Source organism: Streptomyces sp. NPDC001832, assembly GCF_040297265.1.
Lineage (GTDB): Bacteria > Actinomycetota > Actinomycetes > Streptomycetales > Streptomycetaceae > Streptomyces.
The window spans coordinates 1-57,164 of sequence record NZ_JBEOYU010000032.1 but is presented as its reverse complement, the minus strand read 5'-3'; the positions used below and the strand labels follow the sequence as shown (position 1 = coordinate 57,164).

Below are 57,164 nucleotides of genomic sequence, written 5' to 3'. Positions count from 1 at the left end.
GCTAAGCACGATCTCCCGGACGCGGCAAGGCGTCTGGACCGGTTGATGAAGGACCTCGATGAGGGCCGATTCCCCGAAGGTGACTGACTCTGCGGAACTGTGCAGCGGTCTACTTCGTTGCGGCACTAGGGTGATTAGCCCGTTTCGTGTTTGATTTGCGGTATATATCTGCCTAACGTGCGAAAACGCTTGAACACTTTCGTTCTGGCAATGTCTCCGAAGGGGAAGACGTGAACAAGGCGCAGCTCGTAGAAGCGATTGCCGACAAGCTTGGCGGCCGTCAGCAGGCCGCAGACGCCGTCGACGCGGTGCTCGACGCGATCGTCCGTGCGGTTGTCGCGGGGGACCGGGTCTCGGTCACCGGCTTCGGCTCGTTCGAGAAGGTCGACCGCCCCGCCCGTTACGCCCGCAACCCGCAGACAGGTGAGCGGGTGCGGGTCAAGAAGACCTCGGTGCCCCGCTTCCGTGCGGGACAGGGCTTCAAGGACCTGGTGAGCGGCTCGAAGAAGCTTCCCAAGCATGACGTGGCCGTGAAGAAGGCGCCCAAGGGCAGCCTCACGGGCGGTGTTGCCGCCCGTGCGGCGGCCAAGAAGGCCGCAGCGAAGAAGGCGGCGGCCAAGAAGGCCGCGGCGAAGAAGGTCACCGCCAAGAAGGCCGCACCCGCCAAGAAGGCTGCCGTGAAGAAGACCACCGCGGCGGCCAAGAAGACCACGGCGGCGGCGAAGAAGGCGGCTGCCAAGAAGGCCGTAACCGCCAAGACCGCGCCCGCCAAGAAGGCCGCGGCGAAGAAGGCGCCCGCGAAGAAGGCCACGGCGCGCAAGACCACGGCGAAGAAGGCCACTGCGCGGAAGAAGTGAGGCCGAGCAGCGCAGGGCTACTCACGCGCCGGGCCGGGCTCCCCTCGGGGAGCCCGGCCCGCGGGCTGTTGTGGACAGTGTGCGCGGAGCCGTTCAGAACGTCTGCAGCGTCACCAGTGTGATCCGTAGATCCGCGCCCTCGCCGGTGCCCTCGATCCGCACCCGCTGCCCCGGACGCAGCAGCCGCAGACCGCCGGCATCGAAGGCCCGGGCGTCGAATTCCACCGGGGTGCCGTCGTCGAGCAGCACACTGCCGGTGCGAGTCTCGGGGTCGTACGTGTACGAGGTCGCCTGCATGAACGGCAGCCTATCGGTCCGCCGCGGGGGCTCTCGCGGCCCAGCGGCCCGCTGTGTGCGGGCCGACGCCCAGGGCCAGCGCCGCCCGCAGATCGTCGCCGGTGTCCACGTCCTGGCGGACCGAGTCGATGCCGGTCAGGCTGATTTCCACCGCTCCGGATTTCAGATGCCGGGCCCGGGAAGGGCCACCGAAAGTCGGTCGCAATTCCACTCCCGGCGCGGCCGACAGAAATGTTGTACCAATTCCTGCCGCATCGGTGACAAATGCGCGGGGAAATGCGGCGGAATAATCGAGTACCCGGGCCAATTCGCCCGGGCGCAGCGCGGGAAGATCCGCGTTGAGAGCGGCGAGAGCCGCCCCGGGCCGCCGGGCCCGCACGGTCCGCTCACCGTGTGCCAGGGCGGCGTTGAGGCCGCGTTCCGGTTCATCGGGAACGATGCGCGCCCCGAGGGCCGCGAGAGCCGCCCCGGCCTCCGTGTCGTCCGTGACGACCACCACATCCCTTACCGCCCGGCAGGACAGGGCGGCGGCCACGGTGTCCCGGGCGAAGGCGAGGGCGAGCCGCGGGCGCAGCGCGGCGCCCGTTGCAGGCATGAGCCTGCTCTTGGCCCGAGCCAAGGGTTTCAACGGGACGACCAGGGTCCAAAGACCGGCCGGGTCGGTGTTCGTGGCGATCTCCCCTTCGATGCGCATCGCCGCATATTCTCGCCTGCCGGTGCGAGAACCCGGAGGGTCGGCCCCGAAAGCGGGGCGTACGGTGTTCTCGACAGAGCAGGGGCCTGGGGCGAGACTTGACCGTCGGTAGCCAGGCAGCAGTCAGGTCCTTAGAGGAAGGTGTACGAGTGTCCCGCCGCAGAATCGGCTTCTGGTACCGCCTGGCGGCGGTCATCGCAAAACCGCCTCTGGTGGTTCTGTTCAAGCGTGACTGGCGGGGAATGGAACACATTCCGGCCGACGGCGGATTCATCACTGCGATCAACCACAACTCGTACCTGGACCCGCTTTCCTACGGTCACTTCCAGTACAACACCGGACGGGTGCCGCGGCTTCTCGCGAAGGCGGGCCTCTTCAAGACCCCCTTTGTCGGAATGATGCTGCGCGGCACCGGGCAGATCCCCGTGTACCGCGAGACGGCCAATGCGCTGGATGCCTTCAGGGCAGCCGTCAACGCCATCGAGCGCGGTGAATGCGTCGCCTTCTACCCGGAGGGCACCCTCACCCGCGACCCCGACATGTGGCCGATGGCCGGCAAGACCGGTGCCGCCCGCGTCGCATTGATGACGAAGGCCCCGGTCATCCCGGTCGCCCAGTGGGGCGCCAACCTGGTCATGCCGCCGTACGCCAAGGAGAACAAGCTCCGGCTCTTCCCCCGTAAGACCCTCCAGGTGCAGGCCGGACCACCCGTCGACCTCTCCGGGTTCTACGACCAGGACCCGACGCCGGAAGTCCTGCGCGAGGCGACCGAGGTCATCATGGCCGCGGTGACCGCGCAGCTGGAGATCGTGCGGGGCGAGAAGGCGCCCGCGGAGCCGTACGACCACCGCAAGGCCCGTGAAGAACAGCGGAGCAAGGCCGAAGGAAAGGGACCCAAGTGACGCACCCCGTAAAGGCAGCCGTCTTCGGAACCGGCTCATGGGGTACTGCCTTCGGCATGGTTCTCGCCGACGCCGGCTGCGAGGTCACACTCTGGGGCCGCCGCGCCCAAGTCGCCGAGGCCGTCAACACGACCCGTACCAACCCGGACTATCTGCCGGGGATTGAACTCCCCGCGTCGGTCCGGGCCACCACGGACGCCGTCGAGGCGTTGGACGGCGCCGACTTCGCCGTGCTCGTGGTGCCCTCGCAGACGCTGCGCGCCAATCTCGCCGCCTGGGTCCCGCACCTGGGCTCCGACACCGTCCTCGTCTCGATGATGAAAGGTGTCGAACTCGGCACCGCGAAGCGGATGAGCGAGGTGATCGAGGATGTGACCAAGGTCTCCGCGGACCGGGTCGCCGTCATCACCGGCCCCAACCTGGCCAAGGAGATCGCCGAGCGCCGCCCCGCCGCGGCCGTTGTCGCCTGCCAGGACGAATCCGTGGCCCAGCGCCTCCAGACCGCCTGCCACACCTCGTACTTCCGCCCGTACACCAACACCGATGTGGTCGGCTGCGAACTCGGCGGCGCGGTCAAGAACGTCATCGGTCTCGCTGTGGGCATCGCCGACGGCATGGGGCTCGGCGACAACGCCAAGGGCTCGCTCATCACCCGCGGTCTCGCCGAGACGACCCGCCTCGGACTCGCCATGGGCGCCGACCCGCTCACCTTCTCCGGGCTCGCGGGCCTCGGCGATCTGGTCGCGACCTGCTCCTCGCCGCTCTCGCGCAATCACACCTTCGGCACCAACCTCGGCCGCGGGATGACGCTCCAGGAGACGATCGCGGTCACCAAACAGACCGCCGAGGGTGTCAAGTCCTGTGAATCGGTGCTCGATCTGGCGCGCAGGCACGGCGTCGACATGCCCATCACCGAGACGGTCGTCGGCATCGTCCACGAGGGCAAGCCGCCGATGGTCGCGCTGGGCGAGTTGATGTCGCGCAGCGCGAAGCCCGAGCGACGATGACGGGTGGTGGGTATTCGCCGTCACCGCTCCAGCGGCCCCGGCCACGCTGACGCGAGTGGTACCAGCAGGTACGCTCAACCCGATATGAGCAGCGAGAACCTCCCCCAGAGCCCGGAGCAGCGGCTCCGCAAGCCGCGCGTGGCCGTCGTGTTCGGCGGCCGCAGCTCCGAACACGGCATCTCGATCGTCACGGCCGGCGCCGTTCTGAACGCCATCGACCGGTCGAAGTACGACGTCCTGCCGATCGGCATCACGGCGGAGGGCCGCTGGGCGCTCACCGCCGACGAGCCCGAACGCATGGCCATCACGGACCGGAAGATGCCGGACGTGGCCCAGCTGGCCGAGTCCACCGAGGGCGGCGTGGTGCTCTCCGTCGACCCTGGCAGTCGTGAAGTGGTGTACAACGAGCCCGGCTCGGTCCCCAAGGCGCTGGGCGAGGTCGATGTCGTCTTTCCCGTGCTGCACGGCCCGTACGGCGAGGACGGCACCCTTCAGGGGCTCCTGGAGCTCTCCGGTGTGCCGTACGTCGGCGCCGGAGTGCTCGCATCGGCGGTCGGCCAGGACAAGGAGTACATGAAGCGGGTCTTCACCTCGTTCGGACTGCCGGTCGGCCCGTACGTCGTGGTACGCCCCCGGGAATGGGACACGGACCCCTCCGCTGCCCGCAAGCGCATCGTGGACTTCGCCGGCGACCATGGCTGGCCGCTCTTCGTCAAGCCCGCCCGGGCCGGCTCGTCGATCGGCATCACCAAGGTCGACGACATCTCCGGCCTCGACGAGGCAATCGAGGAAGCCCGCCGCCACGACCCCAAATTCTTGGTCGAGTCGCTGCTGCGCGGCCGGGAGATCGAGTGCGGGGTGCTGGAATTCGAGGACGGACCGCGCGCCAGCGTGCCCGCCGAGATTCCCCCTGTGACCTCGCACGACTTCTACGACTTCGAGGCCAAGTACATCGATTCGGCCTCCGGGATCGTGCCCGCGCCGCTCACCGAGGAGCAGACGGCCGAGGTCCAGCGCCTTGCGGTCGACGCCTTCGAGGCCGTGTCCTGCGAGGGCCTGGTGCGTGCCGACTTCTTCCTCACCGAGGACGGCAGCTTCGTGATCAACGAGATCAACACACTGCCGGGCTTCACCCCGATCTCCATGTACCCGCGGATGTGGCAGGAGAGCGGCGTGAGCTACCAGGAGTTGGTGGACCGGCTGATCCAGGCCGCGTTGAACCGGCCGACCGGCCTGCGCTGAGAAGACGAGACCGGCGTCGTAGGGCGTGCGCTCCGCAACACGGGAGTGCACGCCCTACAGGCTGCTGGGAACCGTCTTCTCAATGGCCGGGGCGAACGCGGCCAACGGGCTCGCGTCATGGGCGTAGGCCGTCGAAAGAGTCACTTCGACATACGCCTTGCGGTAGGTCGTCGTAAAACGCGGACCGGAGTCTTCCGGCTGCTCCAGCAGCCAGTTGACGCCGTTCGCCTCGGTCCCCATCGCCGAGGGGTCGTCCATCTTCGCGGGCCGGGGGACACCGCAGCGCAGTACGATCTCTCCGTCCCCCCACTGGGCGGTCAGTTCGGAATCGGTGTCACCGCGGTCGAGTCCGGCAACGGTCTTCGGCAGCTCCTTGTGCAGTGCACGGCAGTAGGCTGCGGCTTCCGGTGGCGGCGTCGGAATCGTGATCGACGCCGCGGCGTTCGTTGAGGAGCAGCCCGTCGCGGCCAGCAGCAGTGCGGCAACGGACGGACCGAGAAACACGGGGCGGCAAAACCGGCGCAATGATGTCACCGGCCCAGCGTAGACGGGGACTACAGATGAACGACCGGGCAGGTCAGGGTTCTGGTGATGCCTTCCACTTGCTGGACCTTGGCGACCACCATGCGGCCGAGTTCATCGACCGTGTCTGCCTGTGCGCGCACGATCACGTCATAGGGGCCGGTGACGTCCTCTGCCCGGATCACTCCCGGAATGTTGGCGATGGTCTCGGCGACGGTCGACGCCTTGCCCACCTCGGTCTGAATAAGGATGTACGCCTGTACCACGGAACCTCCAGGGCGGCCACGAGGATCATGTGGGGGGAAAGGGACGCCACGGTATCGCGTTGCCGCGGGCCAGGGGAGACCTATGGGGCGGTTGACGTCCAGAGCGTGGCGTACACAAGACACAAGTTGACGTATCTATTGACAGTACCGACAGCAGTGACGGCCCGCGACCGCAAGTGCAGCGGTGCGAAAGGGGGACAGACATGCCGATGAGAACCGGTGCAGACTGCTCCCTGCGGCGGCGGCCGGTCCACGATCCGGACCCCCGGTCGCTGAAGCAGCCCGGACGATCGTCCGGGGCGATAGATGAGAGGTGAGACTCGGTGAAGGGAACCGTGGGCGAGTTGGGGGAGTTCGGGCTCATCAGGGAGCTCACTTCCCGGCTCACCACCACTCCGGCGGTACGGCTCGGCCCCGGCGACGACGCCGCGGTCGTGTCCGCTCCCGACCGCAGGGTCGTGGCCAGTACGGACATCCTGTTGGAGGGACGGCACTTCCGCCGCGACTGGTCGACGGCGTACGACGTCGGCCGCAAGGCCGCCGCCCAGAACCTCGCCGACATCGCCGCCATGGGCGCCGTGCCCACCGCGCTGCTGCTCGGCCTGGTCGTCCCCGCCGAACTCCCGGTCACCTGGGCCGGCGAGCTGATGGACGGCATCCGTGACGAGTGCCAGGTCGCAGGCGCGGCCGTGGTCGGCGGCGATGTGGTGGGCGGCGAGACGATCACCGTGTCGATCACCGCACTCGGCGATCTGCGCAACCACGAGCCGGTCACCCGGTCCGGCGCCCAGCCCGGCGACGTCGTCGCTGTCACCGGCTGGCTCGGCTGGTCCGCTGCCGGATACGCCGTGCTCTCCCGCGGTTTCCGCTCGCCCCGAGCCTTCGTCGAGGCCCACCGGCGCCCCGAACCGCCGTACCACGCAGGCCCCGCGGCCGCCGGACTCGGTGCCACCGCGATGACGGACGTGAGTGACGGACTCGTCGCCGACCTCGGGCACATCGCCGAAGCCAGCAAGGTCCGGATCGATCTGCGCTCCGGACTCATCGACATCCCCTCGCAGATGTCCGACATCGGGCAGGCGGTCGGCGTGGACCCGCTGCAGTGGGTGCTGACCGGGGGAGAGGACCACGCGATCGTCGCCACCTTCCCGCCGGACGTGAAGCTGCCCGCCCGCTGGAAAGTGATCGGCGAAGTCCTCAACGCCTCGGCGCTGCCGCAGGTCACGGTCGATGGGGCGCCCTGGACCAGCAAAGGCGGCTGGGACCATTTCGGGGGCATCGAGGACGCTCAGTAGTTTTGGGCCCATGCCCCCGTCTGTCTGCTGCTGTACCCGCCCGTGTGCGCACCGCCGCCGGAACCGATTCCGGTGGCGGTGCGGGCATTCACCCCAGAAGCACAGCAAAAGGCCGGTCCACCACGGTGGACCGGCCTTTTGGGCAACCGGAAGGCTGCGCTACGACGGGAACGTCAGCGCGCGACCTTGCCGGCCTTGATGCACGAGGTGCAGACGTTGAGCCGCTTCGGCGTCCGACCGACCACGGCACGCACGCGCTGGATGTTGGGATTCCAGCGACGGGACGTACGGCGGTGCGAGTGCGAAATGTTGTTGCCGAAGCCCGGCCCCTTGCCGCAGACGTCGCAGTTGGCAGCCACGGGTCACTCCAAAGACTTCAGGTGCTTTTACAGTGAATTCCGGCGCGCCGGAATCATGTGAATGAAGTGGCGGCACCGGAGAAATGGCCCGACTCTCATCGGGCAACCGAAGCAGCATACAACGGCTGCGTCGGTAGAACGAAACTACCACGGGTCCCGCCACCCCCAGTTCCGCCCCTGTCCCCGCCGGACCCGGCGCACGGGGCTACTCTGCGGTGCAGCCGGCCACCCACGGCCGAATTCGAGGAGGACCGACAGGTGCCGCAGACCGCCGACGACATGGACGCCGTCGCGGTGCGCACCTGGTGCTCGCTGGCCCTGGAGGCGCTGGGCCGGGAGCGCGAGGCGATCGACGCGATCAATGTGTACCCCGTCGCCGACGGAGACACCGGCACGAACCTCTATCTCACCATGGAGTCCGCGACCCAGGCAGTCGAAGCGGTCTTCGCCGCCCACGAGACCGGTACGACCGTGCCCGGCGCCGCCGACGCGGTACGGGCCATGGCACACGGAGCACTGATCGGTGCCCGCGGAAACTCCGGCACGATCCTGGCCCAGCTGCTGCGCGGAATGGCGGGGGTGCTGGCCGACGGGCACGATGCGGACCGTCTGCGCCGGGCGCTCGCCGAGGCGGCCACAGCAGCCCGGCAGGCGGTCGCCCACCCCGTCGAGGGCACCGTGCTGACCGTGGCCACCGCAGCCGCCGAGGCCGCCGTGCGCTCGGCGGCCGACGACGGAACCGCGGCAGTCGCGCGGGCGGCGTACGACGGAGCGCGGACGGCCCTGGAGGCGACCCCCGGACAGCTCGCCGTCCTCGGACGGGCGGGCGTCGTGGACGCTGGTGGACGGGGCCTGGTGACGGTGCTCGGGGCGCTCGTCGAAGCCGTCTCCGGGCGGGCTCCCGAGCGCACATACGCGGCCGTGCCCGCGACCGTGGTCCCTGTGCCCGAGGACTGCGCGGAGGGCGGACCGGCCTTCGAAGTCATCTACCTGCTGGAGGCCACGGACGACGCCGTGGACCGGCTACGGACCCGGCTCGACGGGCTCGGCGACTCGCTCGTGGTGGTGGGCGGCGACGGGCTGTGGAACGTCCATGTGCATGTCGACGACGCGGGTGCGGCGGTGGAGGCCGGTGTCGAGGCGGGGCGGCCGTATCGCATCCGGATCACCCACTTCGGCGTGGACCGCGTGCACCCCCACACCGAACCCGTGCAGCGTGCGGTCGTCGTGGTGGTCCCCGGCGAAGGGCTCCGCGGCCTGTGCAAGGAGGCCGGGGCGACGACGGTTCTGGCGCGCCCCGGGGAGCCGCCCGCCAGCGGCGAACTGGTCGACGCGATCCGCCGGGCGCACGCCCGCGAGGTGGTGGTGCTGCCCAACGACGCGGAGCTGCGCCACACCGCCGCTGCCGCCGCCGAACAGGCCCGCGCGGAGGGCGTCCGGGTCGCCCTGATCCCGACCCGGGCCGCCGTCCAGGGCATCGCGGCCCTCGCCGTCCACGAACCCGACCGCAGCTTCGACGAGGACGTGGTGGCGATGACCGCCGCGGCCGGCGCCACCCGCTACGCCGAACTGGCCGTCGCCGAGCGGCAGTCCTGGACCATGGCGGGCATCTGCCAGGCCGGCGACATCCTGGGCCTGATCGACGGCGACGTTGCGGTCATCGGCGAGGACGTACCGGAAACGGCCCGGAACGTGCTGGACCGCATGCTGGCGGCGGGCGGCGAACTGGTGACCCTGGTCCTCGGCGAGGACGTCCCCGTCAGCCTGGCCGACGCACTGGAGGAGCACGTACGCGAGGGCTATCTGGCGGTCGACACGGTGGTGTACCGGGGCGGCCACCAGTGCGCTCCGCTGCTGATCGGGGTGGAGTAGCGCGGGAGCCGGTCCTCGGGGCGTGGCGACAATTCTGACCAGGGGATTCCGGCGTTCCGCGTGGTGCCCGCCGGACATCTGTCAGTGGTGTGGTGTGCAATGGATCGCGTGTCTGCGTTCGATGAACCCCTCAAGAAGCTGCTCGGCGGAGCCACCGCGAAGGTGATGGCCGACCACCTCGACCTGCACACGGTCGGTGATCTGCTGCACCACTACCCGCGGCGGTACGAGGAGCGCGGCCGACTCACTGCGCTGACCGACCTCCCGCTGGACGAGCATGTGACGGTGGTCGCCCAGGTCGCCGACGCCCGCATCATGATGTTCAACAACGGCCGCGGCAAGCGCCTCGAAGTGACCCTCACGGATGGCAACGGCCGCCTCCAGCTGGTCTTCTTCGGGCATGGCGTCCACAAGCCGCACAAGGAGCTGCTGCCCGGCCGACGGGCGATGTTCGCGGGCAAGGTCTCCGTCTTCAACCGGAAGATGCAGCTGGCCCACCCCACGTACCAGCTGCTGGACACCGAGGACACGGACGAGGCCACCGAAGCGGTGGACGCCTTCGCCGGGCGGCTGCTGCCGATCTACCCGGCCTGCAAGCAGCTGGACTCGTGGCGGATCGCCAAGGCCGTCGACACCGTGCTGCCCAGCGCGCGGGAAGCCGTCGACCCGCTGCCGCCGCGTCTGCGCGAGGGCCGCGGGTTCACCCCACTCCCGGAAGCGCTGCTGAAGGTCCACCGCCCGCAGACCAAGGCGGACATCGCACAGGCCAGGGACCGGCTGAAGTGGGACGAGGCCTTCGTCCTCCAGGTCGCGCTGGCCCGCCGCAGATACGCCGACACCCAGCTCCCGGCAGTGGCCCGCAGACCCGGGCCCGGCGGACTGCTCGACGCCTTCGACGCCAAGCTGCCCTTCACCCTCACCGAAGGCCAGCAGAAGGTCTCCAAGGAGATCTTCGACGACCTGGCGACCGAGCACCCGATGCACCGGCTCCTGCAGGGCGAGGTCGGATCGGGGAAGGCACAGCCACTCGATTCGTTGGTCTTGACCCCTCAGGGCTACAAACCCATGGGCGACATCCGGCAAGGCGACGAGGTAGTGGTTCCCGAGGGGGAAGTCGCCGTAGTGGACGGGGTCTTCCCTCAGGGAGTGCGGGATGTATGGCGACTTGTTCTGTCCGACGACACGGCTGTCGAATGCGATGACGAACATCTGTGGATCGTCGGGACCAGCTGCGCCTGGGACCGGGGGCAAGCGCCCAAGGTGATGACAACCCGCGAGATCAGGATGGACACTTTCAAGGCCAACGGTTCGTCGAAATGGTATGTGCCATCGGCCACGCCAGTGGATCTCAGTTGCGGTTCCGAACCGCCCCTCGATCCCTACGTTTTCGGATTGTTGCTGGGAGACGGCTCGTTCCGGCACAACCTTCGTCTGTCCACGGTCGACGACGAGATCCTGGCGGCCGTCCGCACCACAGTGGCGCCCGACTGCGAACTCGTGCCCGTGCCCGGTTCCCGCTGCGACTACACAATCCGGATGACGAGGCCGAAGTCCGGATCACAAAGGAACCCAGTGATCAGTGCACTGCGTGCGCTGGGGCTGTGGGGGGTGACGTCGCACGACAAGTTCATCCCACCCGTGTTCAAGAACACATCGATGAAGAACCGGCTCGCTGTGTTGCAGGGGCTCATGGACACGGACGGGACTTTGGACGCTCAAGGGATGAGTATTTCGTTCTGCTCCGCATCCCGGAGATTGGCCGAGGACGTGGCGTGGCTTGTTCGCTCCCTCGGTGGGCACGCCAGGACGCTGCCCACGAAAACGGCCTTCAATGTGTCGATTGCCCTGCCTGCCGAGTACGTGCCATTTCAGCTCACTCGCAAGGTTGCCCGGATCCGGCCCAGGCCGAAACACAACACGTTCCGGCGCGGGATCCGTGCGGTCGAGTACGTCGGTCGCAAACCGGTCCAGTGCATCAGTGTCGCCCACCCGAGCCACGCATACATCACGGATCACTTCACGGTCACGCACAACACCATGGTTGCCCTGCGCGCCATGCTCGGCGTCGTCGACGCGGGCGGACAGGCCGCCATGCTCGCGCCCACCGAGGTGCTCGCCCAGCAGCACCACAGGTCCATCACCGAAATGATGGGCGAGCTGGCCGAGGGGGGAATGCTGGGCGGCTCCGAGCAGGGGACGAAGGTGGTGCTGCTCACCGGCTCCATGGGTGTCGCGGCCCGCCGCCAGGCGCTGCTCGACCTCGTCACAGGCGAGGCCGGGATCGTGATCGGCACACATGCGCTGATCGAGGACAAGGTGCAGTTCCACGACCTGGGCCTGGTCGTCGTCGACGAACAGCACCGCTTCGGGGTGGAACAGCGCGATGCCCTGCGTTCCAAGGGGAAGCAGCCGCCGCATCTGCTGGTCATGACCGCGACCCCCATTCCCCGTACGGTCGCCATGACCGTCTTCGGCGACCTGGAGACGTCAGTACTGGACCAGCTGCCGGCCGGCCGCTCACCGATCGCCAGCCATGTAGTACCCGCCAAGGACAAGCCGCACTTCCTCAGCCGCGCCTGGGAACGGGTCCGGGAGGAAGTGGAGAACGGACATCAGGCCTATGTGGTCTGCCCCCGTATCGGTGACGACGCCGAGGACGAGGCGGCAGGCAAGAAGGGGAAGAAGGCGGCCGAGGGCGACGGCGAGAAGCGCCCGCCGCTCGCCGTCCTGGACATCGCCGAACAGCTCGCCCAGGGCCCGCTCGCCGGTCTGCGCATCGCAGTGCTGCACGGCAGGATGAACCCTGACGACAAGGACGACGTGATGCGCCGCTTCGCCGCGGGACAGGTCGACGTCCTCGTCGCCACCACCGTCATCGAGGTCGGGGTCAACGTCCCCAACGCCACCGTCATGGTGATCATGGACGCCGACCGGTTCGGGGTCTCCCAGCTGCACCAGTTGCGCGGCCGGGTCGGCCGCGGTTCCGCCGCAGGCCTCTGTCTGCTGGTCAGCGAGGCCCACGAGGCCAGCCCCGCCCGCGCCCGGCTCTCCGCCGTCGCCGCCACCCTCGATGGCTTCGAGCTGTCCCGGATCGACCTCGAACAGCGCCGCGAGGGCGATGTCCTCGGCCAGGCCCAGTCCGGGGTCCGCTCCTCGCTGCGGATGCTCACCGTCATCGACGACGAGGAGGTCATCGCCGCCGCCCGCGAGGAGGCCGCCGCGGTCGTCGCCACCGACCCGGAGCTGGAACACCTGCCCGAGCTGCGGATCGCGCTGGACGCGCTGCTGGACAAGGAGCGAGAGGAGTACCTGGACAAGGGGTGACAGGGACGACGGGTGCGCGGGCCTGATCCGCCACAACGCCATATCGTGGATGGCACGGCGCCGCAGCACCCTGTGGGCCACCCACGAACCGAGGACCAGACACCCATGACTCGCGTGATCGCCGGCACGGCCGGCGGACGCCGCCTGGCCGTCCCGCCCGGCACCGGCACCCGCCCCACCTCCGACCGTGCACGCGAGGGCCTCTTCTCCACCTGGGGGGCCCTCCTGGGCAGCTTCCACGGCACACGTGTCGCGGATCTTTACGCGGGCTCCGGCGCCGTCGGCCTGGAGGCGCTCTCCCGCGGCGCGGTCCACGCCCTGCTCGTCGAGGCCGACCCCAAGGCCGTCCGCACCGTCCGGGACAACGTCCGCGCACTCGGTCTGCCCGGCGCCGAAGTCCGTACCGGCAAAGCCGAACAGATCGTGACGGGACCAGTGCCCGCGGAGCCGTACGACGTGGTTTTCCTGGACCCGCCGTATGCAGTGACCGACGACGATCTCGGCGAGATACTGCTCACACTCCGTGCCCAGGGGTGGCTCACGGCTGACGCGCTCGTCACCGTTGAACGCAGCACCAGGGGCGGAGAATTCAGCTGGCCCGAGGGATTCGAGCCGCTGCGGGCCCGCCGCTACGGCGAGGGAACGCTTTGGTACGGTCGCGCCGCCTCTACGTGCGAAGACGCACGATGACCGGACCGGAGAGGGAGGGAATCAAGTTGCGCCGCGCAGTCTGTCCGGGGTCCTTCGACCCCATCACCAATGGACACCTCGACATCATTGGCCGTGCCTCGAAGCTGTACGACGTCGTACATGTCGCGGTGATGATCAACCAGTCCAAGAAGGGCCTGTTCACGATCGACGAGCGGATCGACCTGATCCGCCAGGTCACCGCGGACTTCGGCAACGTCCAGGTCGAGTCCTTCCATGGCCTCCTGGTGGACTTCTGCAAGCAGCGCGACATCCCGGCGATCGTGAAGGGCCTGCGGGCCGTCAGCGACTTCGACTACGAGCTGCAGATGGCCCAGATGAACAACGGCCTCTCCGGCGTCGAAACGCTCTTCGTGCCGACCAATCCCACCTACAGCTTCCTGTCGTCCTCCCTGGTCAAGGAAGTCGCGACCTGGGGCGGCGACGTCTCCCACCTGCTGCCCCCGGTGGTTCACGAAGCACTCATCGAGCGCCTCGCTCAGCGCTGAAGAACTGACGAACCGTCACCGGGTGTCGGGCGGGCGTCGACTGGCCGTACAGTCGTCCCGTCCGTCTCCAAAACAGCTGTAGAGAGTGGCGAGCACACGGTGGACGTGCAGAAGAAGCTCGACGAGATCGTCGAGGCGGTCGGGAGCGCCCGGTCCATGCCCATGTCGGCTTCGTGCGTGGTCAACCGCGCTGAGCTGCTCGCGATGCTCGAAGAGGTGCGCGAGGCCCTGCCCGGCTCGCTCGCCCATGCCCAGGAGCTCATCGGCGGCCGGGAGCAGATGGCCGAGCAGGCCCGTCAGGAGGCCGAGCGGATCATCGAGGCCGCACACGCCGAACGCGCCTCGCTGATCTCCGAGACCGAGGTCGCCAGGCAGTCCCGCAGCGAGGCCGACCGCATCCTCGGCGAGGCCCGCCGCGAGGCCGAGGAGGTCCGTGCCGAGGCCGACGAGTACGTCGACAGCAAGCTCGCCAACTTCGAGGTCGTCCTCACCAAGACCATCGGCTCCGTCGACCGGGGCCGCGAGAAGCTCCTCGGCCGTGGCCAGGCCTTCGACGAGCAGGGATACGAGGACCCGGACTTCGCAGAGGCCCCCGAGCGCAGCAGCGACCCGGCCACGCTCCAGCGCCGTGCTGACGAGTACGTCGACACCAAGCTCGGCGCCTTCGAGGCCGTGCTCGCCAAGACCCTGGAGGCGGTCGGCCGCGGCAGGGAGAAGCTGCACGGCAAGGTCGCCACCGATGAGCTCGGCGCGCACGTGGCCGCCCAGGACGCGGCGGGCAGCCAGGGGCACATGAGCGACGAGGACCACTGGGCCGGCCTCGCCGCGCTCGCCACCCCGGAGCCGCAGCCGGTGCATCAGCATGTTCCGCACTTCCCCGCCCAGGCCCAGCCGGGCTACGCGGAGACGTACGCGTACCAGGAGCAGCCGCAGCAGGACGCCTACGGGTACCAGCAGCAGCCCGACCCGTACGCCGCCTATCAGCAGCAGGACTACGGCCAGAGTCAGGTCCAGGTCCCGGTCCAGGGGTACGACGGCTGGCAGCAGCAGCCCATGCAGGCCCAGCAGGCACTCCAGCCGCAGGGCGAGAGCGCCCTCGACGAGACCAGCCTCTTCGACACCAGCATGATCGACCTGGACCAGCTCCGCCGGTACGAACAGGAGCGCTGACCGGGCGGTGCAGGGGCCGGGCGGACCGGTTTGGGAGCTGGGCGGCGTGTCCAGTATCCTGGCTCCTCGGTCGCGCGTATGTCCGCGATCCCGGCTGCCCGCTTCGAATCCGAATCCGGTCGGCCCTCCCCACGATGTGCGATGCACATGATTTCGAAAGCAGGAAAAGCCCTGAACGGCCACCTCGACCACCGAAACCCCCTCGTGTTCGACACGCACGAGCTGGGTCGGCGTCCTGGTGCCCTCCAGCGGCTGACCCGCTCGGTGGACGCACCCGGTTCACCAGCCCTCGGCATCGACGGGGTCATCGGTGTGCCGGAAGGCGCACCCGTGGAGCTGGACCTCCGTCTCGAATCGGTCGTGGAGGGGGTGCTTGTCACAGGCACCGCCCGTGCGTCGGCCGAGGGGGAGTGCGTAAGGTGTCTGGAGCCGCTGCGCCAAGAGGTTGCGGCGGACTTCCAGGAGATGTTCTCGTACCCTGACGCCGATGACCGGGGCCGCAGCAGCAAAGCGGAACCGACCGACGACGCCGAGGACGACGAGGACAGGCTCTTCATCGAGGACGGCCTGTTCGACCTCGAACCAGTGCTGCGCGATGCGGTGGTGCTCGCACTGCCGATGCAGCCGGTGTGCCGGGAGTCCTGTGCCGGTCTGTGTTCCGAATGCGGAATCAGGCTGGACGAGAACCCCGGTCACCACCACGATGCCGTCGACATCCGTTGGGCGGCATTGCAAGGACTCGCCGACACCGTTCAGGACGGCGAGAAGGACAACATGGGCGGCGCCGAAGCGGGCGTCGACGAGAAGCAGGAGAAGTAGCCGTGGCTGTTCCGAAGCGGAAGATGTCGCGCAGCAACACGCGCCACCGCCGGTCGCAGTGGAAGGCTGCGGTCCCCACCCTGGTTTCGTGTGAGCGTTGCCAGGAGCCGAAGCTGCAGCACATCGCGTGCCCCAGCTGCGGCACGTACAACAAGCGCCAGGTCCTCGAGGTCTGAGCGGCTGGTGAGAGGCCCGATGTCTGAGTTGTCCAACGCCAAGAAGCAGGCAGACAACGTCAACACAGCCTCGTCCCACACGCTTCTGGAAGGGCGGCTCGGGTATCACCTCGAGTCCGCCCTTCTGGTGCGTGCGCTGACCCATCGTTCGTACGCATACGAGAACGGCGGTCTGCCCACCAATGAGCGGCTCGAATTCCTCGGGGATTCGGTACTCGGCCTGGTGGTCACGGACACGCTGTACCGCACCCACCCCGACCTGCCCGAAGGCCAGCTGGCCAAATTGCGGGCCGCGGTGGTCAACTCGCGTGCACTTGCGGAAGTGGGCCGTGGCCTCGAGCTCGGCTCCTTCATCCGGCTCGGCCGCGGTGAAGAGGGCACGGGCGGCAGGGACAAGGCATCCATCCTTGCCGACACCCTTGAAGCGGTGATCGGCGCGGTCTACCTCGACCAGGGTCTCAGTGCGGCCTCGGAGCTGGTCCACCGGCTCTTCGACCCGCTGATCGACAGGTCCTCGAACCTCGGCGCCGGCCTGGACTGGAAGACCAGCCTCCAGGAACTCACCGCGAGCGAGAGCCTCGGTGTCCCCGAGTACCTCGTCACGGAGACCGGCCCGGACCACGAGAAGACCTTTACTGCTACTGCTCGCGTCGGTGGTGTCTCGTACGGCACCGGCACCGGCCGTAGCAAGAAGGAAGCGGAGCAGCAGGCGGCGGAGTCCGCCTGGCGCGAGATCAGCGCCGCCGCGGAAGCGCGGGAGGCCGCGGCGAAGGCTGCTTCCGGCGCAGGGGCCGCCGACACCTCTGCCGGCCCGTCGTCGTCCACGGACGTCGCTCCGGCCTGACCCGAGAAACCCTCGGTGCCCTGCGCACCGAGGGTTTTTCCTGCCCGGATATCCTTTTTATTTCTCCAGTTCCCTTCTCCAGGAGCGACACCGTGCCCGAGCTGCCCGAGGTCGAAGTCGTACGACGCGGTCTTGAGCGCTGGGTCACCGGCCGCACGGTCGGCGACGTCGAGGTGCTGCACCCGCGTGCGGTCCGCCGCCATCTCGCGGGCGGTGTGGACTTCGCGGCCCGGCTCGGCGGCGCCCGCCTCGGAACGGCCATGCGCCGCGGCAAGTACCTCTGGGTGCCGCTGAACGATGCGTCCAGCTCGCTGCTGGGCCACCTCGGTATGAGCGGCCAGCTGCTCGTACAGCCGCAGGACGCCCCCGACGAGAAGCATCTGCGCATCCGGATCCGCTTCGACGACTCGCTCGGTACCGAGCTGCGCTTTGTCGACCAGCGGACCTTCGGAGGGCTCTCTCTCCACGAATGCGCCGCCGACAGTACGGACGGGCTGCCCGACACCATCGCGCACATCGCCCGCGACCCCTTGGACCCGGCCTTCGACGACACGGCCTTCCACACGGCCCTGCGACTGCGCCGTACGACGGTCAAGCGTGCGCTGCTCGACCAGTCGCTGATCAGCGGAGTCGGCAACATCTACGCGGACGAGGCGCTCTGGCGCACCAAGCTGCACTACGACCGGCCGACCGCGACCCTCACCCGCCCCAAGTCGGCCGAGCTGCTGGGCCATGTCCGCGACGTGATGAACGCGGCGCTCGACCAGGGTGGCACCAGCTTCGACAGCCTCTACGTCAATGTGAACGGCGAGTCCGGCTACTTCGACCGCTCGCTCGACGCATACGGGCGAGAGGGCGAGCCCTGCCACCGCTGCGGTACGCCGATGCGTCGCCGCCCGTGGATGAACCGGTCCAGCTATTTCTGCCCGCGCTGCCAGCGACCGCCGCGCGCGGCTTCCCCGTCCCGGAATTCCGGGCTCGGGTGGGCCTCGTCGTAACGGTCACGGGCCGCGGACGCGCCGATTCCGTACTAAGCGATCGGCCGGTTAGCGTTCGGGCATGAACGAAGACGTACGACTCACCGCCTGGGTACGCGGACGAGTACAGCGAGTAGGGTTCCGCTGGTTCACCAGGGCAAACGCCCTGGAGATCGGTGGCCTCACCGGATTCGCCCTCAATCTCGACGACGGCAGGGTGCAGGTCGTCGCCGAGGGGCGACGTGAGAATTGCCATCGTCTGCTGGAATGGCTGCGCTCGGACGACACACCCGGACGCGTTGACGGAGTCACTGAGATCTGGGACACCCCGCGCGGCGGATACGAGGGCTTCGCGATCCGCTGATCCGGGCTCGGTACGGGCCGTCGCGGGGGGCTGTGTTCGGACCGTGTTCGATGGGCGGCGCGGGGTGACGGGGTGGGCGCTCATTTGCGTACACATGAAATGACCTGCGGAATGTCCGGGTGGTTGCCAAGAATCGGTTGGCGTGCCAGGCTGCGGCAGTAAGGATGATCTCCACGCCCCCGAGGGGCCCGCAGGAGAGTCGCGCCGCATGATCGTCAGGCCGCGCGACCCCGGGCCGCCTGTCTCTACAGGGCGTGATCGTGTTGACCGTCAAACTTTTTGGTGAGACGCTGAAATCCCCGCGCACCTTAGCTGTTTGGCAGAGCTGTTTGGCAGCAGAACAGCAGTGGATACAGGGCACTGTCAAGCACCGCGGGTGCGATTCCCTCACGACCCACACCGCATCGGTCGGTCACTCAGTGTGGAGGACCATCCATCATGGCAAAGGCGCTTCTCGGTTACGTCGGCGGTTCCGACCCGCGACTCCTCGCCGAGATGCGACGGCTCCAGCAGCGCGTCCAGGACCTCGAATCCGAGCTCGTACGGATTCAGGACGAGAACGACGCACTCAACGCCGCCGCCCAGCACCAAGAGTCGCTGCTCGACAGCATCGACATCGACGTACCTCAGGCGGAACCAGCGCTGACCTGACCGGTGGCCCCCAGGGCCGGTCGGGCTGTCCGCGTCAGCCGTCCGAGATCATCCCGGATCGTCGCCGGATCATTGAAGATCACTGCTCTTGATCTGTCACCACCGTGACATGTCCTTGATCCGTCATGCGCTGCACCAGCAATACCGCGCACGCAACACCGCACAAAGCAAAAGATTCACAAGGGGCGCTCCGGCGTCCCTTCTTTCTTTTCCGCTCGGACCTGTGCGTGACCCGCCCGGACACTCACGCCTTCCCTTACCGTCTGATGTGCCCTGCACCTTCATCAGTGAAACCGAGAGTGAAAGGTAGAGTCCGGCGGCGTGCACCTCAAGGCCCTGACCCTGCGTGGTTTCAAATCGTTCGCCTCCGCCACGACGCTGCGGTTCGAACCCGGTATCACGTGCGTCGTCGGTCCCAATGGGTCGGGCAAGTCCAATGTGGTGGATGCGCTTTCCTGGGTCATGGGGGAGCAGGGTGCCAAATCCCTGCGCGGCGGCAAGATGGAAGACGTGATCTTCGCCGGAACCACCGGGCGGCCGCCGCTCGGACGGGCGGAAGTATCGCTGACCATCGACAATTCCGACGGTGCGCTGCCGATCGAGTACGCCGAGGTGACGATCACTCGGATCATGTTCCGCAATGGCGGCAGCGAATACCAGATCAATGGCGACACCTGTCGGCTCCTGGACATCCAGGAACTCCTCTCGGACTCCGGTATCGGCCGCGAGATGCATGTCGTCGTCGGCCAGGGCCGGCTGGACTCCGTACTCCATGCCGATCCGATGGGGCGGCGCGCATTCATCGAGGAAGCCGCGGGTGTGCTCAAACACCGCAAGCGAAAAGAGAAGGCGCTGCGGAAACTGGACGCGATGGGGGCCAATCTGGCCCGTGTCCAGGACTTGACCGGCGAGCTGCGACGGCAACTGAAGCCTCTGGGCCGGCAGGCGGCCGTGGCGCGCCGGGCCGCCGTCATCCAGGCCGACCTGCGCGATGCCAGGCTGCGGCTGCTCGCCGACGACCTGGTGCGGCTGCACACCGCGCTGCGCAGCGAGATCGCCGACGAAGCGGCGCTCAAGCAGCGCAGGGAGGCCGCTGAGGCGGAGCTCAAGGCGGCCCTGGCACGAGAGGCGGAGCTGGAGGACGAGGTACGGCGGCTGGGCCCGCTGCTTCAGCGGGCCCAGCAGACCTGGTACGGGCTGTCGCAGCTGGCCGAACGGGTGCGCGGCACGATCTCGCTGGCCGATGCCCGGGTGAAGAGCGCCGGTGCGGCGCCCGAGGAGGAGCGGCGCGGCAGGGACCCTGAAAGCATGGAGCGGGAGGCCGCCCGCATTCGTGAGCAGGAGGCGGAGCTGGAGGCCGCACTGGAGGCGGCTGAACACGCGTTGGAGGAATCCGCCGCCCATCGCGCCGATCTGGAACGGGAGTTGGTGGCCGAGGAGCGCAGGATCAAGGACGCCGCCCGGGCCATCGCGGACCGCCGCGAAGGCCTCGCCCGGCTGAACGGACAGGTCAACGCGGCCCGAAGCCGGGCCGGTTCGGCACAGGCCGAGATCGACCGGCTGGCCGCTTCCCGCGACGAGGCGCAGGCGCGGGCGGTCGCCGCCCAGGAGGAGTACGAACAGCTCAAGGCCGAGGTCGAGGGCCTGGACGCGGGCGACGCGGAGCTGGCTGAGCGGCACGATGCCGCCAAGCGGGAACTCGCGCAGGCGGAAGCGGAGCTCTCCGCGGCCCGGGAGGCCACCACCGCCGCCGAACGGAAACGGGCGGCCGTTGCGGCCCGCCATGAAGCACTTGCCCTCGGCCTGCGCCGCAAGGACGGCACCGGTGTGCTGCTCGGCGCGCGAGAGGGCCTGTCGGGCCTGCTCGGCCCGGCCGCGGAACTTCTGACGGTGGCGCCTGGGCACGAGGTGGCGGTGGCGGCGGCACTGGGCACGGCGGCGGACGCGGTCGCGGTGACGGACCCGGCCACGGCAGCGGAAGCGATCCGGTTGCTGCGCAAACAGGACGCTGGGCGGGCGGCGCTGCTGTTGGGCGGGGTGTGGGGTGGGGAGCCTGATCATGGTGGTGCTGGTGATGCCGCTGGTGTCGGTGGTGCCGCTGGTGTCGGTGGTGCCTCTGGTGCTGGTGGGGTCGATGTGGCCGGAGCGCCCGCTGAAGGTCCGCCCGCTGAAGGTCCGCCCGCAGTGGCCGGCCTCGTCCGCGGGCCCGTCGAACTGGTGGGTGCCGTACGGAGGCTGGTGCGGGACATGGTGGTCGTCGGCACCCTGGAGGATGCCGAGGATCTCATCGCCGTACACCCGGAACTGACGGCCGTGACCGCCGAGGGGGACATCCTGTCGGCCCACTTCGCGCACGGCGGTTCCGCCGGGGCGCCGACCCTCCTCGAAGTGCAGGCATCGGTCGACGAGGCTGCCGCCCAGTTGGAGGAACTGGGCGTGCGGTGCGCGGAGTTGACCGAGGCCCAGCGGCTCGCGGGGGAGCGGCGCGGCGCGAGCGCCGTGCTGGTCGAGGAGTTGGGGGAGCGGCGCCGGGCCGCAGAGCGGGAGAAGGCCGGGGTGGCCCAGCAGCTCGGCCGGCTCGCCGGGCAGGCCCGTGGCGCCGCGGGCGAGGCCGAGCGGATGACCGCGTCCGCCGCCCGTGCCCAGGAGGCGCTGGAGCGGGCGACGGAGGAGGCCGAGGAACTGGCCGAGCGGCTGCTCGTCGCCGAGGAGATGCCGGTCGAGGAGGAGCCGGACAACTCCGTGCGCGACCGGCTCGCCGCCGACGGTGCCAACGCCCGCCAGACCGAGATGGAGGCCCGTCTCCAGGTGCGTACCCATGAGGAGAGGGTCAAGGGGCTCGCGGGCCGCGCGGACGCCCTCGACCGGGGCGCCCGCACCGAACGCGAGGCCCGCGCCCGTGCCGAGCAGCGCCGTGCCAGGCTGCGGCACGAGGCGGCGGTGGCATCCGCCGTCGCGTCCGGCGCCCGTCAGCTGCTGGCCCATGTCGAGGTGTCCGTCGTTCGGGCCGAGCAGGAGCGGGGCGCGGCCGAGGCGGTGAAGGCGGAGCGGGAGCGGGAGCTGGCGGCCGGGCGTACCCGGGGCCGCGACCTCAAGAACGAGCTGGACAAGCTCACCGACTCCGTCCACCGTGGCGAGGTGCTCGGTGCCGAGAAGCGGCTGCGGATGGAGCAGCTGGAGGCTAAGGCGCTGGAGGAGCTGGGCGTCGAGCCGGCCGGGCTGGCCGCCGAGTACGGCCCCGACCAGCTCGTACCGCCGTCACCGGCCGCCGAGGGCGAGCAGCTGCCTCAGGACCCGGAGCACCCGCGCAACCAGCCGAAGCCGTTCGTCAGGGCCGAGCAGGAGAAGCGGCTGAAGTCGGCCGAACGGGCGTATCAGCAACTCGGGAAGGTGAATCCGCTCGCCCTGGAGGAGTTCGCGGCGCTGGAGGAGCGGCACAAGTTCCTCTCCGAGCAGCTCGAAGACCTGAAGAAGACGCGGGCAGATCTGATACAGGTGATCAAGGAAGTCGACGAGCGGGTCGAGCAGGTGTTCACCGAGGCGTATCGGGACACGGCCCGTGAGTTCGAGGGTGTCTTCTCGCGGCTCTTCCCGGGTGGCGAGGGGCGGCTCATCCTGACCGACCCGGACAACATGCTCGCGACCGGTGTGGACGTGGAGGCCCGGCCGCCCGGCAAGAAGGTCAAGCGGCTCTCGCTGCTGTCCGGCGGGGAACGCTCGCTCACGGCGGTGGCGCTGCTGGTCTCGATCTTCAAGGCCAGGCCGAGCCCGTTCTATGTGATGGACGAGGTCGAGGCGGCGCTCGACGACACCAATCTGCAGCGGCTGATCCGGATCATGGAGGAACTCCAGGAGAGCTCTCAGCTGATCGTGATCACGCACCAGAAGCGGACGATGGAGGTAGCCGACGCGCTGTACGGAGTCTCGATGCAGGGCGACGGCGTTTCCAAGGTCATCAGCCAGCGGCTGCGCTGATCCCTTTATTCGAATTTCACACTTCGATGCCCATTTTTGGGTATTTCTGGGCAGATGTGCGTCAATGGGGAAATCTTGGCTTCGAAATTTGATCACATAGTTTCTGCCAAGTCGTCATCGCGTTCAAGCGGTGACAGCCGAGAAGCTATGCGCCAAGGGCTCGCCCCACACGTGACGACGCGGCCAGGCATCAGGAGTACATGTGACCAGCACAACGCGGGGACCGGCATCCGGGGCCCGAGAGGCCCATCCGGACCACATCGGCCATGTCATCTTCATCACGGCAGCCGCTGCGATGGGTGGCTTCCTTTTCGGCTATGACAGCTCCGTCATCAACGGCGCCGTCGAGGCGATCCGCAGCCGGTACGACATCGGCTCGGCAACGCTCGCCCAGGTCATCGCCATCGCGCTGATCGGCTGTGCGATCGGCGCGGCCACGGCGGGGCGCATCGCCGACCGAATCGGCCGTATCCGCTGCATGCAGATCGCCTCCCTGCTCTTCACCGTCAGCGCCGTCGGTTCCGCGCTCCCGTTCGCGCTCTGGGACCTGGCGATGTGGCGCATCATCGGTGGCTTCGCCATCGGTATGGCCTCGGTGATCGGCCCGGCGTACATCGCCGAGGTCTCGCCGCCCGCCTACCGCGGCCGGCTCGGCGCCTTCCAGCAGGCGGCGATCGTCATCGGCATCGCCATCTCCCAGCTGGTCAACTACGGCATTCTGCAGCTCGCCGGCGGAGATCAGCGGGGCAAGACCGGCGGGCTCGAGGCCTGGCAGTGGATGCTCGGCGTGATGGTCGTCCCCGCCGTCCTGTACGGGCTCCTGTCGTTCGCGATCCCCGAGTCGCCGCGGTTTCTCATCTCGGTTGGCAAGAAGGACAGGGCCCGGCGGATCCTCGAAGAGGTCGAGGGCAAGGATGTCGACCTCGATGTCCGGGTGGCCGAGATCGAGACCGCCATGCACCGTGAGCACAAGTCCAGGTTCAAGGACCTGCTCGGCGGCCGTTTCGGCTTCCTGCCGATCGTCTGGGTCGGTATCGGCCTGTCGGTCTTCCAGCAACTCGTCGGCATCAACGTGGCGTTCTACTACTCGGCGACGCTGTGGCAGTCCGTCGGCATCGACCCGTCGGACTCGTTCTTCTACTCGTTCACCACGTCGATCATCAACATCGTCGGTACCGTGATCGCGATGGTGCTGGTGGACCGGGTGGGGCGCAAGCCGCTCGCGCTGGTCGGCTCCACCGGCATGGCCGTCGCCCTCGCCTGCGAGGCCTGGGCCTTCTCCGCCCATCTGGTCGACGGCAAGCTGCCCCACACCCAGGGCCTCGTGGCGCTCGCCGCCGCCCATGCGTTCGTACTCTTCTTCGCCCTGTCGTGGGGCGTCGTGGTTTGGGTCTTCCTCGGTGAGATGTTCCCGAACAGGATCCGCGCCGCCGCGCTGGGTGTCGCCGCGTCCGCACAGTGGATGGCCAACTGGGCGATCACCGCGAGCTTCCCGAGTCTGTCCGAGTGGAACCTGTCGGGCACGTACATCATCTACGCATGCTTCGCCACGCTCTCGATCCCCTTCGTGCTCACGTTCGTGAAGGAGACCAAGGGCAAGGCATTGGAGGAGATGGGCTGAGACCGACTGCCCTTACGGAACGCCCCGGCCCGCACCCGCGCGCCGGGGCAGTTCCTTGTGGGCCGGGTCAGTGCGCGACCGCCTCGCAGAACAGCCGCAGACTGCGCCACCCCTCCTCGACCGGCATCCCCCCGCACAGCGGATGCAGCACCAGGCTGTCCGGTCGCCCGGCCAGCCCGGCGCACTCGTCCGGCGTGATGACCCGGTAGACCCCCTCGTCCCGCAGCTCCGCCACTGTCGTCGCCGCCGAGCGCACGGCCGAGCGGATGTCCTTGGACTGCCAGGAGGCGTACGTACGAGCCTCGTGCAGGAAGTGCTTGCCGTACTCCGCCCAGGTCCGGTCCGGGTCCTCGGACACATGCAGCAGCGGTGTATCGGCGGACGGCATCATGCAGAAGCCGTCCGTCCCGAATTCCGCACGCTGCCGGTGGTAGTACGCCTCCAGCTCCGGCAGATGCGCGCTCGGGAAGAACGGCAGCCCGAACCGGGCCGCCCGCCGCGCCGCCGCCCGCGAGCTGCCGCCCACCAGCAGCAGCGGATGCGGCTGGGTGTACGGGCGTGGCGTGATCCGGACCGTACGGCCCCGGTACGGGAACGGCTCCCCGGTCCACGCCTGCAACAACGTTTCCAGAAGCTCGTCCTGGAGCCGGCCGCGCCTGCCCCATTCGACGCCGGCCTGTTCGTACTCCTCGGGCCGGTAGCCGATCCCCGCCACCGTGACCAGCCGGCCCGCGCTCAGCAGGTCCAGGACCGCGATGTCCTCGGCCAGCCGCAGCGGGTCGTGCAGCGGGCCGATGATCGCCGAGACGGTGACCGCGATTCGGCGGGTGGCGCCGAAGACGGAGCCCGCGAAGACGAAGGGGGAGGGCAGCCAGCCGTTGGCGGCGCCGTGGTGCTCCTCGGTCTGCACGGTGTCGGCGCCGTGCTCGTCGGCGTACGCGGCCATCTCCAGCGCGGCTCGGTACCGGGCCGAGAGCGACTCGGGGGTGGCATCGGGATCGACGAGATTGAACCGGACCACTGTGAAGGCCATGACACTCGTCCCCTTCGTCGGGCGGACTCGGCGAGGCGGGACATTAGCTGACGTGGCGTCAGAAGTGTAGGGTTGTGACGCCTCCGGGCCGCCCCCGTCCGGCGGGACGCGGCAGGAAGGCGGAATCTTACGACCTCCCCCACGATAGGAGCCCAGTCGCGGGGAGGTCGTTACCTTTGCCGCCAAAAGGTGCATAACGCCCATTTGGATACGGGAGTGATCCTTTGGGGCGTCCCCCTCGCGCGGACGTGACTGATACTGGGTGGGTTATGGAATTCGTCATCCTTGCTGTAGTCATCGCCCTGGTCGCGGTCGGCGTGATCAGCGGGCTCGTGGTCAGCAGCCGCAAGAAGAAGCAGCTGCCCCCGGCGCCGTCGAGCACGCCGACCATCACTCCTCCCGCCGAACCCCATGTCGGCGAGGAAGCCGAGGTGCCGCGCGAGGAACCGCGCCGCACCATCGAGGAGGTCGGTCCCCCTTCGGTAGAGGCTCCCGCCGAGGAAGCCCCCGAGGCCGTCGAGGCCGTCGAGCCGGAGGCGCCCGCCGCCCCCGCCCTCGAGGTCCCCGAGCCCACCGCGGGCCGTCTGGTGCGGCTGCGTGCCCGGCTGGCCCGCTCGCAGAACTCCCTCGGCAAGGGGCTGCTCACGCTCCTGTCCCGCGACAACCTCGACGAGGACACCTGGGAGGAGATCGAGGACACCCTCCTCACCGCCGATGTCGGCGTCGCGCCCACCCAGGAACTGGTGGAGCGGCTCCGTGAACGCGTCCGCGTTCTCGGCACACGTACCCCCGAAGGACTGCGCTCGCTGCTGCGCGAGGAGCTCCTCACCCTGCTCGGCACCGAATTCGACCGCGTGGTCAAGACGGAGAGCGGTGTCGACACCCCCGGCGTCGTGATGGTCGTCGGCGTCAACGGAACCGGCAAGACCACCACCACGGGCAAGCTGGCCCGGGTGCTCGTCGCCGACGGCCGCAGCGTCGTGCTCGGTGCGGCCGACACCTTCCGGGCCGCCGCCGCCGACCAGCTGCAGACCTGGGGGGAGCGCGTCGGCGCCCGCACCGTGCGCGGACCCGAGGGCGGCGACCCGGCGTCGATCGCCTTCGACGCGGTGAAGGAGGGGATCGCCGAGGGCGCCGATGTCGTCCTCATCGACACCGCGGGACGGCTGCACACCAAGACCGGGCTCATGGATGAGCTCGGCAAGGTCAAGCGCGTCGTCGAGAAGCACGGACCGCTCGACGAGATCCTCCTCGTCCTCGACGCCACGACCGGACAGAATGGTCTGGTGCAGGCCCGGGTGTTCGCCGAGGTCGTCGACATCACCGGCATCGTGCTCACCAAGCTGGATGGCACCGCCAAGGGCGGCATCGTCGTCGCCGTCCAGCGCGAACTGGGCGTGCCGGTGAAGCTGGTCGGTCTCGGCGAGGGAGCGGACGATCTGGCTCCGTTCGAGCCGGAGGCGTTCGTGGACGCCCTGATCGGAGACTGAGCCCCGCGCACGCAGCCCCGCGCGCATGCAACAGAGCCCGACCGCATGATGCAACTGCGGTCGGGCTCTTTGCGCGAAAGCGACAGCCCTTCAGCCGGAGAGGGGCGCGCGATGGCAGCTGTAAGCCAGTGTGCCCAGCAGCAGCCGCGCCTGTGGCGGCCTGGCCGCCGTGTCCAGCACCGGCGGGCGCAGCCACCGGACCGGGCCCAGGCCGCCCTCGTCCGACGGTGGGGCGGTGACGTGGCAGCCGGGCCCCAGCGCCCGCAGATCCAGACCCGCGTCGTCCCAGCCCATCCGGTACAGCAGCTGCGGGAGCTGGGCGGCGGCTCCCGGGGCGACGAAGAACTGCGCCCGCCCCGCCGGTGTCACCGCGACCGGTCCGAGCGGCAGTCCCATCCGCTCCATGCGGACCAGGGCCCGGCGCCCGGCCGCTTCGGCGACGTCGAGGATGTCGAAGGTACGGCCCACCGGAAGCAGTATCGAGGCGCCCGGCACCTGGGCCCAGGCGTCCGCCGCCGCGTCGAGCGTGGCGCCCGCGGGGACCTCGGGGGCGGAGTCCAGCGGATGGGCACCGGGGGAGGGGCACGTTGCCTTGCCGCACGAGCAGCGGCCGGCCGCTGCTCGCGCTCCCGGCGCGACAGCCCAGCCCCACAGCCCCGTGTACTCGGCCACTGCCGTGCACTCGGCCGCACGGCCGCGGCGCCATGAGCCGGTGCGCAACTCGCGGATGCCGCCGATCGTGAAGCCCATGCCCCCTCCAACGTGTCCGACTCACTGATGGTTACGACGTGGAGTGCAATCGTGACGCTCCGTCGCCGTTGTCGATTTGCGACGCGCCGGTGCGCTCGGGGTCGTACGACCTGGTCCTCGTGGCCCGTTGCGCATCAGTGCGTCCACTGTTGATCGTCGTGTGTCAAGTGAATCGCGCTTCACGGCGGTGGCGTTCATTCGAAGGGGTGGCGAATGGTGGCGTTTCTGTAATCGCCCTCGCGGAGGCGGTGATCGTAGGATTACCGTCGGTACACGAACCATGGAAGTATGTGCGCCCATGGGTATGCCAGAGGCAATCCGATTTCCTGTTCGATCGTGCGTGACTTCCGTATGGGCAGCATCGGATCAGGGCATTTGGACAGTGCTTCGCGCGGCAGTATTGAGCTGAATGGGGGCGTTCCAGTGAGTGGCAGCGGCGCAGGCGATACGAATGCCGGTAAGCGCCCCAACGGGCAATTGGGCTCGTGGTTCGTGCGCAGCGGCTGGTCGAAGGGCGAGCTGGCGCGGCAGGTGAACCGCCGGGCGCGCCAGATGGGCGCCCACCACATCAGCACCGACACCTCCCGGGTGCGGCGCTGGCTCGACGGCGAACAGCCGCGCGAGCCGATCCCGCGCATCCTTTCCGAGCTCTTCTCGGAGCGCTTCGGCTCCGTCGTCGCCATCGAGGACCTCGGACTGCGCTCCGAGCACCGGACACTGTCCGTGTCCGGCGTCGACCTGCCCTGGGCGGGCCCGCAGACCGTTGCCCTGCTCAGCGAGTTTTCCCGTAGTGATCTCATGCTCGCCCGCCGCGGATTCCTCGGCTCCTCGCTCGCGCTCGCCGCAGGGCCCGCCCTGATCGAACCCATGCAGCGCTGGCTGGTGCCCGTCGCTGTCACCGGACCTGCGCAGCCGGAGCCGGCCGCCGCGGCCCGTCGTCCCTCCCGGCTCTCCAGCCCCGAGCTCGACCTGCTGGAGTCCACCACCGTGATGTTCCGCCAGTGGGACGCGCAGTGCGGCGGCGGACTGCGCCGCAAGGCCGTCGTCGGGCAACTCCACGAGGTCACCGACCTGCTGCAGGAACCGCAGCCGGCGGCCACCGCCAAGAGGCTCTTCCGCTGCGCGGCCGAACTGGCGGAGCTGGCGGGCTGGATGAGCTACGACGTCGGCCTCCAGCCCACTGCCCAGAAGTACTTCGTCCTCGCCCTCCACGCCTCGAAAGAGGCCGGTGACAAACCGCTCGGTTCGTATGTTCTGTCCAGCATGAGCCGCCAGATGATCCACCTCGGACGGCCCGACGACGCCCTCGAGCTGATCCATCTCGCGCAGTACGGCAGCCGGGACTGCGCCACTGCGCGCACCCAGGCCATGCTGTATGCGATGGAGGCCCGCGCGTACGCCAACATGGGCCAGCCCAGTAAGTGCAAACGAGCTGTCCGGATGGCCGAGGACACCTTCCTCGACGCCGGGATCGACGGCGAGCCCGAGCCCGACTGGATCCGCTTCTTCTCGGAGGCCGAGCTCAACGGCGAGAACTCCCACTCGTACCGCGACCTCGCCTATGTCTCGGGCCGTAGCCCCACGTACGCCACGCTTGCCGAACCCCTCATGAAGAAGGCCGTCCGGCTCTTCGGCGAGGACGACGAGCACCGGCGGTCGTACGCGCTCAACCTGATCGGCCTCGCCACCGTCCACCTCCTCCAGCGCGAGCCCGAGCAGTCGACGGTGCCGGCCGAGAAGGCACTGCGCGTCGCCAAGAAGATCCGCTCCGAGCGTGTCAACACCCGGCTCCGCACGACCGTAGACACCGCTGTCAGGGACTTCGGAGACATTCCCGAAGTGGCCCGGCTCAGCGATCTCCTCACCGAGCAACTATCCGAAACCACAGAAGCGGCCTGAGAGGCCACCCGACAGCCTCTGAGAAGCCGCACCCCAGGCCCCGGCCACGGCGACCACCCCGCACAGACCGACTTCGGCTCCCCCAAATTGCCAGGTCGGCGGGTGGTCGGCGTGGCCGGTTCGCGTTGCCGTTCCCATACGGGAGAGTCGTAACCGCACCGTATGCGGATCCCGCCGCAGAGTAGGCCCGGCTCCGGAAACGCCAAGGCCGGTTCATCGGGACGTAACACACGGACGTCTTCGTCACCATCGCGAAACACCGTGCGGCATCGGCGGAAACCGCGGTGGGCGAATCTCGGAGCGTAACCGGCCCGCAACTTTTCCCCAGTGGTCCCGCACGTGGTCCCGCTCCTGCCACCTGCACGCGGCCGCACCGACGACGAGGAGACACCGATGCCCCCAGGCATCATGACGGCAGCCGCAGACGTCCCGGCACTGTCTGCCGCCAACACCGGGTTCATGCTCATCTGCTCCGCCCTGGTGATGCTCATGACCCCGGGCCTGGCCTTCTTCTACGGAGGCATGGTCCGCGTCAAGAGCACCCTCAACATGCTGATGATGAGCTTCATCAGCCTCGGGATCGTCACGGTCCTGTGGGTGCTCTACGGATTCAGCCTCGCCTTCGGCACCGACATCGGCTCCGTCATCGGCTGGAGCCCGGACTACGTCGGCCTCAGCGGGATCGGCATCACCCAGCTCTGGGACGGCCACACGATCCCCGTCTACGTCTTCGCCGTCTTCCAGCTGATGTTCGCCGTCATCACCCCCGCGCTGATCAGCGGCGCCCTCGCCGATCGGGTCAAGTTCACCTCCTGGGCCCTGTTCATCGTCCTCTGGGTCACCCTCGTCTACTTCCCCGTCGCCCACTGGGTCTGGGGCGCGGGCGGCTGGCTCTTCGAGCTCGGCGTCATCGACTTCGCCGGTGGCACGGCCGTCCACATCAACGCAGGTGCCGCGGCGCTCGGCGTGATCCTCGTCATCGGCAGGCGCGCCGGCTTCAAGAAGGACCCGATGCGGCCGCACAGCCTGCCGCTCGTCATGCTCGGCGCCGGTCTCCTGTGGTTCGGCTGGTTCGGCTTCAACGCCGGCTCGTGGCTCGGCAACGACGACGGCGTCGGTGCGGTGATGTTCATCAACACGCAGGTCGCCGCCGCTGCCGCGATGCTCGCCTGGCTGGGCTACGAGAAGCTCCGCCACGGCTCCTTCACCACCCTCGGTGCGGCCTCCGGCGCTGTCTCCGGTCTCGTCGCCATCACACCGTCCGGCGGTGCTGTCAGCCCGCTCGGCGCCATCGCGGTCGGCGCCGTCGCCGGTGTCCTGTGCGCCATGGCTGTCGGCCTGAAGTACAAGTTCGGCTACGACGACTCCCTGGACGTCGTCGGCGTCCACCTCGTCGGCGGTGTCGTCGGTTCCCTCCTCATCGGCTTCTTCGCCACCGGCGGCGTCCAGTCCGACGCCAAGGGCCTCTTCTACGGCGGCGGCCTCGACCAGCTCGGCAAGCAGGCCGTCGGTGTCTTCGCTGTCCTTGCGTACTCTCTGGTCGTCTCCGCGATCCTCGCCTTCCTCCTGGACCGGACGATCGGGATGCGGGTCGGCGAGGACGACGAGATCTCCGGCATCGACCAGGTCGAACACGCCGAGACCGCGTACGACTTCAGCGGAGCGGGTGGCGGCACGGCCCCGCGCACGGCCTCCGCGACGGCACCGGGCACGACGGAAGCACCGCAGACGAAGAAGGTGGACGCATGAAGCTCATCACCGCAGTCGTGAAGCCACACCGGCTCGACGAGATCAAGGAGGCCCTCCAGGCCTTCGGCATCCAGGGCCTCACGGTCACGGAAGCCAGCGGATACGGGCGCCAGCGCGGCCACACAGAGGTCTACCGGGGCGCCGAGTACACCGTCGACCTCGTCCCCAAGATCCGCATCGAGGTCCTCGTCGATGACGAAAGCTCCGAACAGCTCATCGACGTCGTCGTGAAGGCCGCCCGAACCGGCAAGATCGGTGACGGCAAGGTCTGGAGCGTGCCGGTCGACACCGCGATCCGGGTACGAACGGGCGAACGCGGCCCGGACGCACTCTGACCGACGGTTCCGAAACGAAAGGCAGCCGGGTGACGAGCACCGAAGTGACCACCGAACCCGAAGACTTGGAACCCAGCGGCTACGCGGCGGCCCGGCTGCGCCTCCTCCAGGAGAAGGCGCAGTCCGGGCCGCCGCGCCGTGCGGCCCTCGCCTCGCTCACGGACGACTGGCTCACCGCGCTGTTCACCGCCGCGGCCGAACAGACCGGTGTCCACGGCGCCGCCCTCGTCGCCGTCGGCGGCTACGGCCGCGGCGAACTCTGCCCGCGCAGCGACCTCGACCTTCTGCTCCTGCACGAGGGCAACACCGACACCGGAGCCGTCGCCTCCCTCGCCGACCGCATCTGGTACCCCGTCTGGGACCTCGGCCTCGCCCTCGACCATTCCGTACGCACCCCCGCCGAAGCCCGCAGGACGGCCGGCGAGGACCTCAAGGTCCAACTCGGACTGCTCGACGCCCGACCCGTCGCCGGAGATCGCGGCCTCGTCGCCGCGATGCGCACCGCGGTCCTCGCCGACTGGCGCAACCAGGCTCCCAAACGCCTCCGCGCCCTCGACGAGCTCTGCCGCGAACGTGCCGAACGCCAGGGCGAGCTCCAGTTTCTCCTCGAACCCGATCTCAAGGAGGCCCGCGGCGGACTGCGCGACGCCACCGCCCTGCGCGCCGTCGCCGCTTCCTGGGTCGCCGACGCCCCCCGCGAAGGCCTCGCCGAGGCCCGCCGCATCCTCCTCGACGCCCGCGACGCCCTCCACCTCACCACCGGCCGCGCCACCGACCGCCTCGCCCTCCAGGAACAGGACCAGGTCGCCACCGCCCTCGGCCTCCTCGACGCGGACGCCCTGCTCCGCCAGGTGTACGAGGCCGCCCGCACCATCTCGTACGCAACCGACGTCACCTGGCGCGAGGTCGACCGCGTCCTGCGCGCCCGCTCGGCGCGCCCCCGGCTCCGCGCGATTCTCGGTGGCGGCAAGACCGCCGCCTTTGCACGCAGCCCGCTCGCCGAGGGCGTCGTCGAGGCCGACGGCGAAGTCGTCCTCGCCCGCTCCGCCCGCCCCGAACGCGACCCCGTGCTCGTACTGCGCGCCGCCGCAGCGGCCGCCCAGTCCGGACTCCCGCTCTCCCGCCACGTCGTACGCCACCTCGCCACCGCGCGCCCGCTGCCGGTGCCATGGCCTGCCGACGCCCGTGAGGAACTCGTCACCCTCCTCGGCGCGGGCGGGGCCACCGTCCCAGTCTGGGAAGCACTCGAAGCCGAAGGACTGATCACCCGCCTGCTCCCCGACTGGGAACGCGTCCGCTGCCGCCCCCAGCGCAACCCCGTCCACACCTGGACCGTCGACCGCCACCTCGTCGAAGCGGCCGTCCGCGCCTCCTCCCTCACCCGCCGCGTCGGCCGCCCCGACCTCCTCCTCGTCGCCGCACTCCTGCACGACATCGGCAAGGGCTGGCCCGGCGACCATTCCGTCGCCGGGGAAGTCATCGCCCGCGACATGGCCGCCAGAGTCGGCTTCGACCAGCACGACGTGGGCGTCATCGCCACCCTCGTACGCCACCATCTGCTGCTCACCGAGACGGCCACCCGCCGCGACCTCGACGACCCGGCGACCGTGCGCTTTGTCGCCACCGCCGTCGGCACCACTTCCACTCTCGAGCTCCTGCATGCCCTCACCGAGGCCGACGCACTCGCCACCGGGCCCGCCGCCTGGTCCACCTGGCGCGCCTCCCTCGTCGCCGACCTCGTCGAACGCGTCGCCGCCGTGCTCGCCGGCCAGGCCCCGGAGGAACCGGAACCCGCCGCACCCAGTGCCGAAACAGAACGCCTCGCCATCGAGGCCCTGCGCACCGGCGAACCCGTCCTCGCCCTGCACGCCCAGGCCGAGACCCCGAACGAGGACGGCGAACCGGAACCCGTCGGTGTCGAACTCCTCATCGCTCTGCCCGACCGTCCCGGAGTGCTGCCCGCAGCGGCGGGCGTTCTCGCCCTGCACCGCCTGACCGTGCGAGCAGCCGATCTGCGGGCCGTGGAACTCCCCGCCGAGCTCGGCGAGGGCCATTCTGCCGAGTTGCTGCTGCTCAGCTGGCGGGTCGCGGCCGAGTACGGCTCCCTGCCGCAGGCCACCCGCCTCCGCGCCGACCTCGTACGCGCCCTGGACGGCTCCCTGGACATCCGCGCCCGCCTCGCCGAACGCGAGGCCGCCTACCCGAGGCGGCGCGGGGTGAAGGCGCCACCGCCGAGGGTGACGGTCGCGGCGGCCGGCTCACAGCTGGCGACGGTGATCGAGGTACGGGCCCAGGACGCCCCGGGTCTGCTGCACCGGATCGGCCGGGCGCTGGAGCAGTGCGAGGTACGGGTGCGCAGCGCGCATGTTTCGACGCTGGGGGCGAACGCGGTGGACGCCTTCTACGTCACGGCTACGGACGGTGAGCCGCTGGCCGAGGTACGGGCGGCGGAGGTGGCCCGGGAGGTCGAGAAGGCGCTGGGCTGAGCATTGCTCTGTCGTCCACAGGCGTTCGTCCGCCCATGAGAACCGGGCGAGGGCTTTGTGGTGCCCGGGGTCCGGATACCCTTGGGGACGACCGACTTGCCCCGCCCCCGACCCTGAGGACCGACGAGCGCCGTGTTCGATACTCTCTCCGACCGCCTTAGCGCGACTTTCAAGAACCTCCGGGGCAAGGGCCGCTTGTCCGAGGCGGACATCGACGCCACGGCCCGCGAGATCCGTATCGCGCTGCTCGAAGCGGATGTCGCGCTGCCCGTCGTCCGCGCCTTCATCGCCAACGTCAAGGAGCGGGCGCGCGGCGCCGAGGTCTCCCAGGCGCTGAATCCCGCCCAGCAGGTCGTCAAGATCGTCAACGAGGAGCTCGTAGGCATCCTCGGCGGTGAGACCCGGCGGCTGCGGTTCGCCAAGAACCCGCCCACCGTGATCATGCTCGCCGGTCTCCAAGGTGCCGGTAAGACCACCCTCGCCGGAAAGCTCGGCCTCTGGCTCAAGGGACAGGGCCACTCCCCGCTGCTCGTCGCCTGTGACCTCCAGCGCCCCAACGCCGTCAACCAGCTCAGCGTCGTCGCCGACCGCGCCGGTGTCGCGGTGTACGCGCCTCAGCCGGGCAACGGCGTCGGCGACCCGGTCCAGGTCGCCAAGGACTCGATCGAGTTCGCCAAGGCCAAGGTCCACGACATCGTCATCGTCGACACCGCCGGCCGCCTCGGTATCGACCAGGAGCTGATGCAGCAGGCCGCGGACATCCGCGACGCCATCGGCCCCGACGAGATCCTCTTCGTCGTCGACGCGATGATCGGTCAGGACGCGGTCAACACCGCCGAGGCCTTCCGCGACGGCGTCGGCTTCGACGGCGTGGTGCTCTCCAAGCTCGACGGTGACGCCCGCGGTGGTGCGGCCCTGTCGATCGCCCACGTCACGGGCAAGCAGATCATGTTCGCGTCGAACGGTGAGAAGCTCGAGGACTTCGACGCCTTCCACCCCGACCGCATGGCGTCCCGCATTCTCGACATGGGTGACCTGCTCACCCTGATCGAGCAGGCGGAGAAGACCTTCAGCCAGGAAGAGGCCGCCAAAATGGCCTCCAAGCTGGCGTCCAGCAAGGGCAAGGACTTCACGCTCGACGACTTCCTGGCCCAGATGGAGCAGGTCAGGAAGATGGGCTCCATCTCCAAGCTGCTCGGGATGCTGCCCGGCATGGGGCAGATCAAGGACCAGATCAACAACATCGACGAGCGCGACGTGGACCGTACCGCCGCGATCATCAAGTCGATGACCCCGAAGGAACGCGCCGAGCCGACGATCATCAACGGTTCGCGACGGGCCCGTATCGCCAAGGGTTCCGGTGTCGAGGTCAGTGCCGTGAAGAACCTGGTGGAGCGGTTCTTCGAAGCGCGCAAGATGATGTCGAAGATGGCGCAGGGCGGCGGCATGCCGGGGATGCCCGGGATGCCGGGCATGGGCGGCGGCCCCGGTCGGCAGAAGAAGCAGGCCAAGCAGGCCAAGGGCAAGCGCAAGAGCGGCAATCCGATGAAGCGCAAGGCCGAGGAGCAGGCCGCGGCGGCCCGTCGTGAGCAGGCGGCGGCGCAGGGCGGCGCGTTCGGTCTGCCGACGCAGCAGGACAAGAACTTCGAGCTGCCGGACGAGTTCAGGAAGTTCATGGGCTGATCGCCCGGCGACATGCGCGAGGGGCGCCCACGATCGTGGGCGCCCCTCGCGCATGCTTATGCGGCGTGCCGTCCTGGCCGCAGTGTCGTGCCGTTGGCCAGTCCCGCCGGGTCCAGGGACAGCGATACCGCCGCGGTGGCGCCCACATCCGCGAGGCTGTCCGCGTCCGGCAGCAGTTCCACGCCGTCCGTGCCGGGCCGGTGGATCAGCACCGGCACGTACTCACGGGTGTGGTAAGCGTGCCCGATCGTGGGGTCGTTCCCGTGGTCGCCGGTGACGATCAGCCGGTCGCCGGGGCCGTCGAGCAGCGCCACGAGCCCGGCGAGCCCGGCGTCCACCTGTTCCAGGAGGTGTCCGTAGCGCTTGGTGTCCTGCTGGTGCCCCGCCAGGTCGGTCTCCTGGACGTTGGCGACGACGAGCGCGTCGCCCGGGGCGCGTACCGCTTCGAGCGTGTACGAGAGCACCTCGGCGGTCTGCACGGCAGGGTGCCGGCGCGCCGCATCGCAGGCCAGGATGTCGGCGGCCTTCCCCACCAGGGTGACCGGGATGCCGGCGCGGGCGGCCAGGCCGGGGAGCTGGCGGGTGTGGTCGAGTTCGGCGCCCAGGTGCTGGACTTCGAGGCCGCCGTTGCGGTAGAAGCCGGTGGCAGGGGTGTCGAGGCCGACGGTTCCCGCATCGCCGGGTCGCACGAACTGCCTCAGCGGGCCGTCCGCGTGCCCGCCGACCGCGATGACCCGGGCGACGGGCGCGACTGCGCGGACGGTACGGGCGATGGCGAGGATCCCGCCGGGGCCGTCGAAGGACAGGTCCTCCAGGCGGCCGGAGGTGTTCCAGTTGATCCCGGGATCGGCCTCCAGGTTGTCGTGGACGAGGACCTGGCCGTCGACCACGAGGAGCGGCTTGCCGTCCAGCGGTTCGACTCGGTGGCCGGCTGCTTCGAGGGCGGTGGCCACCTTGTCCAGATGGTCGGCGAGCCGGGCCACGGTGACCCGGCTGAAGTCGGCGCCCATCATCGTCTGATGGCCCGCGAAGGTGTCGGCGCCGGGATAGCCGAGCGCGGCGCGGCCCGCGGCGACCGGCAGATGCGTGCGGCGGGCGAGGTCCTGGTGCGGGTGGACCAGGCCGAGACCCAGCGCGCCGAGTACCGGCAGGCGCAGCGGCCGGCCGAGGGCCGCGCGGCAGTGGTCGAGGACGTGTCCGCAGGTGTCGGCGGTGAGATCGCCGGGGCGCAGGGTGCCCGCGTCGGGCATCGCGCCGATGCCGAATCCGTCGATGACGACGATGACGGTCTTGGCCATGGGTGCCTCCTGTTCAGGGGTCGGCCTTACGACCTCGCCCACGATTGGCAGCGGCGTCTGCCAATCGTGGGCGAGGTCGTTACAGGGCCCGGCCCTGGGCGTCGTACAGACCGTTCAGCCGGGGAGTGCCCGAGGCGAGCCCGGAGACGACGGCGACGGTCGAGCGGGTAACGAAGATCTGGGTACGGAAGGCGAGCAGCGCGGTGTCGCCGAGCCGGATGTCCTGGCCGTCGGCGGGAGCGTCGAGCAGCCGGTAGTAGTCGATGTTCTCGGCGGGCGCGGCCTGCACGCCGAGGCGTGCGCCGGTGCGCGGCAGCAGGGCGCTACGGATGTGGGACCGGGCGTAGAAGCCGCCGCCGCGGATCGCCGGGCGGCCGTCGTCGAGGGTGTGGGCGATCTCGCTGACGTACACGTACCCGGGCTTCTCGGGCTGCTGTGGGTCGAGGGCGTGCAGTGGGGTGGTGCCGGTGAGGGCGTGGCCGGGTTCGCCGTGGGTGGCGCCGAGTTCGGCGAGCAGTGGGAGGGAGGCCATCGAGGTGGCGCTGGGGGCGCTCAGCATGAGGTGCTCGTGTCCCCGGGCGGCCAGGACTTCGCGGGCCTTGACGGCGAGCGCGAAGTTGGGGGTGGCGTGGGGGATGCCGGTCGCCGGGTCGCACAGGACGCAAGGGAAGGCGGTGACACCCGCGATCCGGATTCCGGCCAGTCGCTCGGCCGCTTCGGCGAACGCGTCGAGGCGGCCGAGCGGGACGCCGCCTTCCTGGCCGGGGTAGACGGTGCCCTCGGCGCCTTCGAGACGTACGAGAACGTCCTGGACGAAGCCGAGCCGCTGGGCGGTCTCGGACACGGCCCGGGCATTGGCGAGGTCGAACACGGTGACGGTCTCGGGGCGCCAGGCCAGCATCTCGGGCAGTGCGAGGCGGGGGATCTGGACCAGGTGGCCGAGATTGCCGGCCTGTGCACCCGCGGCGTGCAGGGTGCGGGCCTCGGGCGGATCGATCGCGGCGAACCTGGGGATGTGCCGGGCGACGGCCCTGATCAGCTCGGGGTTGCGGCCCAGCTGTTTGACGACGAACCAGAGATCGATGCCGACCCGTTCGGCCTCGGCCGCCAGCAGCGCGGCGTTGGCCTCGATGGTGTCGAGGTCCATCACGTAGGTGTCGGGCGGGATCTCGCCGCGCCGGTGAAGGGTGGCCGCGGCGTCGACGAGCTCGGGGTTTCTGGTGAGCACGGTGTCGAGAAACACGGTCAGTCGCCCTTCGGGTCGTTCAGCGCGTCGAGCGAGCGGCGCAGGATGTCGATGACGAGATCCGCGCCCGCCCGCATCGGGTTGATGCGTACGGTCCAGTCGGCCAGCTCGGGGGAGTCGTCCAGGGCGGAGCTGGACATGCGGTAGAAGAGCGGCGCGATCTCGTAGCGCGAGTTGGAGCCGACGGGGTAGGGGGCGGCTCCGAAGCGGGCGGCGACGGCGGGCAGCTCCTTCGCGACCGGCCGGTCGAGGCGGACGAGCAGGCAGCGGTCCTGGGCGTTGGCGATCCGTACCTCGGCGACGCCGTCCACCTCGCCCGCGGCCAGCCGCTTGGCGACCTCGGCGCCGACCCGGGACTGCACCGACCACATGACGGGCACGTGGGTGAGGGCGCGCAGGGCGTCGAGCGCCTGATGGCCCTGGACCTGACCGCCGCCGGAGTAGTTGTCGCGGCGGATGTTCCCGACCAGATCGCGGGCGCCGACCACGATGCCGACGCCTTCGGGGCCGTGCAGTTTGAACAGGGAGAAGCAGGACGCGTCGGCGCCGAGTTCCACTCCTGCGGCGGGGGTGCGCATGACGGCGTAGTTGTCGTCGACGACGGTGCGGACTCCGGCGGTCCGGCAGGCGGCGAGGACCTCTGCGGGGTCGTACGAGTCGGCGAGCCGCTGCCGGGTGTGCTGGACGTAGGCCCACCGGAACCGGCCGGACTCCAGGGCCTCGCGCAGCGCACGCGCGTCGTTGAAGTCGACCTCGACGGTCCGTACACCGATGCCGCGCAGGGTGACCTCGGTGGTGCGGTAGACGGGGGCCCGGTGGATGAGCAGCGGGTCGCCCGCCTGTACGGCGGCGCCCAGGGCGGCGCGGATCGCGCCGGTGCCCGCCCCCTGGACGAAGGCGGCGTCCTCGGCACCGAAGAAGTCCGCGAGTACGGCTTCGACACGGGCGGTGGTGCGGGGGCGGCCGAGACCAGGGACGACTCCGGCGTCCGCGTCGAAGAGCCGGTGGCCCTCGAAGTGCGCGGCGGTGGCCTCCAGGAGCCGGAACTGTCTGGCGATCGCCTCGTCCAGCTCGACCGTCGCGAGCGGGTAGGTCTGCGGAAGTACAGGGTTCATGGTCAGAACTCCTCCACTCGTGCGCCGGTCAGGAAGCGCAGCGGATTACGGCGGGTCATCAGGTCGATCAGGTCGTCGTCGACACCGGCCGCACGGGCTTTGGGCAGGAAGCTGCGGAAGAGATGCCCGTATCCCTGGCCGCCCTCGTCCCTGAGGTAGCCGTGGCGGGAGATGTCGCAGCTGAGCAGGACCCGGTCGGCGTGCCCGGCCTCCACGAGGGCGAGCAGCAGCCGCAGCCGGGTGTCGTCGCTCTGGTAGGAGTCCTTGCCGACGGTGTCGAACGCCACGTACGCCCCGCTCGCCGCCAGCTCCTTGTGGACGGCGGGGTCGTCGAGCAGATCCTGGTGGCCGATGCTGATGCGGTGGGCCGGCAGGCCCTCGCCGGTCAGCAGCTCCAGCTGGGCGATTCCGCCGCGGCCGAGCTGGGCGTGGGTGGCGACGGAGAGGCCGGTGGCGAGGGCGGCCCGCGCACCGGCGCGCAGCACCTTGGTCTCGGGCGCGGTCGGGGTGTCGCCGTGGCTGCCGATCTCGCCGAGTACACCGGGGCGGATGCCGGTGGCGCCGATTCCGCCGTCGATCTCCCGGACGAGTGTGCCGGTGAGTTCTTCGATACTGCTGTGGCCGATCTCGGGGGTGTGGAACGGCTCGTAGTACCAGCCGGTCGCGGCGACGACGGCGATCTGTGCGTCCCGTGCGATGCGGGCCAAAGTGCGGACGTCGCGGCCCATGCCCCGGCAGGTCAGTTCGACGACGAGACAGAGGCCGAATTCCTCGCGCAGGGCGGTGAGCTCGGCGGCGACCGCCGCGGTGTGGCGGACCGGGTCGAGGACGGCCGCGCCGTCGCCCCTGTGGTCCAGGTCGAGGACGAGGTGCTCATGGGCGAGGGCGGGGCCGGCCACGGAATCGGCTGCGAGATCGCCGGTGACGGTGCGCAGGACGCGCGGTGCGGGGTGGTTCATCGTGGGGGGTTCCTTCTTCGTGTACGTACCCGGCCTCAGCCCTTGATCGGGGTGAACAGGTTGAGCCAGTACAGGACGTTGAGGAGGATGCCGCCGACGATGACCGCGGTGGGAGCGGCGGCCATCTTCACGACCGGCCGACCCATCGCGTCGTTCAGCAGGTAGAGACCGCCGACGATGAGGATGCCGAGCCCGCCGCCCATGGCGTTGGCGGCCATCAGCGAGCCGAAGAGGATCGCGAGGTGCAGGGTGTTACCGATCGCGCTGCGCAGGTGCTCCGAGGAGTCCCGGACACTGGGGAGCTTGCCGAGGAGCTTGCCGATGTACGAGAGGGCCAGGATCTCGGCGGCGAAGACCACGGCGCCGACGATTGCTGCCAGGAACGGGTTCGGCATCAGATACCCGATCGGGTAGACCAGGGTGAATCCCGCGATGCCGTACGCGCCGGAGGCCAGCGCTGTCGTCGCGATCAGCGGGATGAAGCCGAATACCCGGTAGAAGTCGACCTGGGCGGCCTCGGCGTACTGCCCCTTGGCGATCAGGAAGCTGGTCGCTTCGCCGCCGCCGAATATGTGCATCTGGGCCAGCACACAGACCCCGGCGCCGAGCACCATGAACAGCGGGAGGTACTTGCGCAGCCGGGCCGCGCTGGCGCTGAAGAGCGAGGCCATCGGGTCGTCCTCCAGAACGACCTCGGTGACACCCGCGGCGCGGTCCGCCTTGCGCTGCTTGACGTCTTTGGCGACGGCGAGGGCGATCAGCATGAGCACGCCGGCGGCCATGGCGAGCGATCCGGAGAACATGTTCGGCCAGATCTCCATGGTCATGACGACCAGGGCGAGTTCCAGGACTCCGGCGATGCCGCCCCACTTGCGGCCGAACTGCTTGGTGATGGCGAGCACCGGGAACAGCGTGAAGAGGAAGAGGATCGGCGTCGACATCTCCTGCATGGCGGTGATGAAGTCGACGGGCAGGTTGTGGGCGATCTCGTTGGCGCCGTTCAGTCCGAAGACGACGACCGCGCCCCAGGCGCCGCCCAGGATCGGCGCGAGCCACTTCTTCGGCGACAGTATGCCGAGGATGTCGGTGGGCAGGAAGAGGAGCCACGGGTTGAGCACGCCGGTGGAGAGTGCCATCGGGGCGCCGAGTCCGAAGATGAAGCCGGCGGAGAGGCCGAAGGAGACCGCCGTCGTCGCGCTGCGGTTGGTGCGCCCCTGGATGAAGTCCAGCAGGAACGGACGTACGCCGTCGTTGAAGACCGCCAGAGCCATGTGCGAGATGTACGCCGTCAGCGCACAGAGGGCTATGACGGTCAGCTGCTGGGCCAGTGTGAAGTCAAGGCTGGTGCCGGCGGCAAGTGTGGTACTCACGGATCACTCCTTCGTGCCCGGGATGATGGGGAGGTGGCCGGATCAGCCGCGGGCGGCGATGGCGCGGGCCATGAGCGGCGCGACGGCGTCGATCTGGTCCATGGAGAAGCCGAAGACCTTCTTGCCGTCGGCGATCAGGGCGGTGATCTCCTCCTCGGTGGGCACGCTGCGGCCGAAGGTGTGGCAGGCGGCACCGCCCATGAGGCCGACGAGGACGCCGAGGGAGGCGCCGGCACCGGTGTGGCAGGTGCCGAGGTAGTAGTCGGCCTGTCCGGCACGGAGCTTCATCGCGGCATCCATGTCGCTGGAGGTGACGACCTCGAGGGAGTCGACGCCGAGTTTGCCGATGGCCTGGGCGACCTCGACCTTGCCTACTCCACCGGTGAGGATCTTCGTCATGGCTGTCTCTTCTCTCTGTTTCTGTTTCTGCGTGCGGATCTGTTTCTGTGTGCGGACGTGCTTGTTCCGCATGCCGGAGCGGTCAGGAGGCAGGGGTGGCCGGTGACTGCTGGGCCAGTACGGCGAGGTGCATGCCGAGGAAGTTGATTTCCGAGTCGGGGAGCGCGGCGCCGAGCTCCCGCTCGGCCCGCGCGGACACGGCGCGGGCACGTTCGACAGCGTCGGGGTGGCCGGCCAGTTCGGCGGCTACCTGGTCGTCGGTGAGGAACTGTTCGATTGGTTCGCCGTCCAGGAGCCGGGTAAGCGCCATCATCAGATGACTGGTCAGCATTCCGGCGGTCGCCTCGGTGACTGTGCGGCCGTCGGCTTCGAGGGCGGTCAGCTCGGCGGTGACGAAGTCGGCCACCTCGGGCCGGACCTGACCGCCTTCGCGGAAGAGCTGGATCCGCAGTGCGAGTTGGTCGTCCATGGTGATCCTTCCCGAAATCAACAGTAACCAGGATTTTGTATTTTGTGGTGGGCCGAAAGTCCCGCATCGGCGAGACCTCCGTCACCCGGCCCGCTGGTCAGTACGAGGGCACGCGCTCGCCCCGCAGTACTTCGTTCTGCAGCCGGGTAACCAGTGACAGATCGAGCGAGTCCCGGACCGCGGCGAGCGCCTTCGTCCCGTCGGTCCGGCCGATGATCGCCGCGCTGGAGTTGCGCAGCGACAGCTCCCGGGTGACCTCGTCGCCGAGTGGCAGCACATCGACGCCCAGCCCCATCCGGTCCTGCACCTCGTCCAGGTTCCAGACGGTGGCGTCGACCTCCCCGCGGGCGAAGAGATCGCGCAACTGCATGTACGAGACCTCCAGCCACTGGATGTCCTTCCGGCCGGCGAAGACCCGCTCCACGAGCATCCGCAGATCCTCGGATGCGTGGTCGACGGCGACCCGCAGCCCAGGGGTGTCCGGGTCGACGCCGTGCCGCAGCAGCATGCCGTGTGCGCCGACGTAGGTGGCGGGGCCGAGGTCGGCGACGAGCTCCACCGGGTGCTCGGCAATCAGCTGGTCGGCGGCGAAGCGGGACAGGACGACGAGGTCGACCTTGCCCTCCAGCAGCGCGGCGGTCCGGGCTCCGGCGCCCCGCATGAACGTGATCGCGAACGGGGCGCCCGCCTCCTCGAAGGCACTGCGCAGCCCGGTCGCCAGACCTTCGTACCTGCGTGAGTACGGGAGCGGCATCGCGGCGAGCAGTGTGCCGAGTCCGGACAGCCGCCAGAGGACCGAGCGGTCCGAGTGGGCGAGGAACGTGCCGAGATGGCCGCGGGCGGTCGTCTCGATCGCCCCGGAATCCTCCAGTAGCTGCAGGGCCGCTTGAACGGTCCCGTTTCCGCAGCCCAGCTCCGTGGCGAAATCGCGCACCCGGGGCAGGCGGGTCTCCGGCTCATGGTTGAGCAGCAGGATGGCCAGCTGCCGGGCGGCGAGGCCGTTTCGAGTGAGGAAACGGTCATCGAAATCGTTCACGAACGAAACAGTAAACAGGATTCTGGATATTGACAAGGGGTTCGATCCGGCGGATTTCGTCCAGGGTGTGCGCGTCCCTCCGTGGACCCACTGGACGCGCCCGCGGAGAGCTTCGGGTAGGTTTCTCATCTAATGTCACGTTCAGGCTGTCGGTAGAGGAGAACGCGTGACCACCCCCGTACCTCCCCGCGATCGAACCGATCAGCCATGGCGCTCCGAGGGCGCCCCGCCACCTCCCCCGCCGCGCCGGAAGATGCCAGGGGGCTGGGGCGGACTCCTGCTGGCCGCGCTCGCCGTTTATCTGATCGCCAATCTGGTGCTGTCCCTCTTCAACGGAGGGGAGGCGCGGACGATCGCGTACACGGAGTTCAGCAAGCAGGTCACCTCGGGCAACGTCTCCAAGATCTACTCCCAGGGTGAAACCATCCAGGGGCAGCTCAAGAAGGAGGCGAAGGTCCCGGGGAGCGACAAGAAGTACACCGAGTTCGTCACGCAGCGGCCCGCCTTCGCGGACGACAACCTCTGGGCCGAGCTGGTCAAGGGCGATGTCACAGTCACCGCGGAGCCCGTCGTCCAGCAGCGCAGCTTCCTCACGAATCTGCTGATCTCGCTGGCCCCGATGCTGCTGCTCGTCCTGATCTGGGTGTTCATGGCCCGGCGGATCTCCAGGAGCATGGGCGGCGGGATGGGCGGCTTCGGGCGCAAGGCGGCGCCCAAACCCGTCGAGGTGGAGGGCGGCAAGCGCACCACCTTCCAGGACGTCGCCGGAATCGACGAAGTCGAGGGCGAGCTCAACGATGTCGTGGACTTCCTGAAGAACCCGCAGGCGTACCGGAAGATGGGCGCCCGCATGCCCGGGGGAGTACTCCTCGCGGGGCCGCCCGGCACCGGCAAGACACTGCTCGCACGGGCCGTCGCGGGCGAGGCCGGGGTGCCGTTCTTCTCGGCGTCGGCCTCCGAGTTCATCGAGATGATCGTCGGCGTCGGCGCGAGCCGGGTGCGGGAACTCTTCGCGGAGGCGCGCAAGGTCGCACCCGCCATCATCTTCATCGACGAGATCGACACCATCGGTCGGGCCCGCGGCGGCGGCGCCGGCATGGGCGGCCACGACGAGCGCGAGCAGACGCTCAACCAGATCCTTACCGAAATGGACGGCTTCTCCGGTTCGGAGGGCGTCGTCGTGATTGCTGCCACCAACCGCGCCGACGTCCTCGACCCCGCCCTCACCCGGCCCGGCCGCTTCGACCGGATCGTTCACGTCAGCCCGCCGGACAGGGGCGGCCGGGAGGCGATCCTGGAGATCCACACCCGGCAGATCCCGCTCGCCGAGGACGTGAACCTGGGCCAGGTCGCCGTTACGACCCCCGGTATGACGGGCGCCGATCTCGCCAACCTGGCCAATGAGGCCGCGCTGCTGGCCGTAAAGCGCAGGCAGGCCGAGGTCAGCCAGTCCGATCTCTCGGACGCCCTGGAGAAGGTCCAGCTGGGGGCGGAGCGCTCGCTGGTCATGTCGGACGAGGAACGCCGCAGGACCGCGTACCACGAGAGCGGGCATGCCCTGCTCGGCATGCTCCAGCCGGGCGCCGACCCGGTCCGCAAGGTCACCATCGTGCCGCGCGGCCGGGCCATGGGTGTCACCCTTTCGACGCCGGAGGCCGACAAGTACTCGTACACCGAGGAGTATCTGCGCGGCCGGATCATCGGTGCGCTCGGCGGCATGGCTGCCGAGCAGGTGGTCTTCGCCATGGTCACCACGGGTGCGGAGAGCGACCTGGAACAGGTCACCAACCTGGCCCGCGGCATGGTCGGCCGCTGGGGCATGAGCCACAGGGTGGGCAGGCTGACGGCGATCCCGAGCGATGCCCAGCAGGCGTACGGACTCTCGGCGGCCCCCGCGACGCTCGACGCGGTGGACGGAGAGATGCGGCGCATCGTCGACGAGTGCTACGAGGCGGCGTGCCGGCTCCTGCGCGAGCATCGGGACAGGCTGGACTCGCTGGCCGCGGCCCTGCTGGAGAACGAGACCCTGGACGAGGCCGCCGCCTACCGGGCGGCCGGCATCACCCGCCTGGGCAAGTAGCGGCTGCCACTCGGGCTCAGATGGTGCACACGAGATAGCGGAAGACGTTCGGCATCCAGATCGTGCCGTCCCGGCGCCGGTGTGGATGCAGGGCCTCCGTGACCTCCCTCGCGACCTGCTCCCGGTCCGTCGCCCGAACCGCCGTATCGAAGAGCCGCGTCGACAGCAGCCCCCTTACCGCACTGTCCGTGTCCGCGTACCCGAACGGGCACGCCACCCGGCCCGAGCCGTCCGGATTCAGACCGGCCCGGAACGCCACTTCCTCGAGATCGTCCCGGCGCGACGGCCGCCAGCCGCCCGTGCGGGGCGCCCGTGCCCCGTCGGAGAGCCGGCCCGCCACCCGCAGCACCGGAGCCGTCGCGCACCGCTCCGGCGGACCCCACCCGGTGAGTACGACCGTGCTGCCACGGGCGGCCAGCGGTACGGCGGACCGCAGCGCGTCCACGAGCCCTTCCGCGTCGCCGGACGAGCAGCCGATCGGGGTGAACGCGGTGAGCAGGTTGTACGGCGTTCCGTCGGCCGGGGCGGCCGCGGACGGATCGCCGTCCAGGAGCCGCGGATGCCCGGCCGGCTGTCCGGCGTCGCTCCCCGGCTGGGGCAGGAGCCGGGTCCGGGCGAGCGCCAGCGCTTCGGGGTCGGTGTCGACGCCGGTGACGCGCGCCCCGCGCGCGGCCGCGATCACAAGCGCGAGACCGGAGCCGCAGCCGAGGGAGAGCAGCCGGGTCCCGCTTCCCACTTCGAGCCGCTCGTACACCGCTTCGTAAAGCGGTGCGAGCATCCGCTCCTGGATCTCGGCCCAGTCCCGGACACGGTCACCGGAGTCCGGGGTGGCCGTGTCCGCGTAGCTGTGGTGCCGGACGAGCGTTGGTGTCATGGAAGCGCCCCAATCCGCCGAGAGGTCAGCCATGTCCGATCGGTCGTGCCCGAGTGGATGCTCCCCCCTGCGCGTGTGCGCCCGCCCCCTGTGTCGGCCTGGTGGCAATGCTTGTGTGCTCCGGTGGTGCGGCCGTGGGGACGGCCCCTGGAAGCAGGGCCCGTCGCCCTGTGTGGTGGGCGGTGTCGCCGTACGATGCGCGCCATGGCAAAGGCACCCGTTCTCACGCCCCAGGCCGAGGACTTTCCCCGCTGGTACCAGGATCTGATCAACAAGGCCGAACTCGCGGACAACGGTCCGGTGCGCGGCACCATGGTCATCCGGCCGTACGGATACGGCCTGTGGGAGCGGATGCAGCAGGAGATGGATGCCCGTATCAAACAGGCGGGCGCCCGGAACGCCTACTTCCCGCTCTTCATCCCCCAGTCTTACCTGACACGCGAAGCCGAGCACGTCGAGGGCTTCGCGCCGGAGCTCGCGATCGTGACCCACGCCGGGGGGAAAGAGCTCGAAGAGCCCGTGGTGGTGCGGCCGACGTCCGAAACGATCATCAACGAGTACTTCTCGAAGTGGGTGCAGAGCTACCGCGATCTGCCGCTGCTGATCAACCAGTGGGCGAACGTCGTGCGCTGGGAGATGCGCCCGCGGGTCTTTCTCCGTACGACGGAATTCCTCTGGCAGGAGGGCCACACCGCCCACGCCACCTACGAGGAGGCCCGGGAGTACGCGGCGTACATCCACCGGGACGTCTACGCGGACTTCCTGGTCAATGTGCTGGGCATCGACGTGGTTCTCGGCCGCAAGACCCCGGCCGAGCGGTTCGCCGGGGCCGTCAACACGCTGACGCTCGAAGCAAGGATGCGGGACGGCAAGGCCCTGCAGATGGGTACGAGCCATGAACTCGGCACCAATTTCGCCAAGGCGTTCCATACCAGCTACCTGTCCAAGGAGGGCAGGCAGGAACTCGTCTGGCAGACCTCGTGGGGCTCGTCGACCCGCATGGTCGGTGGTCTGATCATGGCGCACGGCGACGATCACGGCCTCCGGGTGCCGCCGCGGCTCGCGCCCGTCCAGGCGGTCGTTCTCGCGGTCAAGGAGGACGAAGCGGTGCTGAGCACGGTCCGGTTGATCGGGGAGCGGCTGCACGCCGCAGGAATCCGGGCCGAGGTCGACGACCGCACCGACACCCCGTTCGGTCGCCGCGCGGTCGACTGGGAGCTGAAGGGCGTGCCGGTACGGATCGAGGTCGGCCCGCGCGATCTGGAGAGCGGCACCGCGATGCTGGTCCGGCGCATCCCGGGCGGGAAGGAGCCGGTTGCCATCGAGGCCCTGCCTGCGCTGCTTCCGGCGGTCCTCGAGGAGGACCAGGCGACGCTGCTGCGCGAGTCCCGGAGCCGGCGCGAGTCCTCCACCAGCGAGGTCGCATCCGTCGAGGAGGCCGTGGAGGCTGCGGCCGCGGGCGGCTGGGCGCGTATCGCCTGGTCGGCCCTCGGCCCGGCGGGGGAGGCCCAACTCGCGGAGCACGGGGTGTCGGTGCGGTGTCTGATCGCCGAGGACGGGTCGGTGCCGGACGCGGACGATGCCCCCGGTACTGTCGCCCTGGTAGCCCGCGCCTACTGACCGCGGGGCCGCTCGGCACCCCGGCGTACGGCTGTCGCACTACGCGTCCGGGCGTACGCGCCGCTACGTACCACCTTGGTGTGAGCTGTGAGAATTCTCCGCAGATCTGCGCACCCGCCCTCGTCAGGACGCATCAACGGCAACTGACTGGTACGTGCAAATTATTTGGGATGGCCCGGAATCGGAACACCGGGGCGCTCGCGCTCGTTGTCACGACGTGAGCACGACACCACCTGTACTTGCCGCAGAGCTGGCGCAGGCGTGGGCCGACATTCAGCGGTACCACCCCGAGCTGCCGGATCTAGCCGCGCCAGAGTCCCTGATCGGAGAGTCCTCGTCCGCCTGTGGCGCCGAGCTCTCCTTCGAACGACTGCTGCACGAGGCAGTCCATGGCATCGCCGCCGCGAGAGGTGTCCGCGACACCTCTCGGGCCGGCCGTTACCACAATCGCCGATTCCTCGCGATCGCCGAGGAGTTGGGCCTCGACCACGCCGATGAGCCCCATCCCAGCAGTGGCTTCTCGCTGGTCACGCTCAATCCCGAGGCCAAGCGCAGGTACCGCCCGACGATCGAGCGGCTGCAGCGCGCCCTCAAGGCGCATACGGTCGCCACCGCCGCCGACACCAAGCGTTCCTTCCGTGGCCCGGCCGCCCGGCACGGATCCTCCGGCGGAGGCGTCCGCGTCAAGGCCGTCTGCGACTGCGGACGCAATGTGCGCGTCGTCCCGTCCGTCCTGGCGCAGGCGCCGATCGTCTGCGGCGGCTGCGGAAAGCCGTTCCGTATCCCGGAAGCCGCGGTCGCGGTGGGGTGACCCGAAGTGGTGTGGCACAATGGCTAGCTGTACTCGACAGTCGCACAGGACCCCTCTCTCCTCCGGCTGACGCGTCCATCGGGCACCCGAGTACCGCAACCCCACGTGGCATCTTCGTAGTGCCCAACCACGTCATAGACCAGGAGACACCACTTCCGTGGCAGTCAAGATCAAGCTGAAGCGTCTGGGCAAGATCCGTTCGCCTCACTACCGCATCGTCGTCGCCGATTCCCGTACCCGCCGTGACGGCCGGGCCATCGAGGAGATCGGCCTGTACCACCCGGTGCAGAACCCCTCGCGCATCGAGGTCAACTCGGAGCGTGCGCAGTACTGGCTGTCCGTCGGCGCCCAGCCGACCGAGCCGGTTCTCGCGATCCTGAAGCTCACCGGTGACTGGCAGGCCCACAAGGGTCTCCCGGCCCCCGCCCCGCTGCTGCAGCCGGAGCCCAAGGCCGACAAGCGCGCCCTGTTCGAGTCTCTGGGCGACGCCACGGAGGCCAAGGGCGAGGCCATCACGCAGAAGGCGAAGAAGTCCGACAAGAAGGCGGACGAGGCTGCTGACGCGGCTGCGCCCGCCGAGTCGACCGAGGCCTGAGCATGCTCGAGGAGGCTCTCGAGCACCTCGTGAAGGGCATCGTCGACAACCCCGACGATGTGCAGGTCGCCTCGCGCAACCTGCGCCGTGGTCGCGTACTCGAGGTCCGGGTCCATCCCGACGACCTCGGTAAGGTGATCGGCCGCAACGGCCGCACCGCACGCGCGCTGCGTACCGTCGTGGGCGCCATCGGCGGCCGTGGCATCCGCGTCGACCTCGTCGATGTGGATCAGGTTCGCTGACAGAGTTGAACACCGGCACGGGCCGGGGAGGGCCATGCGCCCGCCCCGGCCCGTCGTCGTATGACAGGAGAGACACAAGGTGCAGTTGGTAGTCGCGCGGATCGGCCGTGCCCACGGCATCAAGGGCGAGGTCACCGTCGAGGTGCGTACGGACGAGCCGGAGCTGCGGCTCGCGCCCGGGGCCGTACTCGCCACCGAACCGGCCACCGCCGGACCGCTGACGATCGAGACCGGCCGGGTGCACAGCGGACGGCTGCTGCTCCGCTTCGAGGGGGTACGCGACCGTACGGCTGCCGAGACTCTGCGCAACACGCTCCTGATCGCCGAGGTCGACCCGGCGGAACTCCCCGAGGACCCCGAGGAGTTCTACGACCATCAGCTCATGGACCTCGACGTGGTCCTCGCCGACGGCACCGGGATCGGCCGGATCACCGAGATCACGCATCTGCCGTCCCAGGATCTCTTCATCGTCGAACGGCCGGACGGCAGCGAGGTGATGATCCCGTTCGTCGAGGAGATCGTCACCGAGATCGATCTGGAAGAGCAGCGCGCGGTGATCACCCCGCCGCCCGGCCTGATCGACGAGCGCCAGGCCGTGATCGCCTCCTCGCGCGAAGAAGCGACCGCCTCCTCGCGCGAAGAAGAGGGCGACGGGGACGAGGCGACCGACTCCGGGAAGGACGTCTGATGCGCCTCGACGTCGTCACGATCTTCCCGGAGTACCTGGAACCACTGAACGTCTCGCTCGTCGGCAAGGCCCGCGCGCGCGGCCGCCTCGATGTGCACGTACACGACCTGCGGGACTGGACGTACGACCGGCACAACACGGTCGACGACACCCCGTACGGCGGCGGCCCCGGCATGGTCATGAAGACCGAGCCGTGGGGTGAGGCGCTGGACGACGCGCTGGCGGGCGGGTACGAGGCCGGGGCGCACTCCCCGGTGCTCGTGGTACCCACGCCCAGCGGCCGTCCGTTCACGCAGGAACTTGCCGTCGAGCTCTCCGAGCGGCCCTGGCTGATCTTCACGCCGGCCCGCTACGAGGGCATCGACCGGCGCGTGATGGACGAGTACGCGACCCGCATGCCGGTCGTCGAGGTGTCCATCGGGGACTATGTGCTGGCCGGCGGGGAAGCTGCGGTGCTGGTGATCACGGAGGCGGTGGCCCGGCTGCTGCCCGGCGTGCTCGGCAACGCCGAATCGCACCGTGACGACTCCTTCGCCCCCGGTGAGATGGCCAATCTGCTGGAGGGGCCCGTCTACACCAAGCCGCCCGAGTGGCGCGGCAGGCGCATCCCGGACGTCCTGCTCAGCGGTCACCACGGGAAGATCGCACGCTGGCGGCGGGACGAGGCGTTCCGTCGTACCGCGCTCAACCGGCCCGATCTCATCGAGCGGTGCGAGGCGAGCGGCTTCGACAAGAAGGACCGCGAGATTCTCTCCATACTCGGCTGGTCGCCGGAGCCCGGTGGCCGATTTTGGCGCAGGCCGGAGGCCGTGGAAGAATAGGCCGCTGCTGTACGTCCGGCGTGCGCCCCTGCCACAGGGGGAACGACGCCCGCCCGGCGCGATCAGCACCCCCATCTCCTTACTATCTCCCGTCGATGACCTGTGGCATCGGCGAAGAAAGCAGACAACATGGCTTCCCTGCTCGATGGCGTCAACGCCGCGTCGCTGCGTAACGACATCCCGGCGTTCCGCCCCGGTGACACCGTCAACGTCCACGTCCGAGTGATCGAGGGCAACCGCTCCCGTATCCAGCAGTTCAAGGGCGTCGTCATCCGTCGCCAGGGTGCGGGCGTCAGCGAGACCTTCACGGTCCGCAAGGTCTCCTTCAGCGTCGGCGTCGAGCGCACCTTCCCGGTGCACAGCCCGATCTTCGAGAAGATCGAGCTCGTCACCCGCGGTGACGTTCGTCGCGCCAAGCTGTACTACCTCCGTGAGCTGCGCGGCAAGGCCGCGAAGATCAAGGAGAAGCGCGACAACTGAGCTGACGGCCTGGTGCACTCGCTATCGTGCACCAGGCCGGAACTCCCAGGTCCACAGGACGGCCGGTTAAGCTCTGGCCTCGATGGACACGGAAGCCAAGCCCTCGGAGCGCGACCGCTCCTCCGCACCCGCAGCAGGGTCGGAGGAGGGGTCGCGCTCCTCGCGTATCCCGAACCGGTCGATCGCCTCGATCTCGTGGCGGCGGACCGCCGCACTCGGTGCCGTCTGCTCGGTCTTCGTGCTGCTCCTCAGTACCTTCGTGGTGCAGCCCTTCTTGATTCCCAGCGGCTCGATGGAGCCCACACTGCAGGTGGGGGACCGGGTGCTGGTCAATAAATTGGCCTACCGTTCTGGCTCCGAACCGCAGCGCGGCGATGTGGTGGTCTTCGACGGCACCGGGTCGTTCGTGCAGGAAGCCCCCCAGGAGAATCCCGTCACCGAGCTGCTGCACGGTGTGGCAGCGTCCCTGGGGCTGGCAGAGCCTGCCGAGACCGACTACGTGAAGCGGGTGGTGGGCGTGGGAGGCGACCGGGTGGTCTGCTGCGACAAAAGCGGAAGAATCGAGGTGAACGGTGAGCCGGTCGACGAGGGTTACCTCTATCCGGGAGATGCACCGTCCGGGGTGCGCTTCGACATCGTCGTGCCCGACGGCGCGCTGTGGATGATGGGCGACCACCGCAGCAATTCCCGCGATTCGCGTGACCACCTGGGAGAACCGGGCGGTGGCATGGTCCCGGTCGACATGGTGATCGGCAGGGTGGACTGGATCGGCTGGCCGCTGGGCCGGCTGGGCGCGCTGCCGGAGAGTGCCGCCTTCGCCGGCGTAGGGGCGCCGGGCGGGGCCCATGGGTAGCCGCGGGCGGCGGCAGGGCGGGGCCGACCCCGAGATACCGCTGCCGGTCGGCAGCGGGCCGACGGCCGCGCGCTCCTTGCCGACCAGGGCAGAGCGGCGCAGACTGGCCCGCAAGGTCAAGCGGCGGCGGCGCAGGTCGGCCGTGCGGGAGATCCCCCTTCTCATCACGGTGGCGCTGCTGATCGCGCTCGTGCTCAAGACGTTCCTGGTTCAGGCCTTCGTGATCCCGTCGGGGTCGATGGAGCAGACCATCCGGATCGGCGACCGGGTGCTCGTGGACAAGCTGACGCCCTGGTTCGGATCCAGACCCCAGCGCGGCGACGTCGTCGTGTTCAAGGACCCGGGTGGCTGGCTGAAGCAGGAGAACGCCGACAAGAAGGATCCGCCTGTCGTCGTCAAGCAGGTGAAGGAGGCACTGACATTCATCGGGCTGCTGCCGTCCGACGACGAACAGGATCTGATCAAGCGGGTGATCGCGGTCGGCGGTGACACGGTGAAGTGCTGCGACAAGGACGGCCGGATCACCGTGAACGGCGTTCCGCTCGATGAGCCCTATCTGTATCCCGGTGATCCGCCCTCCCTCATCAAATTCGAGGTAAAGGTTCCGGACGGCCGGATCTTCGTGATGGGCGATCACCGGTCCAATTCGGCCGATTCGCGCTATCACCTGGATGATCCGAACCACGGCACGGTTTCCGAGGACGAGGTCGTCGGACGGGCTGTGGTGATTGCCTGGCCCTTCGACCACTGGCGAAAACTGGAGGAACCGGCGACATTCGACTCGGTCCCTGACGCGCGCGCCGGGACGCCTGCGGCGTCGGGCCCGTCGAATAGTGTGTCGTCCAAGGATCCCAACGGAACGATCCCTCTCCCGACCCCTGCGGAACTCCCGCTCGTTATGGGAGTGGTGGGCCTGCCCCGGTTGGGGCGCAGGCGGTGGCACGGAGTAAGGAGTGGATGTGGGGGATTTGGCGGTCGGCGCACGATCCGGACACGACGAACCCGAGGACCGGCCGGACAAGCCGGAAAATATCGAGTCCGCCGGAGCGGCGGCGGACCGCGCGGCGGGTGACGGCGACACTCCGAACGGCGGTAGTACGTCCCAGCAGAAGCCACGCTCCTTCTGGAAGGAGCTGCCCCTGCTCATCGGCATCGCGCTGGTTCTCGCGTTGCTGATCAAGACGTTTCTGGTACAGGCGTTCTCGATCCCCTCGGACTCGATGCAGAACACGCTTCAGCGGGGCGACCGGGTGCTGGTCGACAAGCTGACCCCGTGGTTCGGTGCGGAGCCCAAGCGTGGCGAGGTCGTGGTCTTCCACGATCCGGGCGGCTGGCTGGAGGGCACCCCGACGCCCAGTCCGAATGCGGTCCAGAAGTTCCTCAGCTTCATCGGACTGATGCCGTCCGTCGAGGAGAAGGACCTGATCAAGCGGGTCATCGCGGTCGGCGGCGACACGGTGGAGTGCAAGAAGAACGGTCCCGTCGTGGTCAATGGCAAGGCGCTGGACGACCAGTCGTACATCTTCCCGGGGAACACCTCCTGCAATGACCAGCCGTTCGGCCCGATCAAGGTGCCCGAGGGCCGGATCTGGGTGATGGGCGACCACCGTCAGAACTCCCTCGACTCCCGCTATCACCAGGAGCTGCCGGGTGGCGGCACAGTCTCCAACGACGACGTCGTCGGCCGGGCCATCGTCGTGGCGTGGCCGATCAACCGCTGGGCGACCCTGCCCGTCCCGGAGACCTTCGACCAGCCGGGAATCAACGCGCAGCCGGGGGTGGTCAACGCGGCGATGGGCCTGGCCCCGGGAGCACTTGGCGTGGCCGGTGCGCTGCCTCTCGTGTTGTGGCGTCGCAGGAGGCTGACCAGCGGGCGTACTGCCGGATAGGGTGCCGACTCGGATCAGCGATTGTCGATCTCCGAGGTGGGGGGCGCTGGGATGGGTGGAACAGGACGTGCGGGTGACGGCCACGGTCGGCTCGGCAGCAAGCTGTCGGGGCTGGCCGTGGCCGTCGGCTGTGTGCTCTTCCTCGGCGGCTTCGCCTGGGGGGCCGTGGTGTACAAGCCGTACATCGTGCCGACCGAGTCGATGACACCGACGGTGCACGCCGGCGACCGGGTGCTCGCACAGCGGATCGACGGCAGCGAGGTGCACCGTGGTGACGTGGTGGTCTTCACCGATCCGGTGTGGGGCGACATGCCGATGGTGAAGCGGGTCGTCGGGATCGGCGGCGACAAGATCGCCTGCTGCGACAAGGGCCGGCTCACGATCAATGGCAAACCCGTTGAGGAACCGTATCTGCAGACCAAGGGACTCGCCTCGGTGAACAACTTCACCGCGGATGTTCCCAAGGGACAGCTCTTCCTGCTCGGGGACGAGCGCAGCACCTCGCTGGACTCCCGGGTCCACCTGGACGACCCTGGGCAGGGCTCCGTGCCGCGCAGCGCGGTGCAGGCCCGGGTGGACGCCATCGCCTGGCCGCTGGGCGGCATGGTCGGGCGGCCGCAGGCCTTCGCCTCCTTCCCCGGCGGGGTGTCGTCGCCCGGACCGCTGCGGCTGCAGCTAGGGGCCGTGGTGGCGGGTGCGGTGCTCATCCTCGCCGGTGCCGCATCCGGCCCGATCGCGGCACGGTCCGCGCGGTCGGCACGGAACAAGCGCGAAAGGTTGTCTGCCGGTGCGCATTGAGAAGCGGAAGGTTGCCCGGGTGGTGCTCCTGGGCCCTGACGACCGCATTCTCCTGATACATGGGTTTGAACCGGAGGACCCCGAGAGCACCTGGTGGTTCACCCCCGGCGGCGGTCTGGAGGGCGACGAGACCCGGGAACAGGCCGCGCTGCGCGAGCTCGCAGAGGAGACCGGGATCACCGAAGTCGAGCTGGGCCCGCTGCTCTGGCAGCGGATGTGCTCGTTCCCGTTCGACGGGCGCCGCTGGAACCAGGACGAGTGGTACTTCCTGGCACGCACGACGCAGACCGCCGTCGATACCAGTGGGCTGACGGGGCTGGAGCAGCGCAGCGTCATGGGTCTGAGGTGGTGGACCTCCGCCGAACTGTCGGCGGCGCGTGAGACGGTGTATCCGACCAGGCTCGCCGAGCTGCTGCGCACGCTGCTCGACGAGGGTCCTCCGCAAACGCCACTGGTTCTGGCCCCCGAAATCGCTTAAGCGCCCAGGGGTGCCGGAGGCTGGCGCACAATGGGGGCACGCACGGCTGAAGGGGAACATGCCAATGAGCGCCGAGGACCTCGAAAAGTACGAGACCGAGATGGAGCTGAAGCTCTACCGGGAGTACCGAGATGTCGTCGGTCTGTTCAAATATGTGATCGAGACCGAACGGCGCTTCTACCTCACCAACGACTACGAGATGCAGGTGCACTCGGTTCAGGGTGAGGTGTTTTTCGAAGTATCCATGGCGGACGCCTGGGTCTGGGACATGTACCGGCCCGCACGGTTCGTCAAGCAGGTACGGGTGCTGACATTCAAGGACGTCAACATCGAGGAGCTCAACAAGAGCGATCTGGAACTTCCGGGTGGCTGACGTTCTTCCGGGAGATTTCCCGCTTTCGGGTGGCTGAGTTGTCCACAATCCCGGAGTTGTCCACCAAGATCCACTAGTTGGGGCCGGAGGCGTCAGAGTCGGTGCCGGAGGTGGTGCCGATATGAACGCACGGGCGGCACTTGGGCGGTACGGCGAGGACCTGGCGGCGCGGCTGCTGGCCGACGCCGGCATGTCCGTACTGGAACGGAACTGGCGCTGTAGTGCCGGTGAGATCGACATCGTCGCGATGGACGGCGACGCACTCGTGGTCTGCGAGGTGAAGACCCGCAGGGCGGGCGCCTTCGAGCATCCGATGGCAGCCGTCACACCCGTCAAGGCGGAGCGACTGCGACGGCTGGCCGGGATCTGGCTCCACCGGCACGGCGGCCCGCCACCCGGTGGGGTCCGGATCGACCTGGTCGGTGTGGTGCTGCCCAGGCGCGGAGCGCCCGTCGCGCAGCATGCGCGGGGGGTGGCCTGATGGGCTTCGCTCGGGCGTATTCGGTGGCGCTCGTCGGTGTCGAGGGTGTGGTGGTGGAGGTCCAGGCGGACCTGGAGGCGGGGGTGGCCGCGTTCACACTGGTGGGGCTGCCGGACAAGAGCCTGGTGGAGAGCCGGGACCGGGTCAGGGCCGCCGTCGTGAACTCCGGGGCCGAGTGGCCGCAGAAGAAGCTCACGGTGGGCCTGTCACCGGCCTCCGTACCCAAGGGCGGCTCCGGTTTCGATCTGGCAAACCCCTGCGAAAGACACACCTAAAGTGCCAGGCTGGGGCCATGAGCCCCACGATTCGCGCCGCCATCGACACCGCCGCAGGC

The 57,164-nt window shown here is 69.1% G+C and carries 56 protein-coding genes and 1 pseudogene (1 of these 57 running past the window's edge); 41 read left to right on the top strand and 16 right to left on the bottom strand.

Going from position 1 to position 57,164, the window contains the following annotated elements:
- Both ABT115_RS22695 and ABT115_RS22690 read left to right on the top strand, forming a co-directional pair.
- Positions 1–87: the end of an SCO5555 family protein gene (locus ABT115_RS22695; RefSeq protein WP_351792768.1), read on the top strand. 141 nt of this gene lie to the left of the window's left edge; 87 of the gene's 228 nt are visible here — the last part of the coding sequence; its start codon lies off the left edge, out of view; its stop codon occupies positions 85–87.
- 143 nt (positions 88–230) lie between these two features.
- Positions 231–857, top strand: a complete 627-nt coding sequence (locus ABT115_RS22690) for an HU family DNA-binding protein (RefSeq protein WP_351792765.1) — start codon at positions 231–233, stop codon at positions 855–857.
- 93 nt (positions 858–950) lie between these two features.
- Here ABT115_RS22690 and ABT115_RS22685 read toward each other — a convergent pair whose 3' ends face one another.
- The gene (locus tag ABT115_RS22685) at positions 951–1,154 is read right to left on the bottom strand and encodes a hypothetical protein (protein ID WP_327370078.1); all 204 of its coding nucleotides are present in this window, start codon (positions 1,152–1,154) and stop codon (positions 951–953) included.
- 10 nt (positions 1,155–1,164) lie between these two features.
- On the bottom strand, positions 1,165–1,848 hold the full coding sequence (gene cofC, locus ABT115_RS22680) for a 2-phospho-L-lactate guanylyltransferase (RefSeq protein ID WP_351792761.1): 684 nt from the start codon (positions 1,846–1,848) through the stop codon (positions 1,165–1,167).
- 149 nt (positions 1,849–1,997) lie between these two features.
- On the opposite strand from cofC, the gene ABT115_RS22675 reads away from it, so the two are divergent.
- The 3 genes from ABT115_RS22675 (at position 1,998) to ABT115_RS22665 (ending at position 4,999) form a co-directional block, all read left to right on the top strand.
- A complete protein-coding gene (locus tag ABT115_RS22675; protein WP_351792758.1) occupies positions 1,998–2,750 on the top strand; it encodes a lysophospholipid acyltransferase family protein in 753 nt (250 codons plus the stop codon).
- Complete coding sequence (locus tag ABT115_RS22670) at positions 2,747–3,757, top strand: NAD(P)H-dependent glycerol-3-phosphate dehydrogenase (protein ID WP_351792755.1); 1,011 nt, start codon at positions 2,747–2,749, stop codon at positions 3,755–3,757. Before ABT115_RS22675 ends, ABT115_RS22670 begins: the two co-directional genes overlap by 4 nt.
- A gap of 84 nt (positions 3,758–3,841) precedes the next feature.
- On the top strand, positions 3,842–4,999 hold the full coding sequence (locus ABT115_RS22665; RefSeq protein WP_351792752.1) for a D-alanine--D-alanine ligase family protein: 1,158 nt from the start codon (positions 3,842–3,844) through the stop codon (positions 4,997–4,999).
- A 54-nt stretch (positions 5,000–5,053) separates the two neighbouring features.
- Here ABT115_RS22665 and ABT115_RS22660 read toward each other — a convergent pair whose 3' ends face one another.
- Both ABT115_RS22660 and ABT115_RS22655 read right to left on the bottom strand, forming a co-directional pair.
- Positions 5,054–5,533, bottom strand: a complete 480-nt coding sequence (locus ABT115_RS22660) for a DUF3515 domain-containing protein (RefSeq protein ID WP_351792749.1) — start codon at positions 5,531–5,533, stop codon at positions 5,054–5,056.
- A gap of 20 nt (positions 5,534–5,553) precedes the next feature.
- Complete coding sequence (locus ABT115_RS22655) at positions 5,554–5,787, bottom strand: Lrp/AsnC family transcriptional regulator (protein WP_351792746.1); 234 nt, start codon at positions 5,785–5,787, stop codon at positions 5,554–5,556.
- A 323-nt stretch (positions 5,788–6,110) separates the two neighbouring features.
- On the opposite strand from ABT115_RS22655, the gene ABT115_RS22650 reads away from it, so the two are divergent.
- Positions 6,111–7,082 carry a thiamine-phosphate kinase gene (locus tag ABT115_RS22650; RefSeq protein ID WP_351792743.1) on the top strand — a complete coding sequence of 324 codons (972 nt, stop codon included), beginning with the start codon at positions 6,111–6,113 and terminating at the stop codon, positions 7,080–7,082.
- Between the two features lie 173 nt (positions 7,083–7,255).
- Here the strand turns inward: ABT115_RS22650 and rpmB are convergent, their stop codons facing one another.
- Positions 7,256–7,441 (bottom strand): 50S ribosomal protein L28, encoded by a 186-nt coding sequence (rpmB, locus tag ABT115_RS22645; protein ID WP_030928661.1) that lies wholly within the window; start codon positions 7,439–7,441, stop codon positions 7,256–7,258.
- A 258-nt stretch (positions 7,442–7,699) separates the two neighbouring features.
- Here rpmB and ABT115_RS22640 point away from each other — a divergent pair, with 258 nt between their 5' ends.
- The 13 genes from ABT115_RS22640 to ABT115_RS22580 all read left to right on the top strand — a co-directional run bounded on the left by ABT115_RS22640 (position 7,700) and on the right by ABT115_RS22580 (position 24,430).
- The gene (locus tag ABT115_RS22640) at positions 7,700–9,313 is read left to right on the top strand and encodes a DAK2 domain-containing protein (protein ID WP_351792741.1); all 1,614 of its coding nucleotides are present in this window, start codon (positions 7,700–7,702) and stop codon (positions 9,311–9,313) included.
- A gap of 99 nt (positions 9,314–9,412) precedes the next feature.
- Positions 9,413–12,637, top strand: coding sequence for a helicase-related protein (locus ABT115_RS22635; protein ID WP_351792738.1), 3,225 nt, complete (start codon positions 9,413–9,415; stop codon positions 12,635–12,637).
- Between the two features lie 105 nt (positions 12,638–12,742).
- Positions 12,743–13,327 (top strand): 16S rRNA (guanine(966)-N(2))-methyltransferase RsmD, encoded by a 585-nt coding sequence (gene rsmD, locus ABT115_RS22630; protein WP_351792735.1) that lies wholly within the window; start codon positions 12,743–12,745, stop codon positions 13,325–13,327.
- Positions 13,328–13,353: 26 nt separating this feature from the next.
- On the top strand, positions 13,354–13,833 hold the full coding sequence (gene coaD / locus ABT115_RS22625) for a pantetheine-phosphate adenylyltransferase (RefSeq protein WP_351792732.1): 480 nt from the start codon (positions 13,354–13,356) through the stop codon (positions 13,831–13,833).
- Positions 13,834–13,932: 99 nt separating this feature from the next.
- Positions 13,933–15,003, top strand: a complete 1,071-nt coding sequence (locus tag ABT115_RS22620; protein ID WP_351792729.1) for a F0F1 ATP synthase subunit B — start codon at positions 13,933–13,935, stop codon at positions 15,001–15,003.
- A gap of 147 nt (positions 15,004–15,150) precedes the next feature.
- Positions 15,151–15,822, top strand: coding sequence for a YceD family protein (locus ABT115_RS22615; protein ID WP_351792726.1), 672 nt, complete (start codon positions 15,151–15,153; stop codon positions 15,820–15,822).
- A gap of 2 nt (positions 15,823–15,824) precedes the next feature.
- On the top strand, positions 15,825–15,998 hold the full coding sequence (gene rpmF, locus ABT115_RS22610; protein WP_003965982.1) for a 50S ribosomal protein L32: 174 nt from the start codon (positions 15,825–15,827) through the stop codon (positions 15,996–15,998).
- 19 nt (positions 15,999–16,017) lie between these two features.
- Entirely contained in the window at positions 16,018–16,842 is an 825-nt protein-coding gene (gene rnc, locus ABT115_RS22605; protein WP_351792723.1) for a ribonuclease III, read from the top strand.
- A gap of 92 nt (positions 16,843–16,934) precedes the next feature.
- On the top strand, positions 16,935–17,840 hold the full coding sequence (gene mutM / locus ABT115_RS22600) for a bifunctional DNA-formamidopyrimidine glycosylase/DNA-(apurinic or apyrimidinic site) lyase (protein ID WP_351792720.1): 906 nt from the start codon (positions 16,935–16,937) through the stop codon (positions 17,838–17,840).
- A gap of 61 nt (positions 17,841–17,901) precedes the next feature.
- Positions 17,902–18,183, top strand: coding sequence for an acylphosphatase (locus tag ABT115_RS22595; protein WP_351792718.1), 282 nt, complete (start codon positions 17,902–17,904; stop codon positions 18,181–18,183).
- A gap of 438 nt (positions 18,184–18,621) precedes the next feature.
- Positions 18,622–18,834 (top strand): hypothetical protein, encoded by a 213-nt coding sequence (locus ABT115_RS22590; protein WP_018551753.1) that lies wholly within the window; start codon positions 18,622–18,624, stop codon positions 18,832–18,834.
- 321 nt (positions 18,835–19,155) lie between these two features.
- Positions 19,156–22,809, top strand: coding sequence for an SMC hinge domain-related protein (locus ABT115_RS22585; protein WP_351792715.1), 3,654 nt, complete (start codon positions 19,156–19,158; stop codon positions 22,807–22,809).
- 202 nt (positions 22,810–23,011) lie between these two features.
- Positions 23,012–24,430, top strand: coding sequence for a sugar porter family MFS transporter (locus ABT115_RS22580; protein WP_351792712.1), 1,419 nt, complete (start codon positions 23,012–23,014; stop codon positions 24,428–24,430).
- A gap of 67 nt (positions 24,431–24,497) precedes the next feature.
- Here ABT115_RS22580 and ABT115_RS22575 read toward each other — a convergent pair whose 3' ends face one another.
- Positions 24,498–25,463, bottom strand: coding sequence for an LLM class flavin-dependent oxidoreductase (locus ABT115_RS22575; RefSeq protein WP_351792709.1), 966 nt, complete (start codon positions 25,461–25,463; stop codon positions 24,498–24,500).
- Between the two features lie 269 nt (positions 25,464–25,732).
- Between ABT115_RS22575 and ftsY the strand changes: the two genes are divergently transcribed.
- Positions 25,733–26,953 carry a signal recognition particle-docking protein FtsY gene (gene ftsY / locus ABT115_RS22570; RefSeq protein ID WP_351792706.1) on the top strand — a complete coding sequence of 407 codons (1,221 nt, stop codon included), beginning with the start codon at positions 25,733–25,735 and terminating at the stop codon, positions 26,951–26,953.
- A gap of 90 nt (positions 26,954–27,043) precedes the next feature.
- Here ftsY and ABT115_RS22565 read toward each other — a convergent pair whose 3' ends face one another.
- A complete protein-coding gene (locus ABT115_RS22565; RefSeq protein ID WP_351792703.1) occupies positions 27,044–27,703 on the bottom strand; it encodes a bifunctional DNA primase/polymerase in 660 nt (219 codons plus the stop codon).
- A 423-nt stretch (positions 27,704–28,126) separates the two neighbouring features.
- Between ABT115_RS22565 and nsdA the strand changes: the two genes are divergently transcribed.
- The 5 genes from nsdA to ffh all read left to right on the top strand — a co-directional run bounded on the left by nsdA (position 28,127) and on the right by ffh (position 35,855).
- Complete coding sequence (nsdA, locus tag ABT115_RS22560; protein ID WP_351792700.1) at positions 28,127–29,602, top strand: transcriptional repressor NsdA; 1,476 nt, start codon at positions 28,127–28,129, stop codon at positions 29,600–29,602.
- 393 nt (positions 29,603–29,995) lie between these two features.
- Positions 29,996–31,351: an ammonium transporter gene (locus tag ABT115_RS22555; protein ID WP_351792697.1), complete on the top strand. Its 1,356-nt coding sequence runs from the start codon at positions 29,996–29,998 to the stop codon at positions 31,349–31,351.
- On the top strand, positions 31,348–31,686 hold the full coding sequence (locus ABT115_RS22550; protein ID WP_351792694.1) for a P-II family nitrogen regulator: 339 nt from the start codon (positions 31,348–31,350) through the stop codon (positions 31,684–31,686). Before ABT115_RS22555 ends, ABT115_RS22550 begins: the two co-directional genes overlap by 4 nt.
- Positions 31,687–31,715: 29 nt before the next feature.
- Complete coding sequence (locus ABT115_RS22545) at positions 31,716–34,172, top strand: [protein-PII] uridylyltransferase (protein WP_351792691.1); 2,457 nt, start codon at positions 31,716–31,718, stop codon at positions 34,170–34,172.
- A 132-nt stretch (positions 34,173–34,304) separates the two neighbouring features.
- The gene (gene ffh, locus ABT115_RS22540) at positions 34,305–35,855 is read left to right on the top strand and encodes a signal recognition particle protein (protein WP_351792688.1); all 1,551 of its coding nucleotides are present in this window, start codon (positions 34,305–34,307) and stop codon (positions 35,853–35,855) included.
- Between the two features lie 56 nt (positions 35,856–35,911).
- Here ffh and ABT115_RS22535 read toward each other — a convergent pair whose 3' ends face one another.
- The 8 genes from ABT115_RS22535 to yhfZ all read right to left on the bottom strand — a co-directional run bounded on the left by ABT115_RS22535 (position 35,912) and on the right by yhfZ (position 43,747).
- Positions 35,912–37,153 (bottom strand): phosphopentomutase, encoded by a 1,242-nt coding sequence (locus ABT115_RS22535; RefSeq protein WP_351792686.1) that lies wholly within the window; start codon positions 37,151–37,153, stop codon positions 35,912–35,914.
- A 79-nt stretch (positions 37,154–37,232) separates the two neighbouring features.
- Entirely contained in the window at positions 37,233–38,396 is a 1,164-nt protein-coding gene (locus ABT115_RS22530; RefSeq protein ID WP_351792683.1) for an alanine racemase, read from the bottom strand.
- Between the two features lie 2 nt (positions 38,397–38,398).
- The gene (locus ABT115_RS22525) at positions 38,399–39,514 is read right to left on the bottom strand and encodes an aminotransferase class V-fold PLP-dependent enzyme (protein WP_351792680.1); all 1,116 of its coding nucleotides are present in this window, start codon (positions 39,512–39,514) and stop codon (positions 38,399–38,401) included.
- A 2-nt stretch (positions 39,515–39,516) separates the two neighbouring features.
- A complete protein-coding gene (locus tag ABT115_RS22520) occupies positions 39,517–40,473 on the bottom strand; it encodes a phosphotriesterase family protein (protein ID WP_351792678.1) in 957 nt (318 codons plus the stop codon).
- Between the two features lie 35 nt (positions 40,474–40,508).
- A complete protein-coding gene (locus ABT115_RS22515; protein WP_351792675.1) occupies positions 40,509–41,843 on the bottom strand; it encodes a YhfT family protein in 1,335 nt (444 codons plus the stop codon).
- A 42-nt stretch (positions 41,844–41,885) separates the two neighbouring features.
- On the bottom strand, positions 41,886–42,242 hold the full coding sequence (locus ABT115_RS22510; protein WP_351792673.1) for a DUF2620 domain-containing protein: 357 nt from the start codon (positions 42,240–42,242) through the stop codon (positions 41,886–41,888).
- A gap of 82 nt (positions 42,243–42,324) precedes the next feature.
- Entirely contained in the window at positions 42,325–42,711 is a 387-nt protein-coding gene (locus tag ABT115_RS22505; RefSeq protein ID WP_351792670.1) for a PRD domain-containing protein, read from the bottom strand.
- A gap of 97 nt (positions 42,712–42,808) precedes the next feature.
- The gene (yhfZ, locus tag ABT115_RS22500) at positions 42,809–43,747 is read right to left on the bottom strand and encodes a GntR family transcriptional regulator YhfZ (RefSeq protein WP_351792667.1); all 939 of its coding nucleotides are present in this window, start codon (positions 43,745–43,747) and stop codon (positions 42,809–42,811) included.
- 166 nt (positions 43,748–43,913) lie between these two features.
- On the opposite strand from yhfZ, the gene ftsH reads away from it, so the two are divergent.
- Positions 43,914–45,827 (top strand): ATP-dependent zinc metalloprotease FtsH, encoded by a 1,914-nt coding sequence (gene ftsH / locus ABT115_RS22495; RefSeq protein ID WP_351792663.1) that lies wholly within the window; start codon positions 43,914–43,916, stop codon positions 45,825–45,827.
- A gap of 16 nt (positions 45,828–45,843) precedes the next feature.
- On the opposite strand, the gene ABT115_RS22490 is transcribed toward ftsH, so the two are convergent.
- Positions 45,844–46,701 (bottom strand): class I SAM-dependent methyltransferase, encoded by an 858-nt coding sequence (locus tag ABT115_RS22490; RefSeq protein ID WP_351792814.1) that lies wholly within the window; start codon positions 46,699–46,701, stop codon positions 45,844–45,846.
- 204 nt (positions 46,702–46,905) lie between these two features.
- Between ABT115_RS22490 and proS the strand changes: the two genes are divergently transcribed.
- From proS to ABT115_RS22415, 15 genes and pseudogenes are all read left to right on the top strand, one after another.
- On the top strand, positions 46,906–48,321 hold the full coding sequence (gene proS / locus ABT115_RS22485) for a proline--tRNA ligase (protein WP_351792660.1): 1,416 nt from the start codon (positions 46,906–46,908) through the stop codon (positions 48,319–48,321).
- Positions 48,322–48,538: 217 nt separating this feature from the next.
- Positions 48,539–49,132 (top strand): hypothetical protein, encoded by a 594-nt coding sequence (locus ABT115_RS22480; RefSeq protein WP_351792657.1) that lies wholly within the window; start codon positions 48,539–48,541, stop codon positions 49,130–49,132.
- A gap of 157 nt (positions 49,133–49,289) precedes the next feature.
- The gene (rpsP, locus tag ABT115_RS22475) at positions 49,290–49,727 is read left to right on the top strand and encodes a 30S ribosomal protein S16 (RefSeq protein ID WP_351792654.1); all 438 of its coding nucleotides are present in this window, start codon (positions 49,290–49,292) and stop codon (positions 49,725–49,727) included.
- 2 nt (positions 49,728–49,729) lie between these two features.
- Entirely contained in the window at positions 49,730–49,969 is a 240-nt protein-coding gene (locus ABT115_RS22470) for an RNA-binding protein (RefSeq protein WP_005311361.1), read from the top strand.
- 79 nt (positions 49,970–50,048) lie between these two features.
- Positions 50,049–50,657 (top strand): ribosome maturation factor RimM, encoded by a 609-nt coding sequence (gene rimM / locus ABT115_RS22465; protein ID WP_351792652.1) that lies wholly within the window; start codon positions 50,049–50,051, stop codon positions 50,655–50,657.
- Positions 50,657–51,478, top strand: a complete 822-nt coding sequence (gene trmD / locus ABT115_RS22460) for a tRNA (guanosine(37)-N1)-methyltransferase TrmD (RefSeq protein WP_351792649.1) — start codon at positions 50,657–50,659, stop codon at positions 51,476–51,478. Before rimM ends, trmD begins: the two co-directional genes overlap by 1 nt.
- 129 nt (positions 51,479–51,607) lie before the next feature.
- Entirely contained in the window at positions 51,608–51,958 is a 351-nt protein-coding gene (gene rplS / locus ABT115_RS22455; protein ID WP_351792646.1) for a 50S ribosomal protein L19, read from the top strand.
- A gap of 82 nt (positions 51,959–52,040) precedes the next feature.
- A complete protein-coding gene (lepB, locus tag ABT115_RS22450; protein WP_351792643.1) occupies positions 52,041–52,811 on the top strand; it encodes a signal peptidase I in 771 nt (256 codons plus the stop codon).
- On the top strand, positions 52,804–53,883 hold the full coding sequence (gene lepB / locus ABT115_RS22445) for a signal peptidase I (protein ID WP_351792641.1): 1,080 nt from the start codon (positions 52,804–52,806) through the stop codon (positions 53,881–53,883). Before lepB (ABT115_RS22450) ends, lepB (ABT115_RS22445) begins: the two co-directional genes overlap by 8 nt.
- Positions 53,780–54,700: a signal peptidase I gene (gene lepB / locus ABT115_RS22440; RefSeq protein WP_351792811.1), complete on the top strand. Its 921-nt coding sequence runs from the start codon at positions 53,780–53,782 to the stop codon at positions 54,698–54,700. Before lepB (ABT115_RS22445) ends, lepB (ABT115_RS22440) begins: the two co-directional genes overlap by 104 nt.
- A gap of 51 nt (positions 54,701–54,751) precedes the next feature.
- Positions 54,752–55,498: a signal peptidase I gene (gene lepB, locus ABT115_RS22435; protein ID WP_351792639.1), complete on the top strand. Its 747-nt coding sequence runs from the start codon at positions 54,752–54,754 to the stop codon at positions 55,496–55,498.
- The gene (locus tag ABT115_RS22430; protein ID WP_351792636.1) at positions 55,488–55,976 is read left to right on the top strand and encodes an NUDIX hydrolase; all 489 of its coding nucleotides are present in this window, start codon (positions 55,488–55,490) and stop codon (positions 55,974–55,976) included. The genes lepB (ABT115_RS22435) and ABT115_RS22430 overlap by 11 nt, the downstream gene beginning before the upstream one ends.
- A gap of 64 nt (positions 55,977–56,040) precedes the next feature.
- Positions 56,041–56,349, top strand: a complete 309-nt coding sequence (locus ABT115_RS22425; RefSeq protein WP_003965949.1) for a DUF2469 domain-containing protein — start codon at positions 56,041–56,043, stop codon at positions 56,347–56,349.
- Positions 56,350–56,470: 121 nt separating this feature from the next.
- The gene (locus ABT115_RS22420) at positions 56,471–56,830 is read left to right on the top strand and encodes a YraN family protein (RefSeq protein ID WP_351792633.1); all 360 of its coding nucleotides are present in this window, start codon (positions 56,471–56,473) and stop codon (positions 56,828–56,830) included.
- A pseudogene (locus ABT115_RS22415) lies at positions 56,830–57,090 on the top strand (magnesium chelatase domain-containing protein); the annotation flags it as partial. The gene ABT115_RS22420 and the pseudogene ABT115_RS22415, both read left to right, overlap by 1 nt.
- Positions 57,091–57,164 lie beyond the last annotated feature (74 nt).

Bases quoted from the DNA above. Each gene is read 5' to 3' on its own strand.
- ABT115_RS22685 (WP_327370078.1), bottom strand. From the start codon at position 1,154: ATGCAGGCGACCTCGTACACGTACGACCCCGAGACTCGCACCGGCAGT.
- cofC (WP_351792761.1), bottom strand. From the start codon at position 1,848: ATGCGCATCGAAGGGGAGATCGCCACGAACACCGACCCGGCCGGTCTT.
- ABT115_RS22665 (WP_351792752.1), top strand. From the start codon at position 3,842: ATGAGCAGCGAGAACCTCCCCCAGAGCCCGGAGCAGCGGCTCCGCAAG.
- ABT115_RS22635 (WP_351792738.1), top strand. From the start codon at position 9,413: ATGGATCGCGTGTCTGCGTTCGATGAACCCCTCAAGAAGCTGCTCGGC.
- rsmD (WP_351792735.1), top strand. From the start codon at position 12,743: ATGACTCGCGTGATCGCCGGCACGGCCGGCGGACGCCGCCTGGCCGTC.
- ABT115_RS22615 (WP_351792726.1), top strand. From the start codon at position 15,151: ATGATTTCGAAAGCAGGAAAAGCCCTGAACGGCCACCTCGACCACCGA.
- rnc (WP_351792723.1), top strand. From the start codon at position 16,018: ATGTCTGAGTTGTCCAACGCCAAGAAGCAGGCAGACAACGTCAACACA.
- ABT115_RS22595 (WP_351792718.1), top strand. From the start codon at position 17,902: ATGAACGAAGACGTACGACTCACCGCCTGGGTACGCGGACGAGTACAG.
- ABT115_RS22590 (WP_018551753.1), top strand. From the start codon at position 18,622: ATGGCAAAGGCGCTTCTCGGTTACGTCGGCGGTTCCGACCCGCGACTC.
- ABT115_RS22575 (WP_351792709.1), bottom strand. From the start codon at position 25,463: ATGGCCTTCACAGTGGTCCGGTTCAATCTCGTCGATCCCGATGCCACC.
- ftsY (WP_351792706.1), top strand. From the start codon at position 25,733: ATGGAATTCGTCATCCTTGCTGTAGTCATCGCCCTGGTCGCGGTCGGC.
- ABT115_RS22565 (WP_351792703.1), bottom strand. From the start codon at position 27,703: ATGGGCTTCACGATCGGCGGCATCCGCGAGTTGCGCACCGGCTCATGG.
- ABT115_RS22555 (WP_351792697.1), top strand. From the start codon at position 29,996: ATGCCCCCAGGCATCATGACGGCAGCCGCAGACGTCCCGGCACTGTCT.
- ABT115_RS22550 (WP_351792694.1), top strand. From the start codon at position 31,348: ATGAAGCTCATCACCGCAGTCGTGAAGCCACACCGGCTCGACGAGATC.
- ABT115_RS22535 (WP_351792686.1), bottom strand. From the start codon at position 37,153: ATGGCCAAGACCGTCATCGTCGTCATCGACGGATTCGGCATCGGCGCG.
- ABT115_RS22525 (WP_351792680.1), bottom strand. From the start codon at position 39,514: ATGAACCCTGTACTTCCGCAGACCTACCCGCTCGCGACGGTCGAGCTG.
- ABT115_RS22520 (WP_351792678.1), bottom strand. From the start codon at position 40,473: ATGAACCACCCCGCACCGCGCGTCCTGCGCACCGTCACCGGCGATCTC.
- ABT115_RS22510 (WP_351792673.1), bottom strand. From the start codon at position 42,242: ATGACGAAGATCCTCACCGGTGGAGTAGGCAAGGTCGAGGTCGCCCAG.
- ABT115_RS22505 (WP_351792670.1), bottom strand. From the start codon at position 42,711: ATGGACGACCAACTCGCACTGCGGATCCAGCTCTTCCGCGAAGGCGGT.
- ABT115_RS22490 (WP_351792814.1), bottom strand. From the start codon at position 46,701: ATGACACCAACGCTCGTCCGGCACCACAGCTACGCGGACACGGCCACC.
- proS (WP_351792660.1), top strand. From the start codon at position 46,906: ATGGCAAAGGCACCCGTTCTCACGCCCCAGGCCGAGGACTTTCCCCGC.
- ABT115_RS22470 (WP_005311361.1), top strand. From the start codon at position 49,730: ATGCTCGAGGAGGCTCTCGAGCACCTCGTGAAGGGCATCGTCGACAAC.
- trmD (WP_351792649.1), top strand. From the start codon at position 50,657: ATGCGCCTCGACGTCGTCACGATCTTCCCGGAGTACCTGGAACCACTG.
- rplS (WP_351792646.1), top strand. From the start codon at position 51,608: ATGGCTTCCCTGCTCGATGGCGTCAACGCCGCGTCGCTGCGTAACGAC.
- lepB (WP_351792643.1), top strand. From the start codon at position 52,041: ATGGACACGGAAGCCAAGCCCTCGGAGCGCGACCGCTCCTCCGCACCC.
- lepB (WP_351792641.1), top strand. From the start codon at position 52,804: ATGGGTAGCCGCGGGCGGCGGCAGGGCGGGGCCGACCCCGAGATACCG.
- lepB (WP_351792639.1), top strand. From the start codon at position 54,752: ATGGGTGGAACAGGACGTGCGGGTGACGGCCACGGTCGGCTCGGCAGC.
- ABT115_RS22425 (WP_003965949.1), top strand. From the start codon at position 56,041: ATGAGCGCCGAGGACCTCGAAAAGTACGAGACCGAGATGGAGCTGAAG.
- ABT115_RS22420 (WP_351792633.1), top strand. From the start codon at position 56,471: ATGAACGCACGGGCGGCACTTGGGCGGTACGGCGAGGACCTGGCGGCG.